This is a genomic window from Xanthobacter sp., from assembly GCF_041911315.1.
Classification (GTDB): Bacteria; Pseudomonadota; Alphaproteobacteria; order Rhizobiales; family Xanthobacteraceae; genus Xanthobacter; species Xanthobacter aminoxidans.
Genome location: NZ_JAYRPE010000048.1, coordinates 1 through 41942, shown reverse-complemented (window position 1 = coordinate 41942; position 41942 = coordinate 1). Strand labels below are relative to the sequence as shown.

The 41942-nt window shown below is 68.0% G+C and carries 40 protein-coding genes and 1 other RNA gene; 19 read left to right on the top strand and 22 right to left on the bottom strand.

The features are described 5' to 3' along the window. Nucleotides 1-76 precede the first annotated feature (76 nt). From hybE to ACE3QW_RS14720, 8 genes are all read right to left on the bottom strand, one after another. The gene (gene hybE / locus ACE3QW_RS14755) at nt 77-958 is read right to left on the bottom strand and encodes a [NiFe]-hydrogenase assembly chaperone HybE (protein ID WP_374252141.1); all 882 of its coding nucleotides are present in this window, start codon (nt 956-958) and stop codon (nt 77-79) included. A gap of 8 nt (nt 959-966) precedes the next feature. Beyond that, nucleotides 967-1818: a hydrogenase expression/formation protein gene (locus ACE3QW_RS14750; RefSeq protein WP_374252139.1), complete on the bottom strand. Its 852-nt coding sequence runs from the start codon at nt 1816-1818 to the stop codon at nt 967-969. A gap of 12 nt (nt 1819-1830) precedes the next feature. Then, nucleotides 1831-2235 carry a hydrogenase gene (locus ACE3QW_RS14745; RefSeq protein ID WP_374252137.1) on the bottom strand — a complete coding sequence of 135 codons (405 nt, stop codon included), beginning with the start codon at nt 2233-2235 and terminating at the stop codon, nt 1831-1833. Then, nucleotides 2235-2567 carry a HypC/HybG/HupF family hydrogenase formation chaperone gene (locus tag ACE3QW_RS14740; protein ID WP_374252135.1) on the bottom strand — a complete coding sequence of 111 codons (333 nt, stop codon included), beginning with the start codon at nt 2565-2567 and terminating at the stop codon, nt 2235-2237. The genes ACE3QW_RS14745 and ACE3QW_RS14740 overlap by 1 nt, the downstream gene beginning before the upstream one ends. 2 nt (nt 2568-2569) lie before the next feature. Continuing rightward, on the bottom strand, nt 2570-3196 hold the full coding sequence (locus tag ACE3QW_RS14735) for a HyaD/HybD family hydrogenase maturation endopeptidase (RefSeq protein WP_374252133.1): 627 nt from the start codon (nt 3194-3196) through the stop codon (nt 2570-2572). A gap of 405 nt (nt 3197-3601) precedes the next feature. After that, nucleotides 3602-4354, bottom strand: a complete 753-nt coding sequence (gene cybH, locus ACE3QW_RS14730; protein ID WP_374252132.1) for a Ni/Fe-hydrogenase, b-type cytochrome subunit — start codon at nt 4352-4354, stop codon at nt 3602-3604. A 10-nt stretch (nt 4355-4364) separates the two neighbouring features. Next, complete coding sequence (locus tag ACE3QW_RS14725) at nt 4365-6179, bottom strand: nickel-dependent hydrogenase large subunit (RefSeq protein ID WP_029556065.1); 1815 nt, start codon at nt 6177-6179, stop codon at nt 4365-4367. Further along, on the bottom strand, nt 6176-7282 hold the full coding sequence (locus ACE3QW_RS14720; RefSeq protein WP_374252130.1) for a hydrogenase small subunit: 1107 nt from the start codon (nt 7280-7282) through the stop codon (nt 6176-6178). The genes ACE3QW_RS14725 and ACE3QW_RS14720 overlap by 4 nt, the downstream gene beginning before the upstream one ends. A 307-nt stretch (nt 7283-7589) precedes the next feature. Between ACE3QW_RS14720 and ACE3QW_RS14715 the strand changes: the two genes are divergently transcribed. Together ACE3QW_RS14715 and ffs are read left to right on the top strand one after the other, a co-directional pair. Next, the gene (locus ACE3QW_RS14715; protein WP_374252128.1) at nt 7590-8807 is read left to right on the top strand and encodes an STAS-like domain-containing protein; all 1218 of its coding nucleotides are present in this window, start codon (nt 7590-7592) and stop codon (nt 8805-8807) included. 103 nt (nt 8808-8910) lie between these two features. Beyond that, nucleotides 8911-9009: signal recognition particle sRNA small type (ffs, locus tag ACE3QW_RS14710), an RNA gene on the top strand. A gap of 138 nt (nt 9010-9147) precedes the next feature. On the opposite strand, the gene ACE3QW_RS14705 is transcribed toward ffs, so the two are convergent. Beyond that, entirely contained in the window at nt 9148-9576 is a 429-nt protein-coding gene (locus ACE3QW_RS14705; RefSeq protein WP_374252126.1) for an organic hydroperoxide resistance protein, read from the bottom strand. A gap of 136 nt (nt 9577-9712) precedes the next feature. Here ACE3QW_RS14705 and ACE3QW_RS14700 point away from each other — a divergent pair, with 136 nt between their 5' ends. From ACE3QW_RS14700 to ACE3QW_RS14640, 13 genes are all read left to right on the top strand, one after another. Next, entirely contained in the window at nt 9713-10222 is a 510-nt protein-coding gene (locus tag ACE3QW_RS14700) for a MarR family winged helix-turn-helix transcriptional regulator (RefSeq protein WP_374252124.1), read from the top strand. A 70-nt stretch (nt 10223-10292) separates the two neighbouring features. After that, nucleotides 10293-10994 carry an alpha/beta hydrolase gene (locus ACE3QW_RS14695; RefSeq protein ID WP_374252122.1) on the top strand — a complete coding sequence of 234 codons (702 nt, stop codon included), beginning with the start codon at nt 10293-10295 and terminating at the stop codon, nt 10992-10994. Nucleotides 10995-11100: 106 nt separating this feature from the next. Beyond that, complete coding sequence (locus ACE3QW_RS14690) at nt 11101-14610, top strand: NahK/ErcS family hybrid sensor histidine kinase/response regulator (RefSeq protein WP_374252120.1); 3510 nt, start codon at nt 11101-11103, stop codon at nt 14608-14610. Between the two features lie 222 nt (nt 14611-14832). After that, nucleotides 14833-15039, top strand: coding sequence for a hypothetical protein (locus tag ACE3QW_RS14685; protein ID WP_029556059.1), 207 nt, complete (start codon nt 14833-14835; stop codon nt 15037-15039). A gap of 115 nt (nt 15040-15154) precedes the next feature. Next, nucleotides 15155-15952 carry a bifunctional demethylmenaquinone methyltransferase/2-methoxy-6-polyprenyl-1,4-benzoquinol methylase UbiE gene (ubiE, locus tag ACE3QW_RS14680; protein WP_024276833.1) on the top strand — a complete coding sequence of 266 codons (798 nt, stop codon included), beginning with the start codon at nt 15155-15157 and terminating at the stop codon, nt 15950-15952. Between the two features lie 31 nt (nt 15953-15983). Continuing rightward, on the top strand, nt 15984-17555 hold the full coding sequence (gene ubiB, locus ACE3QW_RS14675) for a 2-polyprenylphenol 6-hydroxylase (protein WP_374252118.1): 1572 nt from the start codon (nt 15984-15986) through the stop codon (nt 17553-17555). Between the two features lie 309 nt (nt 17556-17864). Beyond that, nucleotides 17865-18677, top strand: a complete 813-nt coding sequence (locus tag ACE3QW_RS14670) for a uridine kinase (protein WP_250165306.1) — start codon at nt 17865-17867, stop codon at nt 18675-18677. 11 nt (nt 18678-18688) lie between these two features. Further along, nucleotides 18689-19525 carry a molybdenum storage protein subunit alpha gene (locus ACE3QW_RS14665; RefSeq protein WP_024276836.1) on the top strand — a complete coding sequence of 279 codons (837 nt, stop codon included), beginning with the start codon at nt 18689-18691 and terminating at the stop codon, nt 19523-19525. Nucleotides 19526-19818: 293 nt separating this feature from the next. After that, nucleotides 19819-21519: an OFA family MFS transporter gene (locus ACE3QW_RS14660; protein ID WP_374252115.1), complete on the top strand. Its 1701-nt coding sequence runs from the start codon at nt 19819-19821 to the stop codon at nt 21517-21519. A gap of 332 nt (nt 21520-21851) precedes the next feature. After that, the gene (locus ACE3QW_RS14655) at nt 21852-23249 is read left to right on the top strand and encodes a sigma-54-dependent transcriptional regulator (RefSeq protein WP_374252113.1); all 1398 of its coding nucleotides are present in this window, start codon (nt 21852-21854) and stop codon (nt 23247-23249) included. After that, a complete protein-coding gene (locus ACE3QW_RS14650; RefSeq protein WP_374252112.1) occupies nt 23242-25311 on the top strand; it encodes a cache domain-containing protein in 2070 nt (689 codons plus the stop codon). The genes ACE3QW_RS14655 and ACE3QW_RS14650 overlap by 8 nt, the downstream gene beginning before the upstream one ends. 105 nt (nt 25312-25416) lie before the next feature. Then, nucleotides 25417-25623: a hypothetical protein gene (locus tag ACE3QW_RS14645; protein ID WP_374252110.1), complete on the top strand. Its 207-nt coding sequence runs from the start codon at nt 25417-25419 to the stop codon at nt 25621-25623. Further along, nucleotides 25620-26426 carry a group III truncated hemoglobin gene (locus tag ACE3QW_RS14640; RefSeq protein ID WP_374252109.1) on the top strand — a complete coding sequence of 269 codons (807 nt, stop codon included), beginning with the start codon at nt 25620-25622 and terminating at the stop codon, nt 26424-26426. Before ACE3QW_RS14645 ends, ACE3QW_RS14640 begins: the two co-directional genes overlap by 4 nt. A 3-nt stretch (nt 26427-26429) precedes the next feature. Here the strand turns inward: ACE3QW_RS14640 and ACE3QW_RS14635 are convergent, their stop codons facing one another. From ACE3QW_RS14635 to ACE3QW_RS14590, 10 genes are all read right to left on the bottom strand, one after another. Next, a complete protein-coding gene (locus tag ACE3QW_RS14635; protein WP_374252107.1) occupies nt 26430-26957 on the bottom strand; it encodes an RNA pyrophosphohydrolase in 528 nt (175 codons plus the stop codon). A 105-nt stretch (nt 26958-27062) separates the two neighbouring features. Then, nucleotides 27063-27692 carry a GNAT family N-acetyltransferase gene (locus tag ACE3QW_RS14630; protein ID WP_029556049.1) on the bottom strand — a complete coding sequence of 210 codons (630 nt, stop codon included), beginning with the start codon at nt 27690-27692 and terminating at the stop codon, nt 27063-27065. Nucleotides 27693-27836: 144 nt separating this feature from the next. Next, nucleotides 27837-28109: a 50S ribosomal protein L27 gene (rpmA, locus tag ACE3QW_RS14625; RefSeq protein ID WP_024276844.1), complete on the bottom strand. Its 273-nt coding sequence runs from the start codon at nt 28107-28109 to the stop codon at nt 27837-27839. Between the two features lie 21 nt (nt 28110-28130). Further along, on the bottom strand, nt 28131-28478 hold the full coding sequence (rplU, locus tag ACE3QW_RS14620; protein WP_029556048.1) for a 50S ribosomal protein L21: 348 nt from the start codon (nt 28476-28478) through the stop codon (nt 28131-28133). 238 nt (nt 28479-28716) lie between these two features. Next, entirely contained in the window at nt 28717-29967 is a 1251-nt protein-coding gene (locus tag ACE3QW_RS14615) for a DUF2254 domain-containing protein (protein WP_374252104.1), read from the bottom strand. A 138-nt stretch (nt 29968-30105) separates the two neighbouring features. Next, entirely contained in the window at nt 30106-31671 is a 1566-nt protein-coding gene (rpoN, locus tag ACE3QW_RS14610) for an RNA polymerase factor sigma-54 (RefSeq protein ID WP_029556045.1), read from the bottom strand. A 37-nt stretch (nt 31672-31708) separates the two neighbouring features. Continuing rightward, nucleotides 31709-32800 (bottom strand): LPS export ABC transporter ATP-binding protein, encoded by a 1092-nt coding sequence (lptB, locus tag ACE3QW_RS14605; RefSeq protein ID WP_374252102.1) that lies wholly within the window; start codon nt 32798-32800, stop codon nt 31709-31711. A gap of 214 nt (nt 32801-33014) precedes the next feature. Beyond that, the gene (locus ACE3QW_RS14600) at nt 33015-33671 is read right to left on the bottom strand and encodes an LptA/OstA family protein (RefSeq protein WP_250165298.1); all 657 of its coding nucleotides are present in this window, start codon (nt 33669-33671) and stop codon (nt 33015-33017) included. Next, a complete protein-coding gene (locus ACE3QW_RS14595) occupies nt 33668-34567 on the bottom strand; it encodes a hypothetical protein (protein ID WP_374252100.1) in 900 nt (299 codons plus the stop codon). The genes ACE3QW_RS14600 and ACE3QW_RS14595 overlap by 4 nt, the downstream gene beginning before the upstream one ends. Before the next feature lie 177 nt (nt 34568-34744). Further along, nucleotides 34745-35365: a ribonuclease D gene (locus ACE3QW_RS14590; protein WP_024276851.1), complete on the bottom strand. Its 621-nt coding sequence runs from the start codon at nt 35363-35365 to the stop codon at nt 34745-34747. Nucleotides 35366-35517: 152 nt separating this feature from the next. On the opposite strand from ACE3QW_RS14590, the gene ACE3QW_RS14585 reads away from it, so the two are divergent. From ACE3QW_RS14585 to ACE3QW_RS14575, 3 genes are all read left to right on the top strand, one after another. Next, a complete protein-coding gene (locus ACE3QW_RS14585) occupies nt 35518-36174 on the top strand; it encodes a CVNH domain-containing protein (protein ID WP_250165295.1) in 657 nt (218 codons plus the stop codon). A gap of 78 nt (nt 36175-36252) precedes the next feature. Beyond that, nucleotides 36253-37224: a CVNH domain-containing protein gene (locus ACE3QW_RS14580; protein WP_374252097.1), complete on the top strand. Its 972-nt coding sequence runs from the start codon at nt 36253-36255 to the stop codon at nt 37222-37224. Between the two features lie 71 nt (nt 37225-37295). Next, entirely contained in the window at nt 37296-38426 is a 1131-nt protein-coding gene (locus tag ACE3QW_RS14575) for a CVNH domain-containing protein (RefSeq protein WP_374252095.1), read from the top strand. 218 nt (nt 38427-38644) lie between these two features. Here the strand turns inward: ACE3QW_RS14575 and ACE3QW_RS14570 are convergent, their stop codons facing one another. Next, a complete protein-coding gene (locus tag ACE3QW_RS14570) occupies nt 38645-39052 on the bottom strand; it encodes a response regulator (protein WP_024276855.1) in 408 nt (135 codons plus the stop codon). 183 nt (nt 39053-39235) lie between these two features. On the opposite strand from ACE3QW_RS14570, the gene ACE3QW_RS14565 reads away from it, so the two are divergent. Next, the gene (locus ACE3QW_RS14565) at nt 39236-39934 is read left to right on the top strand and encodes a protein phosphatase CheZ (protein ID WP_374252092.1); all 699 of its coding nucleotides are present in this window, start codon (nt 39236-39238) and stop codon (nt 39932-39934) included. 53 nt (nt 39935-39987) lie between these two features. Here the strand turns inward: ACE3QW_RS14565 and ACE3QW_RS14560 are convergent, their stop codons facing one another. Both ACE3QW_RS14560 and ACE3QW_RS14555 read right to left on the bottom strand, forming a co-directional pair. Continuing rightward, nucleotides 39988-40809: a transglycosylase SLT domain-containing protein gene (locus tag ACE3QW_RS14560; RefSeq protein WP_374252090.1), complete on the bottom strand. Its 822-nt coding sequence runs from the start codon at nt 40807-40809 to the stop codon at nt 39988-39990. After that, on the bottom strand, nt 40757-41942 hold a 1186-nt coding region (locus ACE3QW_RS14555), incomplete at its 5' end, for a flagellar hook-length control protein FliK (RefSeq protein ID WP_374252088.1). The genes ACE3QW_RS14555 and ACE3QW_RS14560, both read right to left, overlap by 53 nt.

Genomic DNA, 41942 nt, shown 5'->3' with positions numbered 1-41942 from the left:
TCCTCCCGCGCCACGCGCCAGCCGCCCGCGCGCCCGTCCGGCGTGAGGGTGAGGCTGCGGAGCGCGCGGGAGCCGTTCATGCCGCGCCGTCCCTGAGGTCTTCCGCATCGGCGCGCGGGCCGAGGAGGAGCGAGCGGCGGGAGAGTTCCACCGGCGCCTCGCGGCGGGGCGCGGACGTTTCGGCTTCGGGGGCGAGCGCCGCCGCCTCGGCCGCGAGGCGGGACGCCTCTTCCGCCTCCGCCCGGCGGCGGATTTCGCCGGTGCGGGTGCCGTCCTCCCGATTGCCGGCATCGAGCAGGCCGGGCATCACCGCCTCGGCCGTCTCCACCGCCTGCAGCATGGAGGAGAAATCGAACATGGGGGAGAACAGCGAGCAGGCCTTGTAGGGGCCGGTCTCGGGCCGGTTGGCGGCGAGGAATTCGTAGGTGCCGGAGGGAAAGTCGATCAGCTCCTTCTCGCCGGTCCGAAGCTGCGACCAGTCGTCGGTGGCGTTGGGCAGGAGCACGATGTTCATGAACCAGGGCGTCACCAGTACGCCCATCACCCGTCCGCCATGGATGCGGAAGCCCACCGCCTTCACCCCGAGCGAGCCGTTGACGAAGGGCACGCCCTTCATCTTCGCCGCATGGATCTCGCGGAACACCGCCTCGAACAGGCCGGGCGCCTCGGCCAATTGTCGCTCCAGCGCCGGATCGACCAACGCTGGGCGCATCACGGCCGGAAGATCGGGCGTGCCGCCATCGAGCACCATGAAGGCGTCGCGGGCGCCGTCGCACACGGGGCAGCGCCAGTGATCGGGCAGCGCGTTGAACGGCGTGCCGGGGGGAATCTGCCACGCCTCGCACCCTTCGGCGGGGTCGTAGACGTGCCAGCAGACCTTGCATTCCAGCCGCGCGGTGGGGGCAAGCCGCGCGCGATCGCCGAGATAGGAGCCGTCGAAGAAGCTGTGCTGGGACATGTCTCGCCTCATCTCATGGCCGCCAGCACCTCGATGAGGCGCTCGGCGGAATCGGCGATGTCCTCGCGGGCGGCGCAGGCGACTTCCGGTACCTCGCTTACCTCGATGGTGTCGAGGATGAGCATGTCCTGCGAATTGTAGAAGCGCACCCGCCAGACGTGCCGCGTGCCCGTCGCGTCGATGCGGCAATTGCCGTAGCCGCGCGAGAGCACGGTGGTCGCGCCGGGGCCGAGGCGCGCGTCCAGCATGGCGAGGTCTTCCGGCGTGTGCGGCAGCAGCGAGAGATTGATGACGTGGGCGCCATCGCCGGGCTGGCGGGTGCGGGCGCGGTCGTCGATCTCCACCAGCAGGGCCGGGGCGTTGAAGATGCCCGGTGCCGGCGCGTCGAGGCCGGAAAGGTCGATGCCGGCGCCGGCTCCGAACGCCCGCACCACGGCGCCACGCGGGAAGGCGCCGATCTCGATGCGGTCGCTGCCCGCCGCGCCGCGCAGGCGCCAGACGCCGGCGAAGGTCGCTTCCTGGATTTCCATGGGGCGGACATCGCCCCGGCCTTCCACCTTCACCGCCACCTCGCCTTCGCCCATGGCCTCGTCCACCAGAGCGAGGTTGGCGGCGTCGAGATGGGCGAGGTCGATGATGCGGCTCTCGCCCGGTTGCCAGCCTTCCAGCGCGGCGATCACCTCTTCCAGCACGGTGAAGGCGGGGGCGTAGCGGTCCTTGTCCTCCACCTCGATGAGGTGCGCCTCGAAGGTGCGCATGCCGGAGGGCATCTGGAGATAGGCGAGGCCCTCGTCCTCGGTGGACTGGCTGCCGGGGCCGAAGCCGACGGGGGGCTGTGTGGCGAAGGGGGACGAAGACATTTGGGGCAGCCTTCAGTGGGTGGCGGCGGAGGGGGCGGCGAGCAGCACGCGGAGCTTGTCGAGGTATTCGTCCCAGTCGCGCATGCGGGCGATGGCGCCCACCGGCTGGCCGGCGCGCAGCACCACGATGGCCGGCAGCGCGAGGCTCATGGTTTCCCGCAGGGCGGTCTCCGCCTTGGGGCCGGCGATGGCGATGCCGATGGCCTCAGACCCGCCCAGCGCCTTCACCAGTTCGGGCAGCACCACGGCGATATCAGGGCTCTCCAGATGCGCCTTGCCGTGGGAGGGCAGGAACAGGAGATGGTCGCGCGCATCGAGATGGGCGGCATCCTCCAGCGTCTCGACGGCGGGCCAGGCGCCGGCCTCGCTGAGGCGGCGGACGAGGGGGTGGAGATCGGGGGCGGCGACCGGGGGCATCAGGCTTCCTTTCGGCCGGCGGCATAGGCCGCGGCGAGATGGGGCGGCAGGACCGGCTCGCGGTCCACGAGATCGGCGAAGGCGCGGTCGATGAGGGCGGTGTCGGCCTCCCCGGCCATGATGGCGGCGACGCCGGAGAGCGCTTCGGTGATGAGGCGAGCTTCCTCCGCCTCCAGCCGGCGGCGGGCGGCGCCCTGGAAGACGAGGACGTGATCGCCCACGCCGGCCTCGGGCACGAGGGAGAGATCGACCCGCTCCTCCCGCCCGTCGGCCGCGCAGAGCGCGTAGGGGCCTTCGAGGCGTTCGATGCGCATGGGCAGGCCGAGGCACATGGCTAGGCGTCTCCTCGCACGAGCACGCGGGCATCGCCGATGCGGCAGGCCTCCTCGGCGCTGGGGCGCTCGGTCTCGTAGGGATCGCGGGCGACGGCGGCGGTGACGAGAGAACCTTCCCCCGCGCGGGGCTCCGGCACGATGCCGAACTCGTCCTTGAGAATGGCGAGCACCTTGCGCGCGGCGGGCTCGATCTGCGCGGCGACGGTCTGGGTGAGGCCGCCGCCGTAATCGTCCAGCACTTCCGGCTGCACGCCCACCAGCACGATGCGGCCCGGCGTGTGGCCGCGCAGAGCGAGCAGGCCGAGGATTTCCTGGAAGCCGGTCTGGTGCAGGCTCACCTTGCGGGCGGCGAGCACGGCGGGCACGTCGGCGTCGGCGCGGATGTGGAGGGTGCCGGGCGGGGAGCCGAAGTCCACCGCGTCCACGATGACGACGCCTTCGGCTTCTTCGAGATAGGGCAGGAGGTAGAGGCCCTGCGTGCCGCCATCGAGCAGCGTCACCGGATCAGGGAAAGTGTAGGCGCGATCCAGGGTTTCCAGAACCCGCACGCCGAAGCCTTCGTCGGCCCACAAGATGTTGCCGATGCCGAGCACCAGAATGCGCGCGCAAATCCGTTCGCCGTCCATGCGACGCCGCCCTCCCTGCGATGGCCTCCCACGACGGTCTGCCGCCGTCTGATTTCGAGTTCGTCTAAATCAAGGACCGTGCCAACCCGGCTGGAAGCCGGCCAACCGGTTGATTCGGATCAACAGTGGGCAGAGAGGGAGGGGCGGGGTTGCCGACTGATATTGAAAGGAGTGTGATCGATCTGGCTCAAAAATGGAATTTCAATTTCCATATTCCGCCATCCGGGATCGGTTTTCGCCGGTCCGGGCGCGTGACCGCCTGCGACGATCGTTAGCAGGTGCAGCGCGAAGTGGAATGCGCCGCACCATGCGCGCGCCGGGCATTCCGCCAAAGAAAAAAGGGCGCAGCCGAAGCCGCGCCCTCTGTCGTCCACTCCCGCCCTCTGCCCCCGCAGAGGCTGCCGCTCAGTCCGGATCGTCGTCCCGGAAGGTGCGGTGGCCGTTGGTGATGGCGGAGACCATGGACTGGCGGGACATGATGTCCTCGCGGATCACCGAATAGACGTGGATGATGATGAACACGATGATCACCCACATGCCGAGGTGATGCAGCGTGTGCACCTGCATGGAGCCGCCCAGCAGCGGGATGACCCAGCCGAACAGATTCGCCTGCCAGGAGCCGAGCCCCGTGCCCTCGGAATAGAGGGCGAAGCCGGTGAGGATCATGAAGGCGAGGCCCAGCACCATCACGAAGAACAGGAACACCTGCGCCAGCGGATTGTGCCCCACGAACTTCAGCGGGCGCGGCTTCAGGAAGGCATACCACTGCACCTCGGTGAAGAAGCCCCTCCAGAAGCTCTTCCGCCAGAAGGGAAAGGTGAACAGCTCCCGCGAGTACTTGTTGCCGAAGAAGGCCCAGATGATCCGCCCGATGAACCCCACGGCGAGGATATAGCCCGCCGAAAAGTGCACGAAGCGGATGGTGCCCATCAGGTAATGGGAACTCGGCTCGCCCGAGAGGGTGGGGAAGGGCGAGCCGATGAGATAGCCGGTGACGCACAGCACCAGGATGGACAGCGCGTTCACCCAGTGCCACAGGCGCACCGGCGCCTCATAGACATAGACGGTGGTCAGCTTCTTTCCACCGGCGATCGCCTGCGCGACCGGGGTCGTGGGCGCCGCCGGAGGGGCGGCGCCGGAGAGGGAGGTATCCGTCATCGCGGCCTCCTCAGCGCACGGTGACGCGCGCCAGCTCAGCCCCGTCGTCGGACATGACGTGGGTGGAGCAGGCGAGGCACGGGTCGAAGGAGTGGAGGGTGCGCAGGATCTCCACCGGCTCCTCGGGGCGCTGCATGGGTGTGTTCATGAGGGAGGCCTCGAACGCGCCGATATTGCCCTTGGGATCGCGCGGCCCGCCGTTCCAGGTGGTGGGCACCACGCACTGGTAGTTCTCGATCCGCCCGTCCTTGATCTTGATCCAGTGGCCGAGACCGCCGCGCGGCGCCGCGACGGTGCCGACGCCCTTGGCCTCCTTGGGCCAGGTGGCGGGGTCCCACTTCTCCATGTTGGCGGTGGAGGTGTCGCCGGCCTTGATGTTGGCGATGAGGTGGTCGAAGTCGTCCAGCATCATCTTGGCGCAGTAATGCGCCTCCAGCGCCCGGGCGAGGGTGCGGCCGATGGTGGTCGGCAGCGCCTGCTTGGCGGTGAGGTTGGTGCCGGCCAGCGTGTTGAACGTGCCGAGCGCCTCGTCCACCTGCCCCTTCACGTAATCGACGCCCTGGGCATAGGCGAGGATGTAGCGGGCCAGCGGGCCGACCTCCACCGCATTGCCCTTCCAGCGCGGCGCCTTGATCCAGGAATACTTGGCGTTCTCGTCGATTTCCTGGATGTCGGTGCGGGTGCCCTTGGCGGCGGGGCCGAGCTTGTACTGCGGGTCGGTGACGCCGTCCCACGGGTGCAGGCCCTTGTCGTTGTTGCCCTCGCCGTAGGTGTACCAGGAGTGCGCCACGAATTCCTGCACCTGCGCCGGGTCGCGCGGGTCGATGGGGTGCACCTCGTTCCAGTTGCCGTTGAGGATGACGCCGCCGGGCAGGCGGTCGGTCTTCTTCTGGCCCTGGATGGCTTCGTAATCGCCATAGTCCATGACGTTCTGGCCGGAGAGGCCGCCGCCATAGAGCCAGCCTTTATAGAAGGAGGCGATGGCGATCACGTCAGGCACATAGACGTTCTGCGAGAACTCGAAGGCTTCCTGAAGCTTCAGCTTCACGAAGTTCAGCCGCTCCATGTTGAGCGGGGCGCCGGCGGCCATGTCGCCGTTCATGTTGATGGCGCAGGGCACGCCGCCCACCAGATAGTTCGGATGCGGGTTCTTGCCGCCGAAGATGGTGTGGACCTTCACGATCTCCTTCTGGAAGTCGAGCGCCTCCAGATAGTGCGTCACCGCCAGCAGGTCCGCTTCCGGCGGCAGCAGATAGGCCGGGTTGTCCCAATAGCCGTTCTTGAAGATGCCGAGCTGGCCGCTCTCCACGAACTTCTTCAGCCGGTTCTGCACGTCGCGGAAATAGCCGGGCGAGGACTTGGAGTGCGCGGAGATGGACTGCTGCAGCACCGAAGTCGCCTTCGGGTCCGCCTTGAGCGCATTCACCGGGTTCACCCAGTCCAGCGCGTGCAGGTGGTAGAAGTGGACCACGTGGTCGTGCCACTGCAGCACCTTGGCCATGATCTCGCGGATCAGGAAGGCGTTGTTGGGGATCTTGATCTGGAGCGCATCCTCCACCGCGCGCACCGAGGTGAGCGCGTGGCAGCCGGTGCACACGCCGCAGATGCGTTCCACGAAGGCCCAGGCGTCGCGCGGGTCGCGGCCCTTGAGGATGACTTCCAGCCCGCGCCACATGGTGCCGGTGGAGACCGCGTTGCGGATGATGTTGTTGGAATCCACATTCACTTCGCAGCGCATGTGGCCTTCGATGCGGGTGACCGGATCGACAACGATGCGCTTGCCTGAAGTGTCGAGGGAAAAGCCGTTCGGCGTCTGGATGGTCACTTCTCGCCTCCCTCGGTCTTCTGCGCACCATCGGTATTCTTGTGCTGGGCGCGCTTCAGCGCGCTGACCGCCGCATGGACCGCGACGCCTGCGCCCACCGCGCCGGCGGCGACGAGGCCCACCTGGTCGGCATTGGCCTCAATGCCGAAGCCGGAGTTCTTGAGGTCCGCGAGGCGCGCGTACCACGAGCCCTTGTCCCAGAAGCCGTCTTCCGAGCAGCCGATGCAGCCGTGGCCGGCCTGGATGGGGAAGGAGACGCCATCGTTCCAGCGCACGGTGGAGCAGGCGTTGTAGGTGGTCGGGCCCTTGCAGCCCACCTTGTAGAGGCAATAGCCCTTGCGCGCGCCCTCGTCGTCGAAGCTCTCCACATACTGGCCGGCGTCGAAGTGCGGCCGGCGATAGCATTTGTCGTGGATGCGCTGGGAATAGAACATCAGCGGCCGGCCCTGCCGGTCCAGCGCGGGGAGCTGGTCGAAGGTGAGCATGTAGGTGATGACGCCGGTCATCACCTCGGCGATGGGCGGGCAGCCCGGCACCTTGATGATGGGCTTGTCGAAGATCACCTCGTGCACGGGCGTGGCGCGGGTGGGGTTGGGGCGCGCGGCCTGCACGCAGCCATAGGAGGCGCAGGAGCCCCAGGAGATGATGGCCTTCGCGTCCTTCGCCACCTTCTTCAATTGGTCCACGAAGGGCTTGCCGCCGATGATGCAATACATGCCATCCTCGTTCAGCGGCGGGTTGCCCTCCACCGCGAGGATGTAGTTGCCCTTGTACTTGGTCATCACCTCGTCGAGGATCGCTTCCGCCTGATGGCCGGCGGAGGCCATGAGGGTGTCGTCATAGTCGAGCGAGATCATCGACAGCACCACATCCTTCACCAGAGGATGCGCCGAGCGGATGAAGCTCTCCGAGCAGCAGGTGCATTCCAGCCCATGCAGCCACAGCACCGGGGTGCGCGGCTTGGTCTCCATGGCTTGCGCGATCTGCGGCGCGAACTCCGGCCCGAGGCCGAGGGCCGCCGCCGTGAGCGAGCAGTATTTCAGGAACGAACGGCGGGTGATGCCCTGCCGCCGCATGACCTCATAGAACGTCTCGAGGGCCATAAAGGCGTCCCCCCTTGGCTGACTTGTCCTCCCCGCCGGCGTCGAGGCCGGGGGATTGGAACCGTTTCAGCAAGGGGTATGCCAGAGGGGGAGTGTGAGGGATTTCAGGGGGTTGGGTGTTGGGCGCGTTGGTGGGGATGGATGGGGGGTGAGCGGTTTGAGGGGTGGGGTGGAAAGGGGGTTATCGGGGGAATATAGGGCGAGGTTGCCGTTGCGCCGGCTAATGCTACAAATTGGTGCCCAATCTCAGGAAGCCAACCTTTGGCTGCACGGGGCAAGACGAAGTACTTGTTAGAGGAGGTTAGGCGTGCGCTCGGATGGGAATAGGATTATTTTTGATACTAAAGTTCAGGGCGATCCTCTTCCCATAACAGCTTCTATGCACAATATAATAAAGAAGCAGGGCTATTTGGATGTGACATTGGACTTTAGCAATTCTGTATTTCTATTTCCTAGTGTTATGATACCTTTAATAGCAATGTGTTGTATGTACAGATCCGAGAGTGTAGATTTCAGCCTAGTTTTGCCCATCGATCAGAGGGCCAGAAAACTAATAATAAATACAAATTGGGCTCATTTTATAAATCCTTCTCTGTTTGGAATAAAGGATGATAAAAATGCTTCCCACATGGCGGCTCGAAATTATAGGTCTTCAGATGAACAGTTCAAAGCTGTAGATGATAGCTTGTCTACTATATTAAATGCCATAGAGGGTTTAGATAGGAGGATGGTAAAAGCTCTAGAATGGTCTTTAAATGAAATAACTGACAATGTATTAAATCACGCATCTTCCGAGATTGGCGGAATAGTGCAAGTGATGGTTTTTCCTAAAAAACGGCTGGTAGAATTCTTTGTATGCGACGCCGGAGTTACGATACCAAAAAGCCTGAGATCCGGCCGACCTGAGTTGGAGAACGATGTGTCCGCCTTAAGGGCGGCGATCGAAGAGGGGGTTACCAGAAACAAGTTTACAAATCAGGGCAATGGCCTCTTTGGTACATTTAAGTGTTGTGAAGTTAGTGGTGGAGAGTTTGATTTGATATCAGGAAACGTTGCTCTTGAGCATAAGCCAGGTACAATGCATGTGAGAAGGAATCCAATTCCATTTTCGGGAACATATGTTCGCGCTGCAATTGGCTATGGATATGAAAAAATACTTGAGAAGGCATTTATATTTAAGGGTAGGCAACATGAAATTAGCTTTGATTACATAGAAAGAATGTATATAAATGGAGATCACGTCGAATTTATAATGAAAAAAGAAGTTGAATCTTTTGGTAGTAGGGATGCTGGGAAATTTGCTCGCAATAAGATAGAAAATCTTATGGATGGTGGGCGGATGCCGATTGAATTTGATTTCACAGATATTGTTCTTATATCAAGTAGTTTTGCAGATGAGGTGTTTGGGCGACTATTCATTCAGTTGGGGGCCCTGAGGTTTGGTCAACTTTGTCGGTTTAAGGGAGTCGATTCTACCATTCAGGCTCTTATTGATCGTGCAATTACGCAAAGGATGAGGGCGTAGATTCGTAGTGACTATGCTGGGCTATTCGTATGGCTTTGCGCGGCCAAAGGCATGCGGGGGGCTCCCCCTTGCATCCCACCCCTCCCCCTGCCATATAGCGCGTGGGAGGTTGGCGGTGGACGAGCCACTCGCCAACCGGGTCAGGTCCGGAAGGAAGCAGCCCCAACGAGCCCGGTCTCGGGTCTTCGTCCAGCCTCCCACCCCTTGCATCGACAGCATCGACTGGCGCGCGGCCTCCCCGGCCGTTGCGCCCGTGCGCGTTCCGGCTTCTGCTGGCACAAAAATACCGCCGCCCTCCGGTGGGAGAGCGGCGGCGGGTCGGGGCAGCAGGGCGGGGAGATCAGGCGAGGCTGAGCTTCACGTCGATATTGTTGCGGGTGGCGTTGGAATAGGGGCACACCTGATGCGCCTTGGCGATGAGCGCCTCGCCGTCCGCGCGGTCCACGCCGGGCAGGGACACCGCCAGCGCGATCTCCAGGCCGAAGCCGCCTTCCGAGCGCGGGCCGATGCCCACGGTGGCGGTGACGGTCGCATCCGCCGGCACCTTGGCGGTGCCGCCCTGCGAGGCCACGAACTTCATGGCGCCGAGGAAGCAGGCCGCATAGCCGGTGGCGAACAGCTGCTCGGGGTTCACACCCTCGCCGCCGGGGCCGCCCAGCTCCTTCGGGGTGACGAGCTTCACTTCGAGATTGCCGTCCAGCGTGCCGGAACGGCCATCGCGGCCACCGGTGGCGCGGGCGGAGGTGGAGTAGAGGACGTTGACGGGCATGGGGCTCTCCTGCGGGTTATTAACTTGCGAACGATTAAATCGTGTACGATGTAAATAGCCGAGCCGATGGCGGCCGTCAAGCGGTTGCGATTCTATCGTGCACGATTTATTTGAGGAGGAGGCCCGAGGCCCCGCCATGTCCGAACCAACGCCCGAACTGACACCTGAACTGACACCCGAGCTGACACCCCAGCTGACACCTGCTGAACCCGGACTGATCCCGGTGGAAAACATGGTGTGTTTCGCCTTTTATGCTGCGAACCACGCCTTCAACAGGGTCTACAAGCCCCTGCTGGACGCCCTCGGCCTCACCTATCCGCAATACCTCGCGCTGGTGAGCCTGTGGACCGAGGACGACCGCACCGTCGGCAGCCTCGGCACCGCGCTGGGGCTGGAATCCAGCACCCTCACGCCTTTGCTGAAGCGGCTGGAAGCCCTCGGCCACGTCTCTCGCCGCCGCGATGGAGCCGACGAGCGGGTGGTGCGGGTGAAGCTCACCCCCCAGGGCAAGGCGTTGCAGGACAAGGCCCGCCACATCCCCGCCTGCATCCTCGCCGCCACCGGCCTCAACCTTGAGGACGTGGTCCGCCTCCAGCGCGAGGTCACGGCGCTGCGCGAGACGCTGGAGAAGGCCGCAAAGGCCTGAGGCGGCTTCATTTTCGCGTTTGTATACGGTACACCGGATGCGGAAACGCCAGAACATCCGGGAGGCCGCCATGCTCGATCCCCATCTCGCCGGCCACATCACCTTCGCCCCCGCCGCGCCGGACCTGCCGCCGTTGGCCCCCGGCCATCACAACCTCGGACTCTCGGCGGAACGCGACGCCCTCCTGGTGGTGCCGGAGGGGCTGGAGCCGGGCGTCCCGGTGCCGCTGATGGTTCTGTTCCACGGCGGCGGCGGCAGCGCGCAGAAGATCCTGCCCATGATGGAGCAGCACGCCCTCACCCACCGCTTCCTGCTGCTGGTGCCGCAATCGGTCTTCCCCACCTGGGACATCGTGATCGCCGGCAACGGCCCGGACCGCGAGCGGCTGGAGACGGCGCTTGCCATCGTCGCCCGTCATTTCGAGATCGACCGCGAACGCATCTGCTTCGCCGGCCATTCGGACGGCGGCAGCTACACCCTCTCGCTGGGCCTCACCAACGGCCATTTCGTCACCCACCTCATCGTCTCCTCGGCGGGCTTCATGTCGGTCCAGCGCCAGAGCGGGGCGCCGCGCGTCTTCATCTCCCACGGGGTGAATGACGAGCAGATCCCGGTGGAGCGCTCCGGCCGGACCCATGCGGCCCTGCTCAAGGAAGCAGGCTACGACGTGACCTATATGGAATATAACGGCCCCCACGCTTGGCAGCCGCCGGTGGTGGGCCTCGCGGTCGCCTTCTTCCTCGCACCTGTACCCGCCGGCGCCACCCCGTGAGCCGGCTTTGATCCAGCCGCTGGACAAGCCCCCTACGAAGTGATGAGGTTCCCCTAAACAGATCAAGAACGGGCGGTTTCCGGTTTGGGGAGGCCGGACGGGGGACATGCTTCAGGCTTCGGTCGTCATCTTCGTGGCTCTGGCCTATATCGGCCTGCTGTTCGCCATCGCGAGCTATGGCGACCGGCTGCGCCCCGGCGCGGGCCGCACGCCGCGGCCGATGATCTATTCCCTGTCGCTGGCGGTCTACTGCACCTCCTGGACCTTCTTCGGCTCGGTGGGCCTCGCCACCACCCAGGGCTTCGACTTCCTCACCATCTATCTCGGCCCCATCATCCTGATGACGGTGGGCGCCCCCCTCTTCCTGCGCGTGGTGCGGCTGGCCAAGGCCAACAACATCACTTCCATCGCCGACTTCATCGCCGCCCGCTACGGCAAGAACCAGGGCATCGCGGCGCTGGTGGCCATCGTCGCCATCATCGCCGCCATCCCCTACATCTCGCTGCAGCTGAAGGCGGTCTCCGCCTCGCTGGTGGCGCTGCTCGGCCATTTCGCGGGGGAGCATGGGCGCGGCACTCTGGTGGGCGACCTCGCGCTGTTCGTCGCCTGTGCCATGGCGGCGTTCGCCATCCTGTTCGGCACCCGCCACACCGATGCCACCGAGCACCAGAACGGGCTGATGCTGGCCATCGCCACGGAATCGCTGGTGAAGCTCGCGGCCTTCCTGGGGGTCGGCCTGCTCGTCACCTTCGTCATCTTCGACGGGCCATTCTCCCTGTTCTACGCGGCGCGGGAGGCGAACGCGGTGGCGCCGTTCGAGCGCGGGCTGTCGCTGGAGAACTGGCTCACCATGACCATCCTGTCCGGCGGCGCCTTCATGCTGATGCCGCGGCAGTTCCATGTGGCCGTGGTGGAGAACAAGGGCGAGAGCGAGATCCGCCGCGCCCGCTGGCTGTTCCCGCTCTATCTCGTGCTCATCAACCTGTTCGTGGTGCCGCTGGCGCTGGCGGGGATGACGCTGTTTCCGCTCAATCTGGTGGACAGCGACGTCTATGTGCTCGCCGTGCCGCTCGCCGCCGGCTTCGACAGCCTCGCTCTGCTCGCCTTCGTCGGCGGCCTCTCGGCGGCCACCGCCATGGTCATCGTGGAGTGCGTGGCCATCGCCATCATGGTCTCCAACGACCTGGTGATGCCGCTGCTGCTGCGCCGGCGCGCCGCCAGATCGGCGGACCTGCCCGAGGGCGAGCCGCGCGAGGACATGACCGGCCTGCTGCTGATGGTGCGGCGCATCTCCATCTTCGCCATCGTCCTGCTCGCCTATCTTTATTATCGCACCACCGGCGAGGTGCAGCTGGCGCAGATCGGCCTGCTCTCCTTCGCCGCTATCGCGCAGGTGGGGCCAGCCTTCGCCGCCGGGCTGCTCTGGCAGCGCGCCACCGCCGCCGGGGCCATCGCGGGCATCGTGGTGGGCGGGATCACCTGGGCCTATACGCTGATGTTGCCGAGCCTCGCCGAGGCGGGGCTGATCTCCGCCGGCGTGCTGCAGAACGGCCCGTTCGGCATCTCCCTGCTGCGCCCCACGGCGTTGCTCGGCCTCACCGCGGGACCGCTCGCCCATGGCGTCGCCTGGAGCCTCGGGCTGAACACGCTGGCGCTGGTCATCGTCTCCTTCCTGACCCGGCCTTCGCAGATCGAGCGCACGCAAGCGCGCCTGTTCGCGGGGACGGGCGACCGGCCGCCGGCGCGCCCCGCCTTCCTGCGTTGGCGCTCCTCCGTCTCCCTCGGAGAGCTGATGGCGACGGTGGAACGCTATCTCGGCGCCGAGCGCGCCCGTGCCGCCTTCGACAGCTACGCCCGCCAGCACGGCTTCGCGCTCGACACCCACCGCGAGGCGGATGCGGGCATGGTGCGCCACGCCGAGCATCTGCTCGCCTCGGCGGTGGGCGCGGCCTCCTCCCGTCTCGTGCTGTCGCTGCTGCTGCGCAAACGGGCGGTCTCCACCAAGGCGGCCCTGAAGCTGCTGGACGATGCCTCCGCCGCCATCCAGTACAATCGCGAGCTGCTGCAGAGCGCCATCGACCATGTGCGGCAAGGCATCGCCGTGTTCGACCGCGACCTGCGCCTCGTGTGCTGGAACCGCCAGTTCGGCCAGATGCTCGACCTGCCCGGCGAGTGCTACGCGGTGGGCGTGCCGCTGACCGACATCCTCGCCGCCGCACCGGCCGACGAGGACAGCGTCGACATCGCCCGCCGCGTCACGCGCTATGTGAGCCCCGACCCGGATTTCTCCGAGCGCCTGCACCAGCGCGGTGCGGTGATCGAGGCCCGCTCCGACCCCATGCCGGACGGCGGCATCGCCGTGACCTTCACCGACATCACCGCGAGCGTGGAGGCCGCGCTCGCCCTGGAGCGCGCCAACGAGACGCTGGAGCGGCGCGTGCGCGAGCGCACCGAGGAGCTGGAGCGCCTCAACGGCGCGCTGGAGATCGCCAAGGCCGAGGCGGACGAGGCCAACCTCTCCAAGACGCGTTTCCTCGCCGCCGCCAGCCACGACATCCTCCAGCCGCTCAACGCCGCCCGGCTCTACGCCACCAGCATGGTGGAGCGGGCCAAGGGATCGGAGGAGGAGCGGCTTGCTGGCAACATCGACGCCTCGCTGGAATCGGTGGAGGAGATCCTCGGTGCGCTGCTCGACATCTCCCGCCTCGACAGCGGCGTCATGCGCCCGGAATTCTCCGCCTTCCGCATCGCCGACGTGCTGAAGCCGCTGGAGACGGAATTCGCCCCGCTGGCGCGGGAGAAAAACCTCGAACTCACCTTCCTGCCCTGCACGCTGGCCGTGCGCTCCGACCGCCGGCTGCTGCGCCGGTTGTTGCAGAACCTCGTCTCCAACGCGGTGAAATACACCCAGCGCGGCCGCATCCTCGTCGGTTGCCGGCGGGTGGGGGGCAAGCTGCGGGTGGAGGTCTACGACACCGGCGTCGGTATTCCGCGCGCCAAGCACAAGCTGGTGTTCCAGGAGTTCCAGCGCCTCGACCAGGGCGCCAAGGCGGCGCGCGGCCTCGGCCTCGGCCTGTCCATCGTCGAGCGCATCGCCCGCGTGCTGGAGCATCCGGTGGCGATCCGCTCCACCCCCGGCAAGGGCTCGGCCTTCACGGTGGAGCTGCCGGTGGCCGTCTCCATGCCGGAGGAGCGCGAGGCGGCGCCCAGTCCCGCCCGACGCGGCGCGCAGCTCGACGGCCTGACCATCCTCGCCATCGACAACGAGCCGACCATCCTTGAGGGCATGCAGATGCTGCTCAGCGGATGGGGGTGCGATGTCATCACCGCCGCCGACGCCCAGGGGGCCATCGAGGCGGTGCGCCACCGCCGCAAGAAGCCCGACGTGGCCCTCGTGGACTACCATCTCGATGGCGGCCACGGCATCGAGGCGATCATGTCGCTGAGGTGGAAACTGGGGAAAATACCCGCCGTCCTCATCACCGCCGACCGCTCCAAGAAGGTGCGCGACGCGGCCCGCGCGGCGGACATGGAGATCCTCAACAAGCCGCTGAAGCCCGCGGCGCTCCGGGCGATCCTCGCCCACTGGCGCATCGCCCGCGCCGCCGCCGAATAGTCTTTCGCCGGCTTCCAGCGTGCCCTTTGCGCCACGGCGCCAGCGCTTCGCGATTAAGCCCTCGTTCATCCCCATGAACGCCCAATAAACGCCGCCTTCAGCCAGCGTTATGGGGGCGTGCCATAGAAGCACGCCTCCGCGGCATGGAAGTGTTAACAGCTCGTTAAGATTTGTAACACTTCCACGCTTAACTCGACGCGCGAATACTTTTGGAGCGTGGCTATGACGATCACGATCAACGTTCCCGTCTTCCCGCTGCGGAAAGAGATCGACGCCCGCAAGCGCCGTCTCCGCTTCCCCCTGAGCTTCTCCTCGCGCGGCTCGAAGGCCGCGGATGAGGCGCCGGCCAATTCCCGCTACACCGAGGCTGGACTCGAATTCGACGTGACCGGCATCGCCCGGCACCCCCGCGGCCCGAAGGGCAACTGACGCTTGAGGCCGGCCCCACAGGGCCGGTCCGGCTGCGACGCCGGCTTTATGGCGCCGTGCAGCATCATCCGATAAGGTCGCGCCCGAACGGCAACAGCGCGCGGCCAGAAACAAGATGACGGACTTCAATTCCGCCCCGGCAACAGGCGAAGAGACACGCGGCACGGCGGATACCCATTTCGGCTATCGCACGGTGCCCCTCGCCGAGAAGCAGGCGCTGGTGGACGATGTGTTCCACAAGGTGGCGCGGCGCTACGACATCATGAACGATCTCATGTCCGGTGGTCTGCACCGGGCGTGGAAGGATGCGCTGGTGTCCAAGGTGCGCCCGCCGCAGGGCGCGCGACCCTTCCACCTGCTCGACCTCGCCGGCGGCACGGGCGATGTTTCCTTCCGCGTGGTGGAGGCCGGCGGGCCGGGCACCGACGCCATCGTCGCCGACATCAACACCGACATGCTGGCGGTGGGCCGTGAGCGCGCGCAGAAGCGCGGCCTTGCCGATCGCGTCGCCTTCGAGGAGGCGAATGCCGAGGCGCTGCCCTTCCCGGACATGAGCTTCGATGCCGTGACCATCGCCTTCGGCATCCGCAACGTGCCGCGCATCGATCTCGCCCTCAAGGAGATGCGCCGCGTGCTGAAGCCGGGCGGGCGGGCCTTCGTGCTGGAATTCTCCAAGGTCGACGTTCCGCTGCTCGACAAGGTCTATGATGCCTTCTCCTTCCGCGTGATCCCTGAGATCGGCAAGCGCGTGGCCGGGGATGCGGAGCCCTATCAGTATCTCGTCGAATCCATCCGCCGCTTTCCCACCGCGGAAGCATTCGCGGGCATGATGCGGGAGGCGGGATTCGCCCGCGTCACCTTCACCCGCATGACCGGGGGCGTGGTGGCCCTGCACTCGGGCTTCCGCATCTGATGGCGGTTCCCTGCGGCCGGAGGCTTCGGCCATGATCTTCCTTCTCGTCGCCGACGCCTGGCGCCTCGCCCGGGCCGGCTATGTGCTCGCCCGCGAGGGTGTGCTCTCGCTCGTCTCGCCGGCCGCCGCGCCGCCGCTGGCGCGCCCGCTGCTCGATATCTCCAAACTGATTGCCCGCAAGGATGCCGGCGATCGGCGCCAGCGCTTCTCCGCTGCGCTGTCGCGGCTCGGCCCCTCCTATGTGAAGCTCGGCCAGTTCCTCGCCACACGGCCGGACGTGGTGGGCGCCTCCGTGGCGCGCGACCTTGAGGTGCTGCAGGACCGCATGCCGCCGTTCGGGCAGGCCGTGGCGGAGGCAACCGTCGCCGACACGTTCGAGCGGCCGGTGAAGGACGTCTTCGCCGTGTTCGGCCCGGCCGTCGCCGCCGCTTCCATCGCCGAGGTTCACAAGGCGGAAGTGATCGAGCCGGACGGTGCGCACCGCGACGTGGCGGTGAAGGTGCTGCGGCCGGGCGTCAGCCGCCGCTTCGCCTCCGACATGGGTACCTTCCGCCGCATCGCCGCCTTCGCCGAGCACAATTTCGCCGAGGCCCGCCGCCTGCGGCTGGAGACGGTGGTGGACACGCTGGCGCGCTCCGTCTCCATGGAGATGGACCTGCGCCTGGAAGCCGCCGCCTATGCGGAGCTGGCCGAGAACACGCAGGACGACCCGGAAGTCCATGTCCCCCGTGTGGACTGGGACCGCTCCGGCCGCGAGGTGCTGACCACCGAGTGGATCGACGGCATCAAGCTCTCCGACAAGGAGGCCATCATCGCCGCCGGGCATGATCCCAAGGAGATCGCCCGCATCGTCATGCAGACCTTCCTGCGGCAGGCCATGCGCGACGGTTTCTTCCATGCCGACATGCATCCGGGAAACCTGTTCGTGGATGCGCAGGGCCGCCTCGTGGTGGTGGATTGCGGCATCATGGGCCGGCTCGGCGTGAAGGAGCGGCGCTTCCTCGCGGAAATCCTCTACGGCTTCATCACCCGCAACTGGCGGCGCACGGCGGAAGTGCATTTCGAGGCGGGCTACGTGCCCTTCCACCATTCGGTGGACGACTTCGCCCTCGCCATCCGCGCCATCGGCGAACCGATCCACTCGCGCACCGCCGACCAGATTTCCATGGCGCGCCTGCTGGCGCTGCTGCTGGAAGTGACGGCCCTGTTCGACATGCAGACCCGGCCGGAGCTGCTGCTTCTCCAGAAGACCATGGTGGTGGTGGAGGGCGTCGCCCGCTCGCTCGATCCGCAGCTCGACATGTGGCGCACCGCAAAGCCGGTGGTGGAAGACTGGATCGCCGGCAATCTCGGCCCCGTCGGCCAGTTGAAGCGCGCCGGCTCCGGCCTCGGCGAGATGGGCCATTTCGCCGCGACCCTACCCGGCCTCCTCACCCGCACCGCCCGCGTGGTGGAGCAACTGGACGAGGCGACGCGCGACGGCATCCGTCTCTCGCCCTCCTCGCTGGAAGGCATCGGCCGCGCCGAGGCGAAGCGCGCCTTCTGGGGCAATCTGGCCCTGTGGGTGATTGCCGCGGCGCTGCTCGGCATCTGGCTTGGCTGACGGGGATACCGACAGCCTGCCTTTGCGGGATGTGAATTCCTGCGTTTCGTGTCGTTCTTTCCGGACGTTCCGGAAACCGCGAATTCTTCCCGGAGACGGGGCAGCTTCTGCGCCGTCTTGAGAACAACTCGCATATTTTTCGCGTATTGCTTTGTCCTTCAAGCAAAACTAAGTCAGGCCCCAAGACGGCTCCGGTCCCGTTCAAGCATGCAGTCCAACGGCTGCTTGCGCAGGGTCAGGAGCCCCGGACCGGCGCACCGCCCCTCGGCGGGCCGAGGTCCATTGGGCCAGCAAAGAAGGACTTCTCAAATGGCGAACACGACGGCCGAGCTCGACGCGCTGCTCATGCAGCGCTCGCTGACGGACGCGGAGCTTCTGGCGGCGGCGGACGCCTCCGCCGACTTCCGCATCCTCCCCGATGCCACCGTCATCAAGATCGGCGGCCAGAGCGTGATCGATCGTGGCCGCGCCGCGCTCTATCCCCTCGTGGACGAGATCGTCGCCGCCCGCGCCAAGCACAAGCTCTTGATCGGCACCGGCGCCGGCACCCGCGCGCGCCACCTCTATTCCATCGCCGCCGGCCTCAATTTGCCGGCCGGCGTGCTGTCCCAGCTCGGCGCCTCGGTAGCGGACCAGAACGCCGCCATGCTCGGCCAGCTCCTCGCCAAGCACGGCATCTCCATGGTGGACGGCGCCGGCATGTCGGCCGTGCCGCTCTATCTGGAGCAGGTGAACGGCGTGGTGTTCTCGGGCATGCCGCCCTACGGCCTGTGGACCCGCCCGGCGCCGGTCGGCGTCATCCCGCCCTATCGCACGGACGCGGGCTGCTTCCTCCTCGCGGAGCAGTTCGGCTGCAAGGCCATGATCTATGTGAAGGACGAGAACGGCCTCTTCACCGCCAACCCGAAGACCGACAAGTCCGCCACCTTCATCCCGAAGATTTCGGTGGACGAGATGCTCTCGCGCGGCCTTGCCGACTCCATCCTCGAATTCCCCATGCTCGACCTGTTGAAGAAGGCGCGCCATGTGCGCGAGGTCCAGGTGGTCAACGGACTCGTGCCCGGCAACCTCACCCGCGCCCTCGCCGGCGAGCACGTCGGCACCATCATCACCGCGAGCTGAGAGGCACGATCATGACTGAAGCTTCGACCATCAAGCACGTCGCCTCGCCGCTCGCGAGCCAGACCCTCCTCGACGGCGCGCTGACCCGGCCCGTTGCCGGCGTGCGTCCCATCCGCCTCCTGCCCTGGCTGCAGGTGGTGAAGATCGGCGGCCGGTCCATCATGGACAAGGGCGCCGCGGCGATCCTTCCCATCGTGGAGGAGATCCGCAAGGTGCTGCCCGAGCATCGCCTGCTGATCCTCACCGGCGCCGGCGTGCGCGCCCGCCATCTCTACGGCGTCGGCCTCGACCTCGGCCTGCCGGTGGGCTCGCTCGCCCCGCTCGCCGCCACCGAGGCCGGCCAGAACGGCCACATCCTCGCCTCGCTGCTGGCGCCGGAGGGAGTCTCCTACATCGAGCACCCGACCATCGCGAGCCAGCTCGCTATCCACCTCACGGCCACCCGCGCGGTGGTGGGCAGCGCCTTCCCGCCCTATCACCATCATGAGTTCCCGGGCAGCCGCCTCCCGGTCCACCGGGCCGACACCGGCGCCTTCCTGCTCGCTGATGCGCTGGGCGCGGCCGGCCTCACCATCGTCGAGGACGTGGACGGGGTCTTCACCGCCGATCCCAACGGCGCGGACGGGGCCAAGGCCGAGCTGATCCCCGAGACCAGCTATGCCGAACTCGCCAAGGCCAACGGCCCGGCGACGCTGCCCTTCGACCGCGCGCTGGTCGAGGTGATGGCCACCGCACGCCACATCGAGCGGGTGCAGGTGGTGAACGGCCTCGTGCCCGGCCGCCTCACCGCCGCCTTGCGCGGCGAGCACGTGGGCACGCTGGTCCACACGGCCGCCCGGCAGGGCTGACCTTCCCGTTCGGCCGCCGGCCGGACGATCGCTCCGACAATGACCCCGCGCGGCCCCGGCTGCGTGGGGTTTTTTGCGTCCGCAAACCGAGGCGGAATGGCCATTTTGACCCTGCCGCCGGACGTCGGGATGGACATTTTGTCCAGATCACACGCGCCTGCTCCTATCAAGTCATTGAAAATCTGAATGTCTCCCCGTTGGCCCCACCCTTGCTGAGGGAGCGGGGCCACGCGCAGCCCCGGCTGCGCGAAAAGCGTCAAGTCAATTGGCGCGGAAACACCCGTGGAGGAGACATGAGCGTAACCACCTTTGCGCCGCCGCCGTTCCTGAGCCGCGAGCGCACCATCGCCTCCGCCAGCTTCAACCGCTGGCTCGTGCCGCCGGCCGCCCTCGCCATCCATCTGTGCATCGGCATGGCCTACGGCTTCAGCGTGTTCTGGCTGCCGTTGTCGCGCGCCGTGGGCGTCTCCAAGCCCGTGGCCTGCCCGGCCGACATGAGCTTTGTCGCCGGCATTTTCGCCACCTCCTGCGACTGGCAGATCTCCCAGCTCGGCTGGATGTACACCCTGTTCTTCGTGCTGCTCGGCTCCTCCGCCGCCATCTGGGGTGGCTGGCTGGAGACGGCGGGGCCGCGCAAGGCGGGCCTCGTCTCGGCCTTCTGCTGGTGCGGCGGCCTCGTGATCTCGGCGCTGGGCGTCTATCTCCACCAGATCTGGATGCTGTGGATTGGCTCCGGCGTCATCGGCGGCATCGGCCTCGGGCTCGGCTACATCTCGCCGGTCTCCACCCTCATCAAGTGGTTCCCGGACCGGCGCGGCATGGCCACCGGCATGGCCATCATGGGCTTCGGCGGCGGCGCCATGATCGGCGCGCCGCTGGCCAACATGCTGATGCAGCATTTCGCCTCGCCGACCTCGGTGGGCGTGTGGCAGACCTTCCTCGCCATGGCGGCCATTTATTTCGTCTTCATGGTCGGCGGCGCGCTGGGCTACCGGGTGCCGCGCGAGGGCTGGGCGCCCAAGGGCTGGACCCCGCCGGCCGCCTCCGCCAACGCCATGGTCACGCACCGCCATGTCCATCTCGACGTGGCGTGGAAGACGCCGCAGTTCTGGCTGCTGTGGGCGGTGCTCTGCCTGAACGTCTCGGCCGGCATCGGCGTCATCGGCATGGCCTCGCCCATGCTGCAGGAGGTGTTCGGTGGCAGGCTCATCGGCCTCGACCTCACCTTCTCCCAGCTCGACGCGGGCCAGAAGGCGCAGATCGCCGCCATCGCGGCCGGTTTCACCGGGCTTTTGTCCCTGTGCAACATTGGCGGGCGCTTCGCCTGGGCCTCCTTCTCCGACAAGCTCGGGCGGAAGATGACCTATGCGGTGTTCTTCGTGCTGGGCTTCGTTCTCTACGCCTCGATCCCCTCGCTGGCGCACATGGGCTCGGTGGTGCTGTTCGTCGCCGCCTTCTGCATCATCCTGTCCATGTATGGCGGCGGCTTCGCCACCATCCCGGCCTATCTCGCCGACATCTTCGGCACCCACATGGTGGGCGCCATCCACGGGCGGCTGCTGACCGCCTGGGCCACCGCCGGCATCATCGGACCGGTGCTGGTGAACTATCTGCGCGAATACCAGATCGCCTCGGGCATCCCCCAGCAGGCGGCCTACGACCAGACCATGTACATCCTTTCCGGCCTGCTCGTGGTCGGCCTCGTCGCGAACCTTCTGGTGAAGCCCGTGGCCGAGCACCTCTACATGAAAGACCACGAGCTGAAGAAGAAGGCCGCCGAGGTCGCCCGAGAGGACGCCACCCACGCCGACTTCGAGGACTTCGAGGAAGAGGCGAAGGACGGCCCGCTCGCCGCCTCGGCCCGCTCCTCGACCCCGGTGGCGAGCGGCACCACCGCGCTGCCCGTGGTGGTGCTGGCCTGGCTCGTGGTGGGCGTGCCTTTGGCCTGGGGCATCTGGATCACCCTGCAGAAGGCGGTGATCCTGTTCCGCTAGAGCGCGATCCGATCAGATTGGAACAATCTGATCGGTGAATCGCCCTCTCACCCGGGAGAGGAGAACGCGTTGTCCGACCAGCTTGCAGTGCAAGCTGGTCGGCGCGTGCTCCGGCCTCCCGGCTCGATCTGCGTGCCCCGCCCCCGGTCTCCGGGCCGCGGGGCACGCCCTTTTCCGGTTTGCGGAGCCGGCTGATTTGCGCAATGGATGCCGGGAAGAGCAGGCGAGGCGGCCGGGGACCTTGAGGTCACGCCCATCGTCTTTCGCGGACGGCCTTTGTCGCGTGCCGGCGAGGGTCCGAGACGGACGGCCGATTCAAGATGCCCCCTCTGATGCCCCCTTCCACCCCCGACCCCGCCCCACAGGGCGCGCCCGAGGCGTCGGAGGATGTCGCCTTCAGCCCGCACCTCGCCGGCGCCTCCATCCTGGTGGTGGACGACGAGCCGGGGATGCGGAATTTCCTGGTGCGGATGCTCCAGACACGCTGCCGCCACGTGGCCGAGGCCCCTGATGTCGCCACCGCCTCGCGGCTCCTGGAGGCGGCGCCGTTCGACCTGATCATCCTCGACAACATCATGGCCGGGCGCACCGGCCTGCAATGGCTGGAGGAACTGCGCGGTTCGGGCTTCTACCGCGACGTGATCCTCATCACCGCCTTCGCGGACCTCGAGACCGCCATCACCGCGCTTAGGGCCGGCGCCGCCGATTTCGTGCTGAAGCCGTTCCGCTCCAACCAGATCCTCAACGCCATCGCCCGCTGCCTCGATCGCGGCCGGCTGATGCGCGAGAATTTCGTGCTCCGCCGTGAGCTGAAGGCCATGCCCGGTGCCGCCGCGCCGCTGATGGCCGGCGACAGCGTTTCGACCCGCGCCGTGCGCGCCATGATCGAGCGCGTCGGCCCCATGCCGTCCACCGTGCTCATCACCGGGGAATCCGGCACCGGCAAGGAAGTCACCGCCCGCGCCCTGCACGCCGTCTCGGCCCGTGCGGCCAAGCCGTTCGTGCCGGTGAATTGCGCGGCTATAGCGCCGGAGATCATCGAGAGCGAGCTGTTCGGGCATCTCAAGGGCGCCTTCACCGGCGCCGCCTCCTCCCGCGAGGGGCTGTTCTTCTATGCCCAGGGTGGCACGCTCTTCCTCGACGAGGTGGGTGAGCTGCCGCCCGCCATGCAGTCGAAGCTGCTGCGGGTGATCGAGGATCGCAAGGTCCGCCCGGTGGGGGCGGAGCGGGAAGTCCCGGTGGACGTGCGCCTCGTCGCCGCCACCAATGCCAACCTCACCGCGCAGGTGGCGGCGGGCCGCTTCCGGCAGGATCTCTATTACCGGCTCAATGTGGTGAACATCCACCTCGCGCCCCTGCGCGAGCGGCCGGAGGACGTGGCGCCGCTCGCCCATCTGTTTATCGCCGAACTGAGCGCGCGGCTCGGCGTGCCGCCCCTCGACCTCACCGAGCCGGTGCTCGCCTTCCTCACGCGCTATCCCTGGCCGGGCAACGTGCGTGAGCTGCGCAACGTGATCGAGCGCTCGCTGATCCTCGGCGACTTCCCGCGCGACGTGGTGCCCGAGGGCGTCGACGAGGAGGACGCGCCCGGCTCCGCCCTCGACGCGGTGGAGAAGGCGCACATGCTGAAGGTGCTGGCCGAGGCCGGCGGCAACCGGGCCGAAGCGGCGCGCCGCCTCAAGGTCTCGCGCAAGACGCTGGACCGCAAACTGAAGGCCTGGAATGGCTGAGGCTGTGCGCAAAGCCACCGATGCGCCGCGGGGCGTCCTCGCTCGATTGCGCTCGGTGCGCATGCGGCTCCTCGCCATCGCCCTTCTGCCCACCCTCATCATCCTGCCGGCGGTGCTGGCGCTGGTGGTCACCTGGTGGACGCGGCAGTTCGACCGGCTTCTCATCTCCAAGGTGAACGGCGACCTCACCATCGCCCGCCAGTATCTCGACCGGCTGCGCGAGCGCTCCGACGAGACGCTGCACGCGCTGGGGGATTCCGTCGCCTTCGCCCGCGTCACCGGAGCCGGCGACAGCGCGGCGCTCGCCGCGTTCCTCGATGCCCGGCGCAAGGCGATGGGGCTCGATTTCCTCTATCTCATCGACGCCGACGGCCACAGCCTTGCCGCAGCGCCCGCCGGCGCCGCGCGCGAGGCGAGCGCGATGTGGCCGGTGGAGCGCCGCGCACTCGCCGGCACCGCCTCCACCGAGATCGACATCTTCGGCCCGCAGGAGCTGGAACGGCTCTCGCCGCAACTGGCGGCGCGCGCCCACATCGCCCTCGTGCCCACCCCAGGCGCCGTTCCGACCAACCGGGAGGCGGAAGACCGGGGCATGGTGGTGCAGTCCGGCACACCGGTGGAGATGCCGGGCGGCGTGCGGGCGGCGCTGGTGGGCGGCGTGCTGCTCAACCAGAACCTCGACTTCATCGACACCATCAACGACCTCGTCTACCGCCCCGGCAGCCTGCCCGAGGGCTCGGCCGGCACCGCCACTTTGTTCGTGGATGATGTGCGCGTCTCGACCAACGTGCGCCTGTTCGAGGGGCGGCGGGCGCTGGGCACCCGCGTGTCGCAGGAGGTGCGCAACGCGGTGCTGGGCGAGGGGCGGGTGTGGCTCGACCGGGCCTTCGTGGTCAGCGACTGGTACATCTCCGCCTACGAGCCGGTGGTGGACAGCCACGGCAAGCGCATCGGCATGCTCTATGTGGGCTTTCTGGAAGCGCCGTTCCTCGCGCTCAAGCGGGCGAGCCTTGCCGCGGTAGCGGTGGGCTTCCTGCTGGTGGCGATGGTGGCCATCCCCGTGCTGCTGCGCTGGGCGGCGGCCATCTTCCGCCCTCTGGAGGCGATGAACGCCACCATCTCGGCGGTGGAGGGCGGCGCCCTGTCCGCCCGCACCGGCGTTCCCGCGACCTCGGACGAGATCGGCCGCGTCGCCCATCATCTCGACGACATGCTGGACCTGTTGCAGGAGCGCGACGCGGAGCTGCGCCGGTGGACCGAGGAGCTGGACCGCCGTGTCGCCGAGCGCACGCAGGAGCTGGAGGACGCCAACGCCGAGCTGGCCGCCACCCAGCGCCAGCTCGTCATGTCCGAAAAGCTCGCCGCCATCGGCGAGATCACGGCGGGCGTCGCCCACGAGATCAACAATCCCGTGGCGGTCATCCAGGGCAATCTGGATGTGGCGCGCGACGTACTGGGGAGCGCGGCGGCGCCGGTGAAGACCGAGTTCAACCTCATCGACCAGCAAGTCCACCGCATCAACGTCATCGTCTCGAAGCTTCTCCAGTTCGCGCGCCCCGCCGAATTCGCCGGCCATCTTGATCCGGTGGCGCCGGGCGAGGTGGTGGGCGATGCGCTGCTGCTGGTGCAGCATTTGCTCTCCCGCAGCGAGATCCTCGTCGCCCGCACCGACGGCGCCACGCGCCTCGTGATGATGAACCGGGTGGAATTGCAGCAGGTGCTCATCAATCTGATGGTCAACGCCGTCCACGCCATGCCCCAGGGCGGCACCCTCACCGTCACCACGCGGGACGAGACGCGCGGGCGGCAGCCGGGCGTGGGCATCGAGGTGGCGGACACCGGCACGGGCATCCCCGAAGAGCGGATCGGCCGCGTCTTCGACCCCTTCTTCACCACCAAGCCGCAGGGCGGCACCGGGCTTGGCCTGTCCATCAGCTACACGCTCATCGAGCGCGCGGGCGGGACCATGGCGGTGGAAAGCCCGCCGGGATCGGGCGCCGTCTTCTTCATCTGGCTGCCGGAGGCCGGGAGCGCGGCGGAAGACGGCGCGCATTCCGCCTGAATTTCAGGCGAGCCCAACAAATGAGCGTTGTGGAGGCTCCGGGACCCTTGCGTCGCGGGTGGGGCGTTCGTACCGTTCGTATATAACAGCCAGCAGGTGCCCGCCATGAAGTGGGATAAGGGCAACACGCCCATCATGCCGCGCATCGTGCCCGGCACCACGATCCGCCTCCTGCCGCCATGGCAGAAGACGGCGCAGAAGCGCGCCAACCCGCTGCGGCCCGGTGGCCCGGCCCTGCGCGTGATCGAGACGGAGCGGCCGGAGGCCGGGGCGGCCGAAGCCGAGGCCCTCGTGCCGGAGAAGAAGCCATGAGCGAGGTCATTGAGCGGGTGACAACCGACTTCGCCGGCTATGCCTTCACCCCCGCCGAGGTCGCACCCATCCGTCCCGGCCTCTTCATCCTCACCCGCGCCGTCTCCGGGCGGCCCTTGCCGCTCTATGTGGGCGAGGGGGAGGACATGGCGGCGGCGCTCGCCGCCTTCCGCGCGGCGAACCCGAAGGAGGCGGGCGTGGCGGACGGCCTGTTCGTGCTCGACCGCCCCATGGAGCGGGTGCGCGTGCACACGCTGCGCGACATCGTCTCCCGCTTCGATCCGCCGCTGAACGTGGCGCACCGCAAGGCCCCGGCCGCGCCGGAGCTGGCGGCGCTGGTGGAAGATCGCGGCGCGGCGCTGGGCGGGCTGAACGAGCAGCCGGGGGCGCCGCTCTCCGTCACCGAGGATGATCTCAAAAAGCTGGTGGAACGCTTCTACGGCCGGGCCGCCGCCGACCCGCTGCTCGGCCCGGTCTTCACCCGCGCCATTCCCGATTGGGCGGGGCATTACCAGATCGTGCAGAACTTCTGGTCGCGCACCCTGCTCGGCACGGCGCGCTATTCGGGCATGCCGTTCGCCGCGCACATCCCGCTCCAGCTGAAGCCGGAGCACTTCACCCGCTGGGTGGCGCTGTTCAAGGAGACGGCGGTGGAGGTGCTGGACGCGGTGGCGGCCGCGCGGGCCATCGCCAAGGTGGAGCACATGAGCACCTGCTTCCAGGCCGGGCTGTTCCCGCCCGACCTCGGCCCCTCTCATGCGCCGGGATCGCACCCGCACGGGGCGCACCCGCAGGCCGGGTAAGGTTCAGCCCTGCGCGAAGCGGCGGAACTGCTTCACCACCTCCACATAGACATCGCGCTTGAAGGGGATGATGAGGTCGACCACTGCGTCGATCTCTTCCCACCGCCAGTCCATGAATTCCGGCTTGTGCTTGCCGCCGCCGGGACGAAGGATGTTGATCTCGGCATCAGCGCCGGTGAAGCGCAGCGCGTACCATTTCTGCGTCTGGCCCCGGTAGCGGCCCTTCCAGGCCTCGCCGGCGATGCGGCCGGGCAGGTCATAGGAGAGCCATTCCTCCACCTCGCCCAGCCTGGTCACCGAGCGGATCGAGGTCTCTTCGTAAAGCTCGCGCAGCGCAGCCTCATAAGGCTCCTCGCCCTTGTCGATGCCGCCCTGGGGCATCTGCCAGGAATGGGTGGCGTCCACATGCTCCGGTCCGCCGAGGCGCCGGCCCACGAACACCTTGCCGGCGGCGTTGAACACGGCGAGGCCCACGCAGGGGCGATAGGGCATGTCTTCGTGCTTGTCGTGCTTATCGTGCTTCTTCGACATGGCGGCGGCCTTGATGGAATGACATGCCCCCCTGATACGCGCCCCGCCGCACCGCGCAAGATGCGGCGGGCGCAAGTTCAGGCAGGCGGCCCTCCGGACGCAACGTCAGTGCGCGGCGCGATGCCGGGGAAGGGCGGTGGAGCCCCAGGCGCGGATGGAGGCCCAGGTGCGCCGCTCCAGCTGGAACTGGTCCACCGGCACGGAGGCGCGCAGCGCCTTCACGCGGCACAGGCCGACGCCGGACCACTGGAAGCCGCACTTCTCCAGCACCCGGCGCGACGCCGGATTGACCACGCGGGCGGAGCCGAGGAGGAGCGAGACATCGGTCTCGGAGAAGGCATAGTCGATGACGGCGCGCACGGCCTCGGTGGCGATGCCGCGGCCCCAGAAGGCTTCGCCGACCCAGTAGCCGAGTTCCGGCGCGGGCTCAGGCGGGCGGCGGCCATAGCTGACCATGCCGGCGAATGCCATGCGGCCCTCGCCCTTGAGGAAAACGCCGAAGGTGGCGGCATCGGGCACGGCGGCCAGCGTCTCGACGAAGGCGTGGGCGTCGGAGGGCTTGTAGGGGAACGGCAGGTTCGCGGTCATCTCCGCGATCCGGCGGTTGTTGGCGAGCTCCGCGACGGCAGCAACGTCCTCGATATGCGGCGCGCGGAGCACGAGCCGCTCGGTTTCGAGGACGGGGATACAGCTCTCCGCGAGCGGCACTCCGGACTGGGATTCGCACAAGGTCATGGCGGGCTCCTCAAGGGCACAAACGAAAACCGGGGAGAGGGTTGTCCCGTCTCCCCGGTTCGTGTCTGAGCGTTGAGAGGCCTGCTCAGGCGCCCACCGGATCAACGAGACCGGCGGGATCCTGCATTTATCAGGTCTCGCCGTTTATTCGGCCGCCTCGGCGGCGGCAGGAACGACCGATACGTAGGTGCGGTCGTTGGCTTTGGTGCGGAAGGCCACTTTGCCTTCGATAAGCGCGAAGAGGGTATGGTCCTTGCCCATGCCCACGTTCGTGCCGGGATGCCATTTGGTGCCGCGCTGGCGCACGATGATGTTGCCCGGAATGACGTCCTGGCCGCCGAAGCGCTTCACGCCAAGACGACGACCGTCGGAATCGCGACCGTTACGGGACGAGCCGCCTGCCTTTTTATGAGCCATTGTTGCTCTCCTCGTTCTCGATCAGGCGCCGACGCCGGCGGCGTCAGCCTTGACGGTCTCGCCCAGGCCGGAAATCTCGGTGATGCGCACGACGGTGAGGTCGGCGCGGAAGCCACGCTTGCGGCGGGAATTCTGCCGGCGGCGCTTCTTGAAGGCGATCACCTTGTCGCCGCGGGTGTGCTCGACGATCTCGCCGGTCACGGTGGCGCCGTCCACATGGGGCGCGCCGATGGCGACGGAGGCGCCGCTCAGCATCAGCACCGGGAAGGTGAAGACAGAGCCGACCTCGGCGTCGAGGTGATCGATGGTGATCTTGTCGGCGGCGGCAACGCGATACTGCTTGCCGTTTGCCTTGATGACCGCGAACATTCTTGTCTCGCTTTCGTGTTCAGCCGCGCCTCAAGGACGGGCTTCTTCGGTCGGTTTTTCGGGATGCAGGCCCATTGGCCCACGCGAAGGTGGTCCGATATACGCCACGCCCGGAAAAGTCAACGCCACTGGCCTTTGCGAGACCGGGCGAAGCCGCGCGACGCCGGCGCCATCTCCCCCCTGCTCCTTGGCGGTGGCTGCCGCGCCGCAGCGCCTGCGGTCCGTGCGGTTCCAGCCCTCACACGATCGCCGCGGCGGCCCGTTTCAGCGCGTCGGCGTCCATGGGCAGCAGGACGGCGTCCGCCCGCTTCAGCACGTCGGCGAGGCGCGTGCGGGCGGCGGTGGCAAGGTCGGGGTCATCGATCTGCGCCAGCGACCCCAGGGCGGCCACGAGCCTGAGCCCCACCTCCACCTGCCCGGCCCCGTCGCGGGCAATCGGCCGGAAGGCGTCTTCCAGCATGTCGTCCATCGACAGCGCGGGAATGGTGACGTTCGCCACGGCATCCTGGACGGGCAGGTTGCGGGCCGCACGCCAGCCCCAGAGAAGCCGAGTGAGAGTCCCGCTCACGTCGATGGCGGTGCCCGGGTCGTTGACGCCCGGCGACAGGGCCTTCGACGCGATCTCCGCGAGCACCACCATGCCAAACCGTGGGTCCTGCTCGAAGCTGCGCACGTCGCCGATGGTGATGGCGCGCCGCAGCGCATCCGCCAGCGCATCGTCGGGCGGCGCATCGAAAACGGCCAGGGGACGGACCGGATCGACGAAGGCGCCCGGCCGCACGGCCCCATGGCACGTCACGCCCTCCGGCACAGCCGCCGCAAGCTGCCCCACATCCATATGCTGCACGTAGCCGATGGCCGTCGCGAAGACCGGATAGCCGGCCGGCGGCGGGGCGGTGCGGACGGTTGCGCCGAGGCCGGGCCGTCGCGCGAAATCCTTCAGCGCCGCGGCGGTCGCCTGCTCGGTCCGGTCGATGATCTCCCCCATGCGCCCGAGCCGCGACACCCGGTCGATCCAGCGCAGCAGCGTGCCGACGACGACGGCGATGAGCACCACCGTCGCGGCGAACAGCAGCAGCCGGCCGGCATCGGAATAGACGCCGCCCACACCCCCCACCAGCGCCACGATGGAGAACAGGAACGCGCCCACGAAGACGCTGAGCGTCCGCTGGAGGGCCGCGTCCTCGATGAGAAGCGAGGTCGCGCGCGGCGTCGCCGCCTGTGCCGCGGCCGAGAGGACCGAAACGATGGCGGACAGGCTGAACGTGACCACCGCCAGCATGCTGGAGGCCAGCACGGTGAGCACCGGCTCAAGGCTGTTCGAGGTGAAGGTGAGGTAGCCCGGCAGCGCGTATCCCGATGGCAGGGTCGCCGCGACGAGCACCACAGCCACCGCCGTGAGGCTGTAGGCGGTGGGCCAGAACCACAGCCGGTGGGCGAGGCGCTTGAGCTGGAAGCGCACGCGATCGCTCAGGATCGGGGGGATCATGCAGGCTCCGGGCTGTTACCGCCACGCGGGCTGGTCGCGCCGACGGCACGCCCCGCTTCTCGTCAGCAGGGGGAAGCTTGGCTGGAGGCGTCCGGTTGCATGAGGTCGATCACGAGGCCGTGATCGGGCGGGGCGCGCTCAGCTCGCCTCGCTGCGCAGGGCCATCTTCTCGCGGCGACGCTGGACGGAGGAGGGGATGTTCATGCCCTCCCGGTACTTGGCGACGGTGCGGCGGGCGATGTCGATACCGTCGTCCTTCAGCTTCTGCACCAAGGTGTCGTCGGAGAGCACGTCCTCCGGCGCCTCGGCCTCGATCAGCGTCTTGATGCGGTGGCGCACCGATTCCGCCGAATGGGCCTCACCGCCGCCCGAGGCGGAGATGGCGGAGGAGAAGAAGAACTTCATCTCCACCACGCCGCGCGGGGTCGAGATGTATTTGTTTGAGGTCACGCGCGAGACGGTGGATTCGTGCATGCCGATGGCGTCCGCCACCGTGCGCAGGTTGAGCGGGCGCAGGAAGCGCACGCCGTGCAGCAGGAAGGCGTCCTGCTGGCGCACGATCTCGCTCGCCACCTTCAGGATGGTGCGGGCGCGCTGGTCCAGCGAGCGGGTGAGCCAGCTCGCGCTTTGCAGGCAGTCGGCGAGGAAGCTCTTCTCCTCCTGCGACTTGGCATGCTTCACCACGGTGGCGTGGTAGCTCTGGTTCACCAGAACGCGCGGCAGCGTCTCGGAATTCAGCTCGACGATCCAGGTGCCGTCGGCGCCGGGGCGCACATAGACGTCCGGCACCAGCGGATGGACGACGCCGGAGCCGAAGGCGAGGCCGGGCTTGGGATCGAGCCGGCGGATCTCGCCGATCATGTCCGCGAGGTCCTCGTTGTCCACGCCGCAGATGCGCTTCAGCGCGTTGCGGTCATGGCGGGCGAGGAGTTCGAGGTTGGCCACCAGCGCCTGCATGGCGGGGTCGAAGCGGTCGCGTTCGCGCAGCTGGATGGCGAGGCATTCGGCGAGGTTGCGGGCGCCGACTCCGGAGGGTTCGAAGGTCTGGATGAGCTTCAGGACGGCTTCCACCTCGTCGCGCGGCACGCCGAACTGGCCGGCGAGGAGGTCGAGGTCGCCGGTGAAATAGCCGGTCTCGTCGATGAGGCCGATGACATTGATGCCGATGAGCCGCCGGGCGGGATCGCTCACCGCCACGGAGAGCTGGGCTTCCAGATGGTCGGCCAGCGTGGTCTCGGCGGTCAGGAAGGCTTCGGGATTGTAGTCGTCGCCCCGCTCGCCGCCGCCGCTCCATTCGCCCATGGAGGGGCTGGAGGCGGTGGAGCCGCCGCCGGGGGTGCCGCGATCGGCGGGCGCGTCGTCCGGGAAGACGTTGCCGAGGTCGGTGTCGAGGCGGGTCTCCATGGCGGCCCGGCTCTGCTCGTTGTCCTGGCCGGTCCAGTCGCTGGCCGGGGGCGGCTCGCCGTCGAGGCCGCCGCGCGCCATCTCCTCGCCGCGGGTCTCGCGGACCTCCGGCTGCGGCTCGGGTCCGCTCGCCTCGCCCTCGGTGATGCGCTCCAGCAGCGGGTTGCGTTCCAGCTCGGCCTCGACATAGGCCACCAGCTCCATGTTGGAGAGCTGGAGCAGCTTGATGGCCTGCATCAGCTGCGGCGTCATCACCAGCGACTGGCTCTGCCGGAACTCCAGCTTGGGGCTCATCGCCATGATGCTGGCCCCCCGATGTCCATGGCGCGGCGGGTGCTCACAGGCGGAACTCCTCGCCCAGATAGAGCCGCCGCACGTCGGGGCTGGAGACGATGGCTTCCGGATCGCCCTCCATCAGCACCGCGCCGGAATGGATGATGTAGGCGCGGTCGATGAGGCCCAGCGTCTCGCGCACATTGTGGTCGGTGATGAGCACGCCGATGCCGCGTGAGGTGAGGTGGCGCACCAGCGCCTGGATGTCGCCCACCGCGATGGGGTCGATGCCGGCGAACGGCTCGTCCAGCAGCATGAAGGCCGGCTTGGTGGCGAGCGCGCGGGCGATCTCGAGGCGCCGCCGCTCGCCGCCCGACAAAGCGATGGAGGGCGACTTGCGCACATGGGTGATCTTGAATTCTTCGAGCAGCGCCTCGGTCTCCTCGCGGCGGCGGGCCCGGTTGGGCTCCGACACCTGGAGGACGCCCATGATGTTGTCCTCCACCGAGAGGCCCCGGAAGGTGGAGGCTTCCTGCGGCAGGTAGCCGACCCCGAGGCGGGCGCGGCGATACATGGGCAGGGGCGTGATGTCGTGGCCATCCAGCTCGATGCGGCCGGCATCGGCCTTCACCAGGCCCGTCACCATGTAGAAGCAGGTGGTCTTGCCGGCGCCGTTGGGGCCGAGCAGACCCACGGCCTCGCCGCGGCGGACGTTCATGCTCACGTCCTTCACCACCTTGCGGCCGCCATAGGACTTGGCGAGGCCGAAGGCGGCCAGCGCCCCGGTGGAATTGAAGGGCAGCGCGTCCCGCCCGTCGCCGGGATAGGATGCGGGATAGTCGTCGCCCGCATCGGCGTCGTCGCCATAGGCGGCGTCCGGCGGCATGTAGGCGCGGTGGCGGGGGTCTGGCGCGGCGCGGGCGGGCGTCTCGTAGCCCGCATCATATCCCGCATCGCTGCGCGGATCGTCCTCTTCCCACTCGCGGGAATCCTGATCGCCCGCAGGGCGTGGAATGCCATCCGTCTCGCGGGGATCGTGTTCGCGGGGGTCGTACTGGCGCGCATCCTGCTCGCCACGGGCGCTGCCCGAGACGGACTTTCCCCCCGACTTCGAGTCTCCCGACTTCGACTTGCCGAACATGGACAGGACGTTCAACGCGACCTCCGGAAAACCCGGCCCCCAGATTGGAAGGTTTAGAACGTCCCAGCCGGGGATGCAACGCCTCCATGCAAGAGGCGGGCCGATTTCAGGGGCGAGAGTTCGCAGGTCTCGCGGAAATGGGAATAGTCAATTGAAACAAAAGAGAAATAATTTAACTTGACAGGCGCATGAAGGCTGCAGAAGGCGGCCGCGAGGCCGCCTCGGCCGGTCAGCGCTTGGGGGGCTGTTGGCCGCCCTGTTCGGTCTTGGGCTTGTCCGCCTCCTTCAGGCTGCCCGGGACGATGAGGCTCTCCACCCGGCCGCCCTCGAACTTGGACACGCCGCTGACGAGATCCACCACCAGCTTCTGGCCGCGGATGACGTTGGGGCCCTGGGTCAGCACCACCGGCTTGCCCACCATGGTGACGGTGTTGGTCTTCATGTCGAAGACGCCGCTGTCGCCGGTGGCGGTCTGCTCCTTGGTCTTCACCACCACGCCGCCGGTGGCCTCCAGCTTCTTGATCTGGCCCTTCTGCGCCGGATCCGTGCCCGTCTGCGGGGTGCCGCCGGCCTGCTCGTTCATCGAGCCTTCGTAATAGACGAGCAGGTCCTTGGAGCGGAGCGTGGTGTCGCCCTGCGTCACCAGCACGTTGCCGGAGAAGACGGCCACCTTGTCCTTGTCGCGCACCTCCAGCCCGTCGGCATTGATGCGCACGGGCTGGTCGCGGTTGCGGGCGAAGCCCTGCAGCGCGTTGGGCACGCTGGTGCTGGGCGCCTGCGCGGCCGCAGGACCGGCGACGAGAAAGGCCGCCAGCGCGAGAATGCAGGCGGGTGCGAGGCTCGAAACCGGGAGGCGGACCTTGAGGGCCGTCGCATGACACATCATTGAGCAGGGACCGGGCGTCGCGGGGGAAGGGGCGCCGGCACCAGCGCCGGGACCGCGGGAGAGGGCGCAGGCGGAACGGTGACGGTTCCGGTGGTGGCAGGCGCTGCCGGCGCTGCATGGACAGCGGAAGCGGGCGTCGCATCGGCGGCGTGGGTGGGGGCAGCCGGATTGGCGCCCGCCGCATTGTTTCCCGCCGCGTTGGCGCCGTCCGGCTTCTGGCCGGGCAGGTTGCTCATGCGGAAATCGAGCTGCACATGGCCCTGGAACAGGGCGCGCGCGCCGCGGTCGGTCACGTCCAGCCGGTCGGCCACCAGCTTGCCGTCGAGATAGGTGAAGACCACGGGATGGGCGGTGGCGATGGTGCCGGCCTTGATGTCCACGTCGGCGTCTTCCAGCTTGCCGCCGTAGCCGCCGTTCATGGCGAGGTCCACGCCGTCGCCCAGCGTGATGAACTGCTTCTTGGTGTCGAAGCTGCCGGTCCTGGCGTTGACGCTGGCCCAGCCCTTGTCGGCCAGCTCCAGGCGCGCCTCGATGTCGGAAAGCTCGATCACGTCCGGCCGGGTAAGATCCTGCACCGCCGTTTTTGCGGTAATGCGGTAGCCGCGATTGTCGTCGGTGAAGCCGGAGAGCTTGGGCAGTTCCATGGTCAGGCGCGAGCCCGACAGGGTCAGGTGGCCAATGTCGAACGGCAGGTCGATGGAGAGCTTCAGCCGGGACAGGATGGACACCGCGCCGATGCCGAGGACCGCGACGATGATGGTGACGGGCACCAGCCGCTTGATCCAGCGCACGCGCGCGCTGTGCCGCCGCGCCTTGGTGAAGTCCGGCGGGGGCGGCGGGGTGAAGGCTTCGGCCTCCCGCGCATCGAAATCGTGTGGCGGCACGTGTCGGTTCATGGCCCTGTTCCGGCGGCGGGCCTGCCCCGCTGGCGCCTGTTCTCGGCTGCACGCCCCCTCACGCGGGCGTCCGGCGCGTCGCCCCACGCGCGGGGTCCAAGGTGTCCGAAATGGCGCCCTGAAGCAAGGGCCGTGCCCAAGCCTCTCATGCGCAACGCTTTTTCGCGTCGGGCCGGATCACGAATGGGCGAAGATGTCCTCTTCCGCCCAGCCGGAGAGGTCGAGGGCGGCACGGGCCGGCAGGAAGGCGAAGCAGGCGGCGGCGAGCCCGGTGCGGCCCTCGCGCGCCAGCATGTCCTCCAGCTTGGCCTTCACCGCGTGCAGATACAGAACGTCCGAGGCGGCGTAGGACAGCTGGGCGTCGGAGAGGTCGGCGGCGCCCCAGTCCGAGCTTTGCTGCTGCTTGGAGATGTCCACGTTGAGGAGTTCCCGCAGCAGCTCCTTCAGGCCGTGCCGGTCGGTGTAGGTGCGCACCAGCCGCGAGGCGATCTTGGTGCACCAAACCGGCTGCGGCATCACCTTGAAGGTGTGCTGGAGCACGGCGATGTCGAAGCGGCCGAAATGGAACAGCTTGGTCACGTTCGGGTCGGTCAGCAGCCGCACGAGGTTCGGCGCGCTGCCGGGGCCGGCGCCCTGCGGGATCTGCACCAGGTCGGCGCTGCCGTCACCGTTGGAGAGCTGTACGAGGCACAGCCGGTCGCGGAACGGGTCGAGACCCATGGTCTCGGTGTCGATGGCCACGACGGAGGCGGCCACGAAATCCGCGGGCAGGTCGCCGCGATGGAGGCGGATGGTCATCTGATGTCTTTTGCCTTGTTCGAGCACGGCTTTTAGCGAACGGCCGCGCCCCTGTCGATGCCGCTGCGCAGGACAGGCGCCCGGTGCGCGCCGCGGTCCGCCGTGCTAGAAGCGGCGCCGTTTCGACGTTACGAAAGCCTGGGGGGAAGAAGATGCGTTCGTTTCTGGCGACAGGCCTGCGCCTTGCGGGCCTCATTCTGGCGCTTGGCCTGATGGCCGGCACGGCGGCCGAGGCGCGGTCGGTACCGCCTGGCAGCTACCTGCGCTCCTGTCGTGACGCGCAGGTGCGCGACGGCGCCGACCTCGCTGCCTTCTGCGCCACCCGCAACGGCCAATGGGTGGTGACGCGGCTCAACGATTTCCCGTCCTGCCGGGGCGACATCTCCAACCAGGACGGCCAGCTCTGGTGCCAGCGCCGTCCGGTGCCCCCGCCGCCGGCGGTGGGTCCGCGCGGCTCCTATCGCCAGACCTGCACCCGCGTGGAATTCCGCAACGGCGTGCTGAGCGCCTTCTGCCTCACCCGCGGCGGCAACTACCAGCCCTCCGTGCTGAACACGCTGACCTGCCAGCCCGGCTCGGACATCTCGAACCAGAACGGCCAGCTGTTCTGCCCCTCGCGCCAGCGGCTCCAGCCGCCTCCGGGCTCCTACATGCGCACCTGCCGCAACATCTCCATGGGCCTCGGCGGCGTGCTGCGCGCCCAGTGCCAGCGGGTGAACGGCTCGTGGAACCCGACCGCGCTCAACATGAACAATTGCGGCAATTACCGCGACATCTCCAACCAGAACGGCAACCTCGCCTGCTTCTGACGTTGACCTATCGCTAGGTGAGCCAACCCTGCGTCACTGGTATCATCGCCCCGATCGATTCGGTCGGGGAGTGATGCCATGGCGGGGGCGCTTGACAGGCTGCTGGGCGGGGCGCTGGCGGTACTGGGGTGGATGCTGGCGGCGGGCCTCTCGCCCGCCGCGGCGCAGTCGGTGCCTCCGGGCAGCTATCTCAGCAGCTGCCGGCAGGTTCAGGTGCGGTTCGGGCACGACCTCGCGGCCTTCTGCCCGAACCGTGCCGGCCGGGATGTGGTGACCCGCCTCGACAATTTCCCCGCCTGCCGCGGCGATATCGCCAATGTGGACGGGCGGCTGACCTGCGCGGCCGGCGGCGGCGGGGGCATCCTCGGCCCCGGCGGCATCGCCCCCTCGCCCACGCCGTCGTTCCAGCAAGTGCCCGCAGGCCCCTATAAGGCGTCCTGCCGCAACATCCGCATGGATGGCCCGTGGCTGCGCGCCTCCTGCCGGGACGACTGGGGCGGCTGGCGGGATGCGAGCCTGATGCCGGCCGGCTGCATTCCCGGCAAGGGCATCGTCTATGAGGATGGACGGCTCTCCTGCGGCGGCTCCGGCTTCAGCGGCGATCGGCCCCCGGCGGGCTCCTACCGCGCGTCCTGCCGCGACATCAGCTATTCCGCCGGGCTCATCCGGGCCACCTGCCGCAACAGCTTCGGCAGCTGGGTGCCCACCACGCTCGCCACATCCTGGTGCGGCCACGGCCGCGACATCCGCAATGAGGGCGGCAGCCTCACCTGCCGGCCCGAAGGCTCGCCCGTGCCGGATGACCACAAATGGGGCGGCGGAAGCTGGGGTGGAAACGGCGGAAGCGGTGGCGGCAGCGGTGGCGGCAGTGCCTTGCCCTCCGGCTCCTACCGCGCCACCTGCCGCAATATCAGCATGTCCGCCGGTTGGCTGAAGGCCTCGTGCAAGAGTACATCGGGCACGTGGAAAGACAGCAGCACCTTCGCCAGCTGGTGCTCGGGCGGCTCCCACGACATTGCGAATGTGGACGGCCGCCTGACATGCCGTTAGGTTCGATGCGGTAGTTCGGTGCCGCCCACGGGGCTGCGCCTCATCCTCAATCCTCGTGCGAAGGATGCCGCATGATGAACTTCCGGGTTTGGGCGGCAGCCCTGCTGTGCCTGTCCGCCACGCCGGCCGCGGCGGCGGGCGACATTCCGGTCGGCAGCTATCTGGAGAGCTGCCGGCAGGTGCAGGTGCGCTGGGGGCGCGATCTCGCCGCCTTCTGCGCCACCCGCGCGGGGGAATGGGTGGTGGCGCGCCTCGATGACTTCCCCTCCTGCGACGGCGACATCGCCAACCGCAACGGCCAGCTCATCTGCAAGGACACGCCGGCGCCGGGATCGCTCTACGGCACGCTGGCCCCGGCGCCGCCGCCCCGGCCCCAGCCGCCGGCCCCGCCGCCCGTGGTCCAGCGCCCGCCGGCCGGCACCTATACCTCCTCCTGCCGTGACCTGAGGCTGGAAGGCAGCTGGCTCTCCGCCACCTGCCGCGACGGCTGGGGCAACTGGCGCGAGGCCGGCCTCTCCCTCACCGGCTGCCCGCTGGGCGCCGACATCGCCAATGTGGAAGGCCGGCTCGCCTGCCGCTCCTTCACCTCCCAGCATGCGGGCGACTATCCCCCGCCCGGCTCCTATCAGGAGACCTGCCGGGACATCTCGCTCGATTCCGGCACCCTGCGCGGCAATTGCCTCAGCCGCCGGGGCGCGTGGCTCGCCTCCTCGCTCTATCTCTCCTGGTGCAGCAATCGCGAGGTGGTGAACGACGACGGCATCCTGCGCTGCGCCTCCTCCGCGTCGTCTGCGTCGTCCGGATCGGGCTGGAACACCACGCCCGCGCCCTACGGCTCCTATCGCTCCACCTGCCGGGACGTGACGGTGAGCGGCGGCTTCCTGCGCGCCATGTGCCAGGACCGTGGCGGCACGTGGCGCACCTCGGTGCCGCTCCAGCTCTCGCAATGCCTGCAGGGGGCGGACATCTACAACGACAACAGCGACCTGCGCTGCTCGCGCGGCGGCTCGTCCGGCTTCAGCGACCGTCCTCCGCCGGGCTCCTACATGGCGAGCTGCCGCGAGATCCGCGTGGTGGCCGGATGGCTGAAGGCCTCCTGCCAGGACCGCAACGGCCGCTGGTCCGAAGCCACCACCGCCGTCTCCTGGTGCAGCCCCGGCCGCGACATCGCCAACGACAATGGCCGGCTGACCTGTCGGTAGCAGGACAGGTCGCCGGCGGGTCTCATGGACTGGATTGCATAGCGCGCGCAGTCTGGCGCGGGGAGCGCGCTTCAGGCCCGTCGGCCCTCCTGGTCGTCGACGGTCCCTCCTGGTCGTCGACGATCCCTTCGGGGTGGTGAACGCCCTCCGGGGCCATCCCGGCCGCGACCATTGTCGTCGCGGCGCGGCCGGCTGACCGGATCGGGAGCCTAAAAGGCTCAGTCGACCGCCACCTCGGCACCAAGGTTCTCGAACACCGCGTCGATCTTGCCCTTCAGCGTCTGGGCGTTGAACGGCTTGACGATGTAGTTGCTGACGCCGGCCTTCTTGGCGGCGATCACGTTCTCGGACTTGGCTTCCGCCGTCACCATGATGAACGGGATTTGGCCGAGGGCGCCGTCGGCCCGCACCTGCTTCAGCAGCTCGTAGCCGGTCATCGGCTCCATGTTCCAGTCCGAGATGACGAGGCCGTAGCTGCGTTCCTTCAGCTTGGCCAGCGCCTCGGTGCCATCGGAGGCCTCGTCCACATCCTCGAAGCCGATCTGCTTCAGAAGGTTTCGGATGATGCGCACCATGGTCTTGTAGTCGTCCACCACAAGGACGGGCATCCCAAGATCAACCCCCATGACACACTCCAGAAACGGGGACGATGAACACGCTCCATCCATGTTTGGCGAGCGCAACGACGAATGATGTTCTGATGTCCCGGGCTTGTGTGAGGCTTGCACCAAGAATTGGGGTCGTCTTCCTCAATCATCGGGGACGATTTATAGGAGAGTGGAAAGCATAGCCTGTTTCAGGAGGCCCTAATGTCGGCTGCCCGGCGACCCTTCAGGATTGAGACCCCGAGTTCCGCCGGCGCCGCCGTCGACCTCTTCGCGGTGGATGGCCTCGACGACCATCTGCGTCGCATTTTCGGCGAGCTCGCCGAGGTGCGCGAGGAGATCGCGCGCTTCAAGACGCGCGATCCCGCCGTCGATCGCGAGCGCGACCGCAATGTGCTGTGGGCCGGCATCGAGACCATCCAGGATGCCATTCAGCACACCAAGCACGAGATCGCGAGCCTGCACGCCGAAGGTGCGCGCGGCGAGAAGCTGCTGCGCGCCACCAGCGAGCTGGAAGCGGTCGTCACCGACACGGAGGAGGCGACCGAAGCCATCCTCACCTCCGCCGAGCGGGTCGATGCCTTGATGATCCAGATGCACGCCCTGCTCACCGGCGATGCGGCGGACCTCGCCACCGAGATGCAGAACGAGACGACCAAGATCTTCGAGGCCTGCAATTTCCAGGACATCACCGGCCAGCGCATCCGCAAGGTGGTGAAGCTGCTGCTGTTCATCGAGGAACGGGTGGCGCGCATGACCGACATCTGGGGCGGGGCCGATCTCGTGGCCCAGGGCGCCCGCATCATCCCCCGTGAGGGCGACGAAGCCCTCCTCAACGGGCCTGCCCTCAGGAGCGACGCAGGCGTGGTCTCGCAGGACGACATCGACAGCCTCTTCGCCTGAGGGTGCGGAGCAGTCGGGGGGCGGTCCGCCTCCCGCTTGCTCCCGGCCAGACCTCACTCCGCGCGAATGGCTTCCGGCGGCACGGGCGGCGCGGCGCAGAAGGCCTCGGAGGTGGCGGTCCATTCCCCCACCCCGGCGGCCACGAGATTCTTCATCACCTTGCAGACATAGCGATGCTGTCCCACCGTGTTGGCGGGCCCGGCATTGTAGCGGGCGACCGCCATGGTCCAGCTGCCGTGCCGCTGGCGCAGCTCCTTCAGGAAGCGTGCGCCCTGCTCCACGTTGAGACGCGGATCGAAGATCTCCTCCAGCGTCTGGAATTCCTCCCGGTGCCAGTACCAGTTCACCTGCATGCAGCCGATGTCGATGAGCTTCACGCCGCGATCGTTGGCGGCACGGAACATGGCGAGGGCCTCGGGCAGCGAAGCGGGCAGATGGTCCTTGCCCTCGATGTGCAGCATCAGCGGCTGGAGGCCGCTGCCGGTGCCGCTCTCGGTGAGCGCGACGGCGTAAAGGATCTGCAACGGAATCTGATACTTCGCCGCCGCCCGCGCCAGCTCGCGCTCGCAGATGCCGTGCGGGACGGGCTTTCGGCCGGCGTCTTTCCTCGGGGGTGAAGCCGTCGCCTGGCCGGAGACGGACGGAGCCGGCTCCGCCTTCTGGGGCGCGGCTTGCCGCGGCTCAGGCGGGCGCCGCTCCCCCCAGATGGGCCGTGCGGGGGTAGGGGGAGCGGAAATCGGAAGCTGAGGTTCGGCCGCCACATCCTCCGTCTCGCCGGCGACGGGGGGGCCGAACGCGGCGGATGCGTCGCCGCAGCGCGCCTCAACCGGCGCCAGCGCGAGGCTCGTCAGCAAAAGAAGGCGCAGCGTCGTCATCGGGAAATGTCCTGTCCTGCCGGCCGTTGCGACCCTGCCGGCCGGGGTCGGTGCTGCCGCGCCCGCCGCCTTGTCCCTCGTCCGCGCTCTCTTGCGGAGGCAGGTTCTCCATCGCGGCAAGGCTGCGCACCGGCGCATCGAGTTGCGACAGGACGGGGCCGCCGACGTCCAGCTCCACGTCGGTTAGCCCGGCCGAGCCGAGGAGGGCGGAGAGATGGTCCTTGTCGGCCGCGAGCAGTTCGGCGGTGGCCGGGTTGTCCGCCTTGAGGCGCACAGTGAGGCCGTGCGGGGTGAGGCGCATGTGCACCACCACCCGCCCCAGCGTTTCCGGCGAAAGCGCGATGTCGAGCACGCGCACCGGGCCGGCTGGCGTGGAGCTGTCGGGAGCCTCGATCGCACCTCCGGCTGGCGCCCCCGCCGCAGCGGGATCGATCTGCGCCACCTCCGCCGCGATGGCGCGGCCGACCTGCACAAGGCTGGCGAAGGGCAGCGCGGGGGATGCCTCCGGCTTGAGGGCGGGCTGGAGCTTCGGCGGTTCCGCCACGGGCACGGTGGGCCGGGCGGGCGCCTGGCTCGGGTCCGGGGCGAGGCGACGGAGTTGGGGCGGGTCGCCCTGGGTGTCCTCGGGCGCGGCGCGCGGGGGGAGCGGCCGGACCGGCGTCCGGTTTTCGCTCGGGTCGAGGTCCGGGGAGAGGGCGTCCGCTGCGGGCGCGCCTGTCGCTTCGCGCGTGGCCGCGTCGCGTTGGGTGTCGGCCCGCGCCAGCGGCAGGGGCGCGGTTGCAGGCTGGGTGAAGGCCCGCACCGGCGCGAAATGCGTTTCCTGCCGCAGCACCACGAGCTGCATCGGCGGCGGCGTATCCGCCGACCCCGCCGACGCCGCCAGCGGATCGGGCGCCGGCATCGTCTGAGCGCGGAGCGCGACGTCCGCCGCCGACGTGTGCCTCGCGTCCATGACCGGCGCGGGCGATATCGCGAGGAGCGGCATGGCGGTCGGCTGGGGAGGTGTGTCGGGCGCGGGCGTGTCGGACGGCGGCTCGGCCTCGGTCTCGGTGGCGTCGATGGGGCGTCTCTCCTGCAGCGGCAGGACCCGCGCGGGGCGCGGAGCGGGGGCGGCGTCGATCTCGCCGCGCTCC

Coding starts and splice junctions, on each gene's coding strand:
- hybE (WP_374252141.1), bottom strand. CDS start 958: ATGTCCCAGCACAGCTTCTTCGACGGCTCCTATCTCGGCGATCGCGCG.
- ACE3QW_RS14750 (WP_374252139.1), bottom strand. CDS start 1,818: ATGTCTTCGTCCCCCTTCGCCACACAGCCCCCCGTCGGCTTCGGCCCC.
- ACE3QW_RS14745 (WP_374252137.1), bottom strand. CDS start 2,235: ATGCCCCCGGTCGCCGCCCCCGATCTCCACCCCCTCGTCCGCCGCCTC.
- ACE3QW_RS14740 (WP_374252135.1), bottom strand. CDS start 2,567: ATGTGCCTCGGCCTGCCCATGCGCATCGAACGCCTCGAAGGCCCCTAC.
- ACE3QW_RS14735 (WP_374252133.1), bottom strand. CDS start 3,196: ATGGACGGCGAACGGATTTGCGCGCGCATTCTGGTGCTCGGCATCGGC.
- cybH (WP_374252132.1), bottom strand. CDS start 4,354: ATGACGGATACCTCCCTCTCCGGCGCCGCCCCTCCGGCGGCGCCCACG.
- ACE3QW_RS14720 (WP_374252130.1), bottom strand. CDS start 7,282: ATGGCCCTCGAGACGTTCTATGAGGTCATGCGGCGGCAGGGCATCACC.
- ACE3QW_RS14705 (WP_374252126.1), bottom strand. CDS start 9,576: ATGCCCGTCAACGTCCTCTACTCCACCTCCGCCCGCGCCACCGGTGGC.
- ACE3QW_RS14700 (WP_374252124.1), top strand. CDS start 9,713: ATGTCCGAACCAACGCCCGAACTGACACCTGAACTGACACCCGAGCTG.
- ACE3QW_RS14695 (WP_374252122.1), top strand. CDS start 10,293: ATGCTCGATCCCCATCTCGCCGGCCACATCACCTTCGCCCCCGCCGCG.
- ACE3QW_RS14690 (WP_374252120.1), top strand. CDS start 11,101: ATGCTTCAGGCTTCGGTCGTCATCTTCGTGGCTCTGGCCTATATCGGC.
- ACE3QW_RS14685 (WP_029556059.1), top strand. CDS start 14,833: ATGACGATCACGATCAACGTTCCCGTCTTCCCGCTGCGGAAAGAGATC.
- ubiE (WP_024276833.1), top strand. CDS start 15,155: ATGACGGACTTCAATTCCGCCCCGGCAACAGGCGAAGAGACACGCGGC.
- ubiB (WP_374252118.1), top strand. CDS start 15,984: ATGATCTTCCTTCTCGTCGCCGACGCCTGGCGCCTCGCCCGGGCCGGC.
- ACE3QW_RS14670 (WP_250165306.1), top strand. CDS start 17,865: ATGGCGAACACGACGGCCGAGCTCGACGCGCTGCTCATGCAGCGCTCG.
- ACE3QW_RS14665 (WP_024276836.1), top strand. CDS start 18,689: ATGACTGAAGCTTCGACCATCAAGCACGTCGCCTCGCCGCTCGCGAGC.
- ACE3QW_RS14660 (WP_374252115.1), top strand. CDS start 19,819: ATGAGCGTAACCACCTTTGCGCCGCCGCCGTTCCTGAGCCGCGAGCGC.
- ACE3QW_RS14655 (WP_374252113.1), top strand. CDS start 21,852: ATGCCCCCTTCCACCCCCGACCCCGCCCCACAGGGCGCGCCCGAGGCG.
- ACE3QW_RS14650 (WP_374252112.1), top strand. CDS start 23,242: ATGGCTGAGGCTGTGCGCAAAGCCACCGATGCGCCGCGGGGCGTCCTC.
- ACE3QW_RS14645 (WP_374252110.1), top strand. CDS start 25,417: ATGAAGTGGGATAAGGGCAACACGCCCATCATGCCGCGCATCGTGCCC.
- ACE3QW_RS14640 (WP_374252109.1), top strand. CDS start 25,620: ATGAGCGAGGTCATTGAGCGGGTGACAACCGACTTCGCCGGCTATGCC.
- ACE3QW_RS14635 (WP_374252107.1), bottom strand. CDS start 26,957: ATGTCGAAGAAGCACGATAAGCACGACAAGCACGAAGACATGCCCTAT.
- ACE3QW_RS14630 (WP_029556049.1), bottom strand. CDS start 27,692: ATGACCTTGTGCGAATCCCAGTCCGGAGTGCCGCTCGCGGAGAGCTGT.
- rpmA (WP_024276844.1), bottom strand. CDS start 28,109: ATGGCTCATAAAAAGGCAGGCGGCTCGTCCCGTAACGGTCGCGATTCC.
- rplU (WP_029556048.1), bottom strand. CDS start 28,478: ATGTTCGCGGTCATCAAGGCAAACGGCAAGCAGTATCGCGTTGCCGCC.
- ACE3QW_RS14615 (WP_374252104.1), bottom strand. CDS start 29,967: ATGATCCCCCCGATCCTGAGCGATCGCGTGCGCTTCCAGCTCAAGCGC.
- rpoN (WP_029556045.1), bottom strand. CDS start 31,671: ATGGCGATGAGCCCCAAGCTGGAGTTCCGGCAGAGCCAGTCGCTGGTG.
- ACE3QW_RS14600 (WP_250165298.1), bottom strand. CDS start 33,671: ATGATGTGTCATGCGACGGCCCTCAAGGTCCGCCTCCCGGTTTCGAGC.
- ACE3QW_RS14595 (WP_374252100.1), bottom strand. CDS start 34,567: ATGAACCGACACGTGCCGCCACACGATTTCGATGCGCGGGAGGCCGAA.
- ACE3QW_RS14590 (WP_024276851.1), bottom strand. CDS start 35,365: ATGACCATCCGCCTCCATCGCGGCGACCTGCCCGCGGATTTCGTGGCC.
- ACE3QW_RS14585 (WP_250165295.1), top strand. CDS start 35,518: ATGCGTTCGTTTCTGGCGACAGGCCTGCGCCTTGCGGGCCTCATTCTG.
- ACE3QW_RS14580 (WP_374252097.1), top strand. CDS start 36,253: ATGGCGGGGGCGCTTGACAGGCTGCTGGGCGGGGCGCTGGCGGTACTG.
- ACE3QW_RS14575 (WP_374252095.1), top strand. CDS start 37,296: ATGATGAACTTCCGGGTTTGGGCGGCAGCCCTGCTGTGCCTGTCCGCC.
- ACE3QW_RS14570 (WP_024276855.1), bottom strand. CDS start 39,052: ATGGGGGTTGATCTTGGGATGCCCGTCCTTGTGGTGGACGACTACAAG.
- ACE3QW_RS14565 (WP_374252092.1), top strand. CDS start 39,236: ATGTCGGCTGCCCGGCGACCCTTCAGGATTGAGACCCCGAGTTCCGCC.
- ACE3QW_RS14560 (WP_374252090.1), bottom strand. CDS start 40,809: ATGACGACGCTGCGCCTTCTTTTGCTGACGAGCCTCGCGCTGGCGCCG.